At 60.9% G+C, this 48186-nt stretch carries 43 protein-coding genes; 22 read left to right on the plus strand and 21 right to left on the minus strand.

Annotated elements, in window-relative coordinates; all coding sequences use genetic code 11:
- Positions 1-2094: phosphoenolpyruvate--protein phosphotransferase (gene ptsP / locus ACIPIZ_RS18395; protein WP_401166549.1), on the plus strand; the 2094-nt coding region annotated here is incomplete at its 5' end.
- Positions 2095-2304: 210 nt separating this feature from the next.
- On the opposite strand, the gene ACIPIZ_RS18400 is transcribed toward ptsP, so the two are convergent.
- Entirely contained in the window at positions 2305-3051 is a 747-nt protein-coding gene (locus tag ACIPIZ_RS18400; protein ID WP_401166552.1) for an NRDE family protein, read from the minus strand.
- A gap of 132 nt (positions 3052-3183) precedes the next feature.
- Between ACIPIZ_RS18400 and ACIPIZ_RS18405 the strand changes: the two genes are divergently transcribed.
- The 3 genes from ACIPIZ_RS18405 (at position 3184) to ACIPIZ_RS18415 (ending at position 5881) form a co-directional block, all read left to right on the plus strand.
- Positions 3184-3966: a sulfite exporter TauE/SafE family protein gene (locus ACIPIZ_RS18405; RefSeq protein WP_034153705.1), complete on the plus strand. Its 783-nt coding sequence runs from the start codon at positions 3184-3186 to the stop codon at positions 3964-3966.
- 77 nt (positions 3967-4043) lie between these two features.
- A complete protein-coding gene (lgt, locus tag ACIPIZ_RS18410) occupies positions 4044-4859 on the plus strand; it encodes a prolipoprotein diacylglyceryl transferase (protein ID WP_007913003.1) in 816 nt (271 codons plus the stop codon).
- Between the two features lie 50 nt (positions 4860-4909).
- The gene (locus ACIPIZ_RS18415) at positions 4910-5881 is read left to right on the plus strand and encodes a thymidylate synthase (RefSeq protein ID WP_316917280.1); all 972 of its coding nucleotides are present in this window, start codon (positions 4910-4912) and stop codon (positions 5879-5881) included.
- A 125-nt stretch (positions 5882-6006) separates the two neighbouring features.
- Here the strand turns inward: ACIPIZ_RS18415 and cadR are convergent, their stop codons facing one another.
- Positions 6007-6456, minus strand: coding sequence for a Cd(II)/Pb(II)-responsive transcriptional regulator (gene cadR, locus ACIPIZ_RS18420; RefSeq protein WP_105704602.1), 450 nt, complete (start codon positions 6454-6456; stop codon positions 6007-6009).
- A gap of 84 nt (positions 6457-6540) precedes the next feature.
- On the opposite strand from cadR, the gene ACIPIZ_RS18425 reads away from it, so the two are divergent.
- The 7 genes from ACIPIZ_RS18425 (at position 6541) to ACIPIZ_RS18455 (ending at position 15627) form a co-directional block, all read left to right on the plus strand.
- Positions 6541-8850, plus strand: coding sequence for a heavy metal translocating P-type ATPase (locus ACIPIZ_RS18425; RefSeq protein WP_401166557.1), 2310 nt, complete (start codon positions 6541-6543; stop codon positions 8848-8850).
- Between the two features lie 13 nt (positions 8851-8863).
- Positions 8864-9727 (plus strand): LysR family transcriptional regulator, encoded by an 864-nt coding sequence (locus tag ACIPIZ_RS18430; RefSeq protein ID WP_064388038.1) that lies wholly within the window; start codon positions 8864-8866, stop codon positions 9725-9727.
- 221 nt (positions 9728-9948) lie between these two features.
- The gene (locus ACIPIZ_RS18435; RefSeq protein ID WP_064388039.1) at positions 9949-11025 is read left to right on the plus strand and encodes a putative 2-aminoethylphosphonate ABC transporter ATP-binding protein; all 1077 of its coding nucleotides are present in this window, start codon (positions 9949-9951) and stop codon (positions 11023-11025) included.
- Complete coding sequence (locus ACIPIZ_RS18440; protein ID WP_401166561.1) at positions 11025-12749, plus strand: putative 2-aminoethylphosphonate ABC transporter permease subunit; 1725 nt, start codon at positions 11025-11027, stop codon at positions 12747-12749. Before ACIPIZ_RS18435 ends, ACIPIZ_RS18440 begins: the two co-directional genes overlap by 1 nt.
- Before the next feature lie 35 nt (positions 12750-12784).
- Positions 12785-13810 (plus strand): putative 2-aminoethylphosphonate ABC transporter substrate-binding protein, encoded by a 1026-nt coding sequence (locus tag ACIPIZ_RS18445; RefSeq protein WP_105704598.1) that lies wholly within the window; start codon positions 12785-12787, stop codon positions 13808-13810.
- A gap of 126 nt (positions 13811-13936) precedes the next feature.
- A complete protein-coding gene (locus ACIPIZ_RS18450; protein ID WP_401166564.1) occupies positions 13937-15070 on the plus strand; it encodes a TIGR03364 family FAD-dependent oxidoreductase in 1134 nt (377 codons plus the stop codon).
- Positions 15070-15627 carry a phosphonate degradation HD-domain oxygenase gene (locus ACIPIZ_RS18455; RefSeq protein WP_401166567.1) on the plus strand — a complete coding sequence of 186 codons (558 nt, stop codon included), beginning with the start codon at positions 15070-15072 and terminating at the stop codon, positions 15625-15627. Before ACIPIZ_RS18450 ends, ACIPIZ_RS18455 begins: the two co-directional genes overlap by 1 nt.
- Positions 15628-15730: 103 nt before the next feature.
- Here the strand turns inward: ACIPIZ_RS18455 and ACIPIZ_RS18460 are convergent, their stop codons facing one another.
- Positions 15731-17107 carry a GTPase/DUF3482 domain-containing protein gene (locus ACIPIZ_RS18460; RefSeq protein ID WP_401166570.1) on the minus strand — a complete coding sequence of 459 codons (1377 nt, stop codon included), beginning with the start codon at positions 17105-17107 and terminating at the stop codon, positions 15731-15733.
- Entirely contained in the window at positions 17100-18473 is a 1374-nt protein-coding gene (locus ACIPIZ_RS18465) for a DUF2868 domain-containing protein (protein WP_401166573.1), read from the minus strand. The genes ACIPIZ_RS18460 and ACIPIZ_RS18465 overlap by 8 nt, the downstream gene beginning before the upstream one ends.
- Positions 18474-18558: 85 nt before the next feature.
- Between ACIPIZ_RS18465 and ACIPIZ_RS18470 the strand changes: the two genes are divergently transcribed.
- A complete protein-coding gene (locus tag ACIPIZ_RS18470; protein ID WP_105704594.1) occupies positions 18559-19071 on the plus strand; it encodes a dihydrofolate reductase in 513 nt (170 codons plus the stop codon).
- Positions 19072-19177: 106 nt separating this feature from the next.
- On the opposite strand, the gene ACIPIZ_RS18475 is transcribed toward ACIPIZ_RS18470, so the two are convergent.
- Positions 19178-20569, minus strand: coding sequence for an L-cystine transporter (locus ACIPIZ_RS18475; protein WP_401166576.1), 1392 nt, complete (start codon positions 20567-20569; stop codon positions 19178-19180).
- 242 nt (positions 20570-20811) lie between these two features.
- Here ACIPIZ_RS18475 and ACIPIZ_RS18480 point away from each other — a divergent pair, with 242 nt between their 5' ends.
- Positions 20812-21873, plus strand: coding sequence for a phosphorylcholine phosphatase (locus ACIPIZ_RS18480; RefSeq protein WP_105704592.1), 1062 nt, complete (start codon positions 20812-20814; stop codon positions 21871-21873).
- Positions 21874-22071: 198 nt separating this feature from the next.
- On the opposite strand, the gene ilvD is transcribed toward ACIPIZ_RS18480, so the two are convergent.
- The 6 genes from ilvD to ACIPIZ_RS18510 all read right to left on the minus strand — a co-directional run bounded on the left by ilvD (position 22072) and on the right by ACIPIZ_RS18510 (position 29801).
- A complete protein-coding gene (ilvD, locus tag ACIPIZ_RS18485; protein WP_064388049.1) occupies positions 22072-23913 on the minus strand; it encodes a dihydroxy-acid dehydratase in 1842 nt (613 codons plus the stop codon).
- 256 nt (positions 23914-24169) lie between these two features.
- Positions 24170-25402 carry an MFS transporter gene (locus ACIPIZ_RS18490; RefSeq protein WP_401166580.1) on the minus strand — a complete coding sequence of 411 codons (1233 nt, stop codon included), beginning with the start codon at positions 25400-25402 and terminating at the stop codon, positions 24170-24172.
- Complete coding sequence (locus ACIPIZ_RS18495) at positions 25395-26372, minus strand: diiron oxygenase (RefSeq protein ID WP_401166583.1); 978 nt, start codon at positions 26370-26372, stop codon at positions 25395-25397. Before ACIPIZ_RS18495 ends, ACIPIZ_RS18490 begins: the two co-directional genes overlap by 8 nt.
- Complete coding sequence (locus tag ACIPIZ_RS18500; RefSeq protein ID WP_401166585.1) at positions 26369-27439, minus strand: SagB family peptide dehydrogenase; 1071 nt, start codon at positions 27437-27439, stop codon at positions 26369-26371. Before ACIPIZ_RS18500 ends, ACIPIZ_RS18495 begins: the two co-directional genes overlap by 4 nt.
- Before the next feature lie 452 nt (positions 27440-27891).
- The gene (locus ACIPIZ_RS18505; protein ID WP_105704587.1) at positions 27892-29088 is read right to left on the minus strand and encodes a class I SAM-dependent rRNA methyltransferase; all 1197 of its coding nucleotides are present in this window, start codon (positions 29086-29088) and stop codon (positions 27892-27894) included.
- Positions 29089-29261: 173 nt separating this feature from the next.
- Positions 29262-29801: a type 1 glutamine amidotransferase domain-containing protein gene (locus ACIPIZ_RS18510; protein WP_064388054.1), complete on the minus strand. Its 540-nt coding sequence runs from the start codon at positions 29799-29801 to the stop codon at positions 29262-29264.
- A gap of 227 nt (positions 29802-30028) precedes the next feature.
- Between ACIPIZ_RS18510 and ACIPIZ_RS18515 the strand changes: the two genes are divergently transcribed.
- The 3 genes from ACIPIZ_RS18515 to ACIPIZ_RS18525 all read left to right on the plus strand — a co-directional run bounded on the left by ACIPIZ_RS18515 (position 30029) and on the right by ACIPIZ_RS18525 (position 32059).
- Positions 30029-30841: an HDOD domain-containing protein gene (locus ACIPIZ_RS18515; protein WP_177330936.1), complete on the plus strand. Its 813-nt coding sequence runs from the start codon at positions 30029-30031 to the stop codon at positions 30839-30841.
- 12 nt (positions 30842-30853) lie between these two features.
- Positions 30854-31666, plus strand: a complete 813-nt coding sequence (gene mutM, locus ACIPIZ_RS18520; protein WP_064388056.1) for a bifunctional DNA-formamidopyrimidine glycosylase/DNA-(apurinic or apyrimidinic site) lyase — start codon at positions 30854-30856, stop codon at positions 31664-31666.
- Positions 31667-31735: 69 nt separating this feature from the next.
- Positions 31736-32059, plus strand: coding sequence for a hypothetical protein (locus ACIPIZ_RS18525; RefSeq protein WP_064388057.1), 324 nt, complete (start codon positions 31736-31738; stop codon positions 32057-32059).
- A gap of 124 nt (positions 32060-32183) precedes the next feature.
- Here the strand turns inward: ACIPIZ_RS18525 and ACIPIZ_RS18530 are convergent, their stop codons facing one another.
- The 5 genes from ACIPIZ_RS18530 to ACIPIZ_RS18550 form a co-directional block, all read right to left on the minus strand.
- The gene (locus tag ACIPIZ_RS18530; protein ID WP_017734768.1) at positions 32184-32435 is read right to left on the minus strand and encodes a YfhL family 4Fe-4S dicluster ferredoxin; all 252 of its coding nucleotides are present in this window, start codon (positions 32433-32435) and stop codon (positions 32184-32186) included.
- Positions 32436-32595: 160 nt separating this feature from the next.
- Complete coding sequence (gene coaD / locus ACIPIZ_RS18535; RefSeq protein WP_003229157.1) at positions 32596-33075, minus strand: pantetheine-phosphate adenylyltransferase; 480 nt, start codon at positions 33073-33075, stop codon at positions 32596-32598.
- 115 nt (positions 33076-33190) lie between these two features.
- Entirely contained in the window at positions 33191-34786 is a 1596-nt protein-coding gene (locus ACIPIZ_RS18540) for a GMC family oxidoreductase N-terminal domain-containing protein (RefSeq protein WP_401166591.1), read from the minus strand.
- Between the two features lie 119 nt (positions 34787-34905).
- Complete coding sequence (locus tag ACIPIZ_RS18545) at positions 34906-35451, minus strand: twin-arginine translocation pathway signal protein (RefSeq protein ID WP_105704585.1); 546 nt, start codon at positions 35449-35451, stop codon at positions 34906-34908.
- 29 nt (positions 35452-35480) lie between these two features.
- On the minus strand, positions 35481-36911 hold the full coding sequence (locus ACIPIZ_RS18550) for a coniferyl aldehyde dehydrogenase (RefSeq protein WP_401166595.1): 1431 nt from the start codon (positions 36909-36911) through the stop codon (positions 35481-35483).
- A gap of 146 nt (positions 36912-37057) precedes the next feature.
- Here ACIPIZ_RS18550 and ACIPIZ_RS18555 point away from each other — a divergent pair, with 146 nt between their 5' ends.
- Together ACIPIZ_RS18555 and ACIPIZ_RS18560 are read left to right on the plus strand one after the other, a co-directional pair.
- Positions 37058-37729, plus strand: a complete 672-nt coding sequence (locus ACIPIZ_RS18555; RefSeq protein WP_064388061.1) for a TetR/AcrR family transcriptional regulator — start codon at positions 37058-37060, stop codon at positions 37727-37729.
- 32 nt (positions 37730-37761) lie between these two features.
- Positions 37762-38616, plus strand: a complete 855-nt coding sequence (locus ACIPIZ_RS18560; protein WP_401166598.1) for a sulfurtransferase — start codon at positions 37762-37764, stop codon at positions 38614-38616.
- Between the two features lie 78 nt (positions 38617-38694).
- Here ACIPIZ_RS18560 and ACIPIZ_RS18565 read toward each other — a convergent pair whose 3' ends face one another.
- From ACIPIZ_RS18565 to ACIPIZ_RS18585, 5 genes are all read right to left on the minus strand, one after another.
- Positions 38695-39525, minus strand: a complete 831-nt coding sequence (locus ACIPIZ_RS18565) for an AraC family ligand binding domain-containing protein (RefSeq protein ID WP_401166600.1) — start codon at positions 39523-39525, stop codon at positions 38695-38697.
- Positions 39522-40517 carry a hydrolase gene (locus tag ACIPIZ_RS18570; protein WP_253481475.1) on the minus strand — a complete coding sequence of 332 codons (996 nt, stop codon included), beginning with the start codon at positions 40515-40517 and terminating at the stop codon, positions 39522-39524. The genes ACIPIZ_RS18565 and ACIPIZ_RS18570 overlap by 4 nt, the downstream gene beginning before the upstream one ends.
- 64 nt (positions 40518-40581) lie before the next feature.
- Positions 40582-41196 carry a 16S rRNA (guanine(966)-N(2))-methyltransferase RsmD gene (gene rsmD, locus ACIPIZ_RS18575; RefSeq protein ID WP_105704581.1) on the minus strand — a complete coding sequence of 205 codons (615 nt, stop codon included), beginning with the start codon at positions 41194-41196 and terminating at the stop codon, positions 40582-40584.
- Entirely contained in the window at positions 41196-42686 is a 1491-nt protein-coding gene (locus ACIPIZ_RS18580; protein ID WP_064388065.1) for a pitrilysin family protein, read from the minus strand. The genes rsmD and ACIPIZ_RS18580 overlap by 1 nt, the downstream gene beginning before the upstream one ends.
- Positions 42679-44034, minus strand: a complete 1356-nt coding sequence (locus ACIPIZ_RS18585) for a pitrilysin family protein (RefSeq protein ID WP_008077830.1) — start codon at positions 44032-44034, stop codon at positions 42679-42681. The genes ACIPIZ_RS18580 and ACIPIZ_RS18585 overlap by 8 nt, the downstream gene beginning before the upstream one ends.
- Positions 44035-44379: 345 nt before the next feature.
- Here ACIPIZ_RS18585 and ftsY point away from each other — a divergent pair, with 345 nt between their 5' ends.
- From ftsY to ACIPIZ_RS18605, 4 genes are all read left to right on the plus strand, one after another.
- Positions 44380-45921 carry a signal recognition particle-docking protein FtsY gene (gene ftsY, locus ACIPIZ_RS18590; protein ID WP_401166605.1) on the plus strand — a complete coding sequence of 514 codons (1542 nt, stop codon included), beginning with the start codon at positions 44380-44382 and terminating at the stop codon, positions 45919-45921.
- The gene (ftsE, locus tag ACIPIZ_RS18595; RefSeq protein WP_003229148.1) at positions 45918-46589 is read left to right on the plus strand and encodes a cell division ATP-binding protein FtsE; all 672 of its coding nucleotides are present in this window, start codon (positions 45918-45920) and stop codon (positions 46587-46589) included. The genes ftsY and ftsE overlap by 4 nt, the downstream gene beginning before the upstream one ends.
- Positions 46586-47611 carry a permease-like cell division protein FtsX gene (ftsX, locus tag ACIPIZ_RS18600; RefSeq protein ID WP_064388067.1) on the plus strand — a complete coding sequence of 342 codons (1026 nt, stop codon included), beginning with the start codon at positions 46586-46588 and terminating at the stop codon, positions 47609-47611. The genes ftsE and ftsX overlap by 4 nt, the downstream gene beginning before the upstream one ends.
- A gap of 114 nt (positions 47612-47725) precedes the next feature.
- Positions 47726-48186: RNA polymerase factor sigma-32 (locus ACIPIZ_RS18605; RefSeq protein WP_401166608.1), on the plus strand; the 461-nt coding region annotated here is incomplete at its 3' end.

A 48186-nucleotide genomic window follows, 5' to 3' on the forward strand; every position in this document is an offset into this window, starting at 1 on the left:
ATCGGCAAGGTCAGCATGGCACCCAACGAAGGTCTGGTGGGTCTGGTCGGCACGCGTGAAGAACCCCTGAACCTCGAAAACGCTGCGGATCACCCGCGCTACCGTTACTTCGCCGAAACCGGTGAAGAGCGTTATGCCTCGTTCCTCGGTGCACCGATCATCCACCACCGCCGCGTCGTCGGCGTGTTGGTCATCCAGCAAAAGGAACGCCGTCAGTTCGACGAAGGTGAAGAAGCCTTCCTCGTGACGATGAGCGCGCAGCTCGCCGGCGTTATCGCCCACGCCGAGGCCACAGGTTCCATCCGGGGTCTGGGCCGTCAGGGCAAAGGCATTCAGGAAGCCAAGTTCGTCGGCGTGCCGGGTTCGCCGGGTGCGGCGGTCGGTACTGCAGTGGTCATGCTGCCGCCGGCTGATCTGGACGTGGTGCCGGACAAGACCATCACCGACATCAACGCCGAGCTGGCGCTGTTCAAGACCGCCATCGAAGGCGTGCGCGCCGACATGCGCGCGCTGTCCGCCAAGCTCGCGACCCAACTGCGCCCGGAAGAGCGCGCGCTGTTCGACGTCTACCTGATGATGCTCGACGATGCGTCGCTGGGCAGCGAAATCACCACCGTGATCAAGACCGGCCAGTGGGCCCAGGGCGCGCTGCGCCAGGTGGTCACGGAACACGTCAACCGTTTCGAACTGATGGACGACGCCTACCTGCGTGAGCGCGCCTCGGACGTCAAAGACCTCGGTCGGCGCCTGCTCGCCTACTTGCAGGAAGAGCGTCAGCAGAATCTGGTCTACCCGGAAAAGACCATTCTGGTCAGTGAAGAGCTGACGCCGGCGATGCTCGGCGAAGTGCCGGAAGGCACGCTGGTCGGTCTGGTCTCGGTACTCGGTTCGGGTAACTCCCACGTGGCGATCCTGGCCCGGGCGATGGGTATTCCGACGGTGATGGGTCTGGTCGACCTGCCGTACGCCAAGGTCGACGGCATCGAAATGATCGTCGACGGCACACGCGGCGAGGTTTACACCAACCCGAGCGAAGTGCTGCGCAAGCAGTTCGCCGAAGTCGTCGAAGAAGAGAAACAACTGGCGCTGGGCCTCGATACCCTGCGCGACCTGCCGTGCGTGACCCTCGATGGTCACCGCATGCCGCTGTGGGTCAACACCGGTCTGCTCGCCGATGTGGCGCGGGCGCAGAAGCGTGGCGCCGAAGGTGTCGGCCTGTACCGCACCGAAGTGCCGTTCATGATCAACCAGCGCTTCCCGAGCGAGAAGGAACAACTGGCGATCTACCGCGAGCAGCTCGCCGCGTTCCACCCGCAACCGGTGACCATGCGCAGCCTCGACATCGGCGGTGACAAGTCGCTGTCGTACTTCCCGATCAAGGAAGACAACCCGTTCCTCGGCTGGCGCGGCATTCGTGTGACCCTCGACCACCCGGAAATCTTCCTGGTGCAGACCCGCGCAATGCTCAAGGCCAGCGAAGGCCTGAACAACCTGCGGATTCTGCTGCCGATGATCTCCGGCACCCACGAACTCGAAGAAGCCCTGCACCTGATCCATCGGGCCTGGGGCGAAGTGCGCGACGAAGGCACCGACGTGCCGATGCCGCCGATTGGCGTGATGATCGAAATTCCGGCGGCGGTGTATCAGACCAAGGAACTGGCGCGGATGGTCGACTTCCTGTCCGTCGGTTCCAACGACTTGACCCAGTATCTGCTGGCGGTTGACCGCAACAACCCACGTGTGGCCGATCTCTACGATTATCTGCATCCGGCGGTGCTGCAAGCCCTGCAAACCGTGGTGCGCGATGCCCATGCCGAAGGTAAACCGGTGAGTATCTGCGGCGAGATGGCCGGTGATCCGGCGGCGGCGGTGCTGTTGATGGCGATGGGCTTCGACAGTTTGTCGATGAACGCCACCAACTTGCCGAAAGTGAAGTGGATGCTGCGCCAGGTCAATCTGAGCAAGGCCAAGGATTTGCTGGCGGAGCTGATGACCATTGATAACCCGCAAGTTATCCACAGCTCGCTGCAATTGGCGCTGAAGAACCTTGGGTTGTCGAAGATGCATCCGCCGGCAGTGGTCAAAGCGCTCTGAAGATCAAAAGCCCCTCATCGGAACGCCGCCCGCCTAACCCTCTCCCGGAGGGAGAGGGGACTGATTGGGGGGGATGCTGCAGAACTCCGCCGACCTGAAAGTTCTGTGTTGAATCCATAATCAACTCAGTCTTTCAGGTCGATGTATGGCCCAAGACACCCCGGTCGGCCCCCTCTCCCTCCGGGAGAGGGCTGGGGTGAGGGTTTGCTCTTAGACACAAACCTCAACTTCCCCAAGATGCCCGCCATACGGCCCGAAACTGCGCTCGACCATCCGCCGCGCCCCATCCGCCTGCACAATCAACGCCGTACTCGCCCGCGTCCCGTAACTCTGGCTGGCAATAAACACACTCGACAACAATGACTCCGTCGCCATCCCCACCCCGGTATCCGGCAATTCCGCTTCCGGCGCGGTCTGCGCATCACTCAACAACCCCAGCAACCGCGCAGGCGTCGGATCATCCAGCACTGCGCCCAACGCCGCCCTGGCCTTGAGCAACTTCGGCCACGGCGTATCCAGCCCGGCATTGGAGAGCCCGTAAACACCGGGCTCCAGCATGATCGGCTCTGACAACCGCGCATTGAAATGCCACAGCTCATGACTATTGCCGAGCAGCAGGTTGAACCCGGCATATTCCGCCGAACGCCCGACCACATCGCTCAAATAATCATCAATCGACAGCTCTCCGGTGAGAAACCGCGCCACCAACTCCCCCCGCGACTTGCGCGCCGTCGGCTGCTGCGGATCGCGAATATTGGTCAGCGCGGCAAAGCGCCCGTTGGCGCCGATCCCCAGCCAGGTGCCGCCGGCTTCAAGATCACGCCCGGCATGCACATGCGGCGCTTCCGGCCATTGCGCCAGCGGCAGGCTCGGCCGGGCGTAGAATTCGTCACGGTTGGCCGCGACGATCAGCGGCTGGGCATGGCCCGGGCGCCAGGCGAAAACAATCAGGCACATAAGGTGGTCCTTGTGTGTTTTTTGCTCACTCTACGCAACCGGCGTCCGTGCATCCATCGCCAGTGGAGCCAAAGGGTGTGCATCCGTTACCATGCCGCTCCGGTTTTGGGGATGCGGTCTGGGGAGACGGTCATGGAATTTCTGCTCTATCTGGCGCTGGGCGCCTGTGCGGGCGTGCTGGCCGGACTGTTTGGCGTCGGCGGCGGGATCATCATCGTCCCGGTGCTGGTGTTCAGTTTCACCTTGCAGGGCTTTGATCAGTCGATTCTCACCCATCTGGCGGTCGGCACGTCGCTGGCGACGATCATCTTCACCTCGGTCAACGCCGTGCGTGAGCATCATCGACGAGGCGCGGTGCGCTGGCCGATCTTCATGTGGATGGCCGTCGGCATTCTGCTCGGTGCAGGTTTCGGTGCGCTGACCGCTGAGGCGATTTCTGGCCCGCACCTGCAAAAGATCATCGGCGTGTTTGCCTTGATCATCTCGGTGCAACTGGCGCTGGACATCAAACCCAAGGCCAGCCGAACGGTGCCGGGTAAACTCGGTCTTACCGTGGCCGGCAGCATCATCGGCTGGGCCTCGGCGATTTTTGGCGTCGGCGGTGGTTCGCTGACCGTGCCGTTCCTGACCTGGCGCAGCGTGCCGATGCAGCAAGCGGTGGCGACCTCGTCGGCCTGCGGTCTGCCAATCGCCTTGGTCAGTGCATTAAGTTTCATGATTCTGGGCTGGCACGATCCGTTGTTGCCGCCGCATAGTCTCGGTTTTGTGTATTTGCCGGCGTTGTTGGGCATCGCCCTGACCAGCATGGTCTTCGCCCGTATCGGCGCGCGTTTGGCACATCGGTTGTCGCCGCGCTTGCTGAAACGGCTGTTCGCCGCTTTGCTGTTCAGCGTGGGTGTGAGCTTCCTGCTGTAACCGTCGCAATCCTGGCTTAATCCTGAGGTGGCAGCGTCGCCCGGGAATTTTGGTTTCAACTCTAACGAGGAGTCGCAATGCTGCCTTACCCGCAGATCGACCCGGTGGCACTGGCCATCGGTCCGCTGAAAATCCACTGGTACGGTCTGATGTACCTGATCGGCATCGGCGGTGCGTGGCTGCTGGCGTCGCGCCGGCTCAACCGTTTCGACCCGACCTGGACCAAGGAGAAACTCTCCGACATGGTCTTCTGGATGTCGATGGGCGTGATCGTCGGCGGACGTCTGGGTTACGTGCTGTTCTACGATCTGAGCGCCTATCTGGCCAACCCGACGCTGATTTTCGAAGTGTGGAAGGGCGGCATGTCGTTCCACGGCGGCTTCATCGGGGTGATGCTGGCCGCGTTGTGGTTCGGCAAGCGCAATGGCAAGTCGTTCTTCCAGTTGATGGACTTCGTCGCGCCAATGGTGCCGATCGGTCTGGGCGCCGGGCGCATCGGTAACTTCATCAACGCCGAGTTGTGGGGCAAAGCCACCGACGTGCCGTGGGCCATGGTCTTCCCGCCATTCAGCGATCCGGCGCAGCTGCCGCGTCACCCGTCGCAGCTGTATCAGTTCGCGCTCGAAGGCGTGGCGCTGTTCCTGATCCTGTGGATTTTCTCGCGCAAACCGCGTCCGACCATGGCCGTTTCTGGCATGTTCGCGCTGTTCTACGGCATCTTCCGTTTCATCGTCGAGTTCGTCCGCGTGCCGGATGCGCAACTGGGCTACTTGGCGTGGAACTGGCTGACCATGGGCCAGGTGCTCTGCGTGCCGATGATCGTCGGCGGGCTGTTCCTGATCTGGCTGGCCTATCGTCGCGCACCGGCAGCACCGCTCGCGCCGACGGCTTAAACTACGAACCCCGGCGCGCGACGCCGGGGCTCAAAGGACACAGGTAACTCATGAAGCAATATCTCGAACTGGTCTCGCACGTCATTAAGAACGGCACCAAGCAAGCCAACCGCACCGGCATCAACACCATCAGTTTCCCGGGTGCGATGCTGCGTTTCGATCTGCAGGAAGGTTTTCCGGCGATCACCACGCGCAAAATGGCCTTCAAATCGGCCATCGGCGAGATGTGCGGTTTTCTCCGTGGCGTGAACAATGCCGCTGAATTTCGCGCGCTGGGCTGCAAGGTCTGGGACCAGAACGCCAACGAAAACGCGCAGTGGCTGGCCAACCCGTTCCGTCAGGGCGATGACGACCTCGGCGAAATCTACGGCGTGCAATGGCGCAAATGGCCGGCGTACAAGCAGATCCCGCTGAGCAACACCGCCGCCATCGAACAAACCTTGAGCAACGGCTACAAGCAGATTGCCCAAGGCGAAGAAGACGGCCAGGCCTACGTGGTGCTGTACAAAGCCATCGACCAGGTGCGTCAGTGCGTCGACACGATCATCAACGATCCGGGCAGCCGCCGTATTCTGTTCCACGGCTGGAACGTCGCCCAGCTGGATGAAATGGCCCTGCCGCCGTGCCACCTGCTGTACCAGTTCCACCCGAATGTCGAGACCAAGGAAATTTCCCTGACCCTCTACATCCGTTCGAACGACCTGGGTCTGGGCACACCGTTCAACCTCACCGAAGGCGCTGCGCTGCTGAGCCTGATCGGTCGCCTGACCGGCTACACGCCGCGCTGGTTCACCTATTTCATCGGTGATGCGCACGTCTACGAGAACCATCTGGACATGCTCAACGAACAGCTCAAGCGCGAGCCGTTCGCCATGCCTAAGCTGAAAATCTCCGATCGCGTGCCGGAGTTTGCCAAGACTGGCGTGTATCAGCCGGAATGGCTGGAACTGGTCGAGCCGAGCGACTTCTCGCTGGAAGGCTATGAGCACCACGCGCCAATGACCGCGCCAATGGCGGTCTAAGCCGTTGCATAAAACCCCTGTGGGAGCGAGCCTGCTCGCGAAGAGGGCGTGTCAGTCATAGAGATGTCGACTGATACACCGCTTTCGCGAGCAGGCTCGCTCCCACATTTGGTTTTGCGTGAGTCTTAATGGCCGTGGCTGCGGCCTACGTGGGAGTGTTCCACTTCCGTCGCAACAACCCCGCCACTCACTTCCAGCCGCTGCAATATCCCGCATTGATCAGCCATCGGCCCTTCGCCACAACGTTGGCGCAGGTCGAGCAGCTGTGTCTGCAACGCCAACAAGCCATCAATCCGCGCCTTCACATGCTGAATATGCTCGTCGATCAATGCATTGACGCTCTCGCATTGGTCCTGCGGGCTATCACGCAAGGCGAGCAGGCTGCGGATTTCTTCGAGGGTCATGTCGAGGGTGCGGCAGTTGCGGATGAAGGTCAGGCGTTCGGCGTGGGCCTGGGTGTAGACGCGGTAGTTGCCGTCGCTGCGGGCCGGTTCCGGCAGCAGGTTTTCGCGCTCGTAATAGCGGATGGTTTCCACGGCGCAGTCGGTGAGTCTGGCCAGTTCTCCGATCTTCATGACGGCAATCTCCAAAAGGGTGCTTGACCCTATAGTGGCTACAGGGTCTTTACTTGGCAACAGGCACCTTCACGGACGCGACCAATGAGCGATTCCCAGCACACCCATAAGCCCGGCGACGGCCACGATCACAGTCATAAATTGCAGCCTGTGCATAAACATTCACACGGCGGCGATGCTTGCTGTGGGTCAAAAGTCGCAGCGCCGGCACCGGTTCATGCGCACGCAGATTCCTGCTGCTCGTCGAAAGTCGCTGCGCCTGCGTTGGTGCAATTGAGCGAAAAAACCAGTGCCGATGCGCGCCTGAGCAGCTTCCGCATCGAGGCGATGGACTGCCCGACCGAGCAGACCCTGATTCAGAACAAGCTCGGCAAACTCGCCGGTGTGCAGCAGCTGGAATTCAATCTGATCAATCGCGTACTCGGTGTGACCCACAATCTGCCAGGCACCGAACCGATCATCGAGGCGATCAAATCCCTCGGCATGCACGCCGAGCCGCTGGAGGCGGGCGTCGAAGCGCCGGCCCCGGCACCGGTTAAAAAACACTGGTGGCCGCTGGCGTTGTCCGGTGTCGGCGCGCTCGCCGCTGAAGTCATCCACTTCACCAACGCGGCACCGACCTGGGTGGTGGCGATCATCGCGCTGGTGTCGATCCTCAGCGGTGGCCTGACCACTTATAAAAAGGGCTGGATCGCCCTGAAGAACCGCAACCTCAACATCAACGCGCTGATGAGCATCGCCGTCACCGGTGCCATCCTCATCGGCCAATGGCCGGAAGCGGCGATGGTGATGTTCCTGTTCACCGTCGCCGAGTTGATCGAAGCGCGCTCGCTGGACCGTGCGCGCAACGCGATCAGTGGCCTGATGCAGATGACGCCGGAGCAAGCCACGGTGTTGCAGGCTGACGGTTCGTGGATTGAGCTGGACGTGAAAAGCGTCGAACTCGGCGCCCGCGTACGAGTGAAACCCGGCGAGCGCATTGCGCTAGACGGCGAAGTGCTCAGCGGCAGTTCGACCATCGACCAGGCGCCGATCACCGGCGAAAGTTTGCCGGTTGAGAAAACCGTTGGCGACAAAGTTTTCGCCGGCACCATCAATCAGGCCGGTTCGCTGGAATACACGGTGACCGCAGCGGCGAACAATTCGACTCTGGCGCGCATCATCCACGCCGTCGAACAGGCCCAAGGTGCGCGCGCACCGACTCAGCGCTTCGTCGATCAGTTTTCGAAAATCTACACGCCGGTGGTGTTCGTGTTTGCTTTGTCCGTGGCGATCATTCCGCCGCTGTTCATGGGCGCCGTGTGGTTCGACTGGATCTACCGCGCGCTGGTGTTGCTGGTGGTGGCGTGCCCATGTGCACTGGTGATTTCGACGCCGGTGACCATCGTCAGCGGCCTCGCCGCAGCGGCGCGCAAAGGCATTCTGGTCAAGGGCGGCGTGTACCTGGAGGGCGGTTTCAAACTGGATTATCTGGCGCTGGATAAAACCGGCACGATCACCCATGGCAAACCGGTGCAGACCGATTACCTGTCCCTCGATCCAACCGCCGATGCCACGGCGCCGGCCATCGCTGCGGCATTGGCCGGTCGCTCCGATCACCCGGTGTCGCTGGCCATCGCCAACGCTGCTGTGGATAAAAACTTCGCCGCGCTGATTGTGGATAACTTCGAAGCGCTGGGCGGTCGTGGCGTCAAAGGCGAAATCAATGGCCAGACTTACCATTTGGGCAACCATCGTCTGGTCGAAGAACTCGGCCTGTGCTCGCCAGCACTGGAAGAAAAACTCTTCGCCCTGGAGAAACAGGGCAAATCCGTGGTGCTGCTGCTCGCTAGCTCCGGCCCGCTGGCGCTGTTCGCCGTGGCCGATACCGTCAAGGAAACCAGCCGCGAAGCGATCCGCCAGTTGCATGCACTGGGGGTGAAAACCCTGATGCTCACCGGCGACAACGTCCACACCGCCCAGGCGATTGCCGCGCAGGTCGGCATCGACGAGGCACGTGGCGATTTGCTGCCGACCGACAAACTGCAAGCCATCGAAGACCTTTATGCACAGGGTCGGCGGGTCGGCATGGTCGGCGACGGCATCAACGACGCGCCGGCACTGGCCCGCGCCGAGATCGGTTTTGCCATGGCTGCTGCCGGTACTGATACCGCGATTGAAACCGCCGATGTCGCCCTGATGGACGATGATCTGCGCAAGATCCCGGCGTTCATCAGCCTGTCGCGCAATACCGCGAGCATCCTGAAACAGAACATCGCGCTGGCGCTGGTGATCAAGGCTATCTTTCTTGCGGTAACCTTCGCCGGACTCGCCACCATGTGGATGGCGGTGTTTGCCGACATGGGCGTGAGCCTGTTGGTGGTGTTCAACGGTTTGCGCCTGCTGCGCAAATAGATGAGGAAAAGTTGTGCTGAGTGCCGAGCTGAAAGCGTTTTACATGGTCGCCCGCCTGGGCAGTATCACGCTGGCGGCGAAAAAACTCGGCCTCAGCCAACCGACCGTGACCACGCAGATCCGCAATCTGGAAAGTCAGTATTCGGTGGAGCTGTTCTACCGTGGCGGTCGACGCCTGAGCGTCAGCGACGAAGGCGCGCGGTTGCTGCCGATGGTCAAGACGCTGTTGCAGCAGGAAGCCGACATCGAATTTTTCCTGCGCAACAGCGGTCAGGTGCAGGGCACGTTGCGCATCGCCGCTACGGCGCCTTATTACATCCTCGATCTGGTGAAGACCTTTCGCGAGCGCCTGCCGCAGGTGGAAGTGTCGGTGGAAATCGGTAATTCGCAGCAGGTGCTCGAAGCGTTGGAGGACTATCGGGTGGATATCGCAGCGTCGTCGCAATTGCTCGATGACGCGCGGTTGATCCGCCGGGTGCTGGGCACGGATCCGCTGGTGCTGGCGGTGCATCGCAATCATCCGCTGGCGGCACAGGAACATGTGGCGTTGAGTGCACTGGCCGGGCACACGTTGTTGATGCGTGAGTCGGGTTCGACCACGCGGCGGTTGACCGAAGAGTTGCTGGCGACTGCCGGGGTGAGTTTCGGTCCATTGCTGGAGATTGGCAGTCGTGAGTCGATCCGTGAGGCGGTGTTGCGCAATATCGGCATCAGCATCATTGCCCGCCAGGAAGTGCCGCATGATCCGCAGTTGCGCGTACTGACGATCGAGAATGCGCCGCAGATTCCTGAGTACCTTTACTGCCTGAAAGAAAGGAAGGGAGCGCGGTTGCCGGCGGCGTTCCTCGGTTTGGCTCAGGAAATGTCCCCCGCGTAATGATCGTTCCCACGCTCCGCGTGGGAACGCAGCCCGGGACGCTCTGCGTCCCAACAGCCGAACGCGGAGCGTCCGATGAGGCATTCCCACGCAGAGCGTGGGAACGATCTCTGGTGAACCAAAATCCCCGAATACCACTATCGGCCGTTTTTGCCTCACTGCCACATGACGGACGCATTACAACTCTAGGATTGGCCCCATCTGCTTGATGAGGTCTGTCCATGAATCCTGCCATCGCAACTGCCCTGACCAACCCCGGTGCGCCGATGAAAGTGCGCGGCGTGCAGAAACGCTTCGGCGCGTTTACTGCGCTGGATAATGTCTCCCTCGACGTCGCCGCCGGTGAACTGGTGTGCCTGCTCGGCCCGTCGGGCTGCGGCAAGACCACCTTGCTGCGCTGCATCGCCGGTCTGGAGAAGCAGGACAGCGGCGAGCTGTACCTCGGCGACCGCGACGTCTCGCACCTCGCCCCGCAAGCCCGCGACTACGGGATTCTGTTCCAGTCCTACGCGCTGTTCCCCAATCTGACCGTCGAGGCGAACATTGCCTACGGCCTTGCTGGCAGCGGTCGCGATGAAGTGCGCCAGCGCGTCGGACAGATGCTGGAACTGGTCGGCCTCACCGGCAGCGAGAAAAAGTACCCCGGCCAGTTGTCCGGCGGCCAGCAACAGCGCGTTGCTCTGGCTCGGGCCTTGGCGCCGGCACCGTCGCTGCTGTTGCTCGATGAACCGATGTCCGCCCTCGACGCCCGTGTCCGTGAGCATCTGTGTACCGAACTGCGCCAACTGCAACGCAGCCTCGGCATCACCACCCTGATGGTCACGCACAATCAGGACGAAGCGATGCTCATGGCTGATCGCATCGCCGTGATGAACAACGGCCGCGTCGAGCAGTACGCCACCCCGCAGGAAATCTACAACCGTCCGGCCACACCGTTCGTGGCCGAGTTCGTCGGGCAGGGCAACTGGCTGCCATTCCAGCGCAGCAGTGACAGCCACGCGCAAGTCGGCGGGATGAACCTGCGCCTCAGCGACGGCAGCGTTCAGCGTGCTTCGGGTCGTCTGTTCTGCCGTCCGGAGGCGATCAACGTCAATCCGCCGGTGCATGAAGAAAACCTGTTCCCGGCCAAAGTCCGCGAAATCACCTTCCTCGGCAACCGCTGCCGCATGAGCTTCGAACTCGATCAACTGCCGGGCCACGCCTTGCTCGCCGAACTCGCGCCGGAAGCCATGCCGCGCCTCGGCGCTCAGCAAATCATGGTCGCCTTGCCGCCGCGCAGCTTGCAGGTGTTTGCCTGATGAACAGCAATCTCGCGCTGCCGCTACCGCACAAGCAGGTGCGACAGACCTCCAAAGCCGAGATCGGCGATCGCATTTTTGTCGTCGGCGGCAAAGTTCTTTTGCTGGTGTTGCTCGGCGTCGCGGTGTTGCTGCCGCTGCTGGCGATCTTCTGGCGCGGCTTCAGCAGTGAAGCCGGGCAGGGCGGTGGCTGGGTCGCGGCGAAGGAACTGGTGACCAGCGAGAATTTCCACTGGCTGCTCGGCAACAGCCTGAAGGTTTCCCTCAGCGTCGCGGCCATCGTCGTACCGCTGGCTTACCTGTTTGCCTACGCGTTGCAACGCACAATGATTCCAGCCAAGGGCATCTGGCGCGGGATTTCCCTGCTGCCGCTGATGGCGCCGTCGATGCTGCCGGGGATTGCGCTGGTTTATCTGTTCGGCAACCAAGGCATGTTGCGCGGGCTGCTCTCGGACAACATCTATGGATTCTGGGGGATTGTGCTGGGTGAGGTGATTTACACCTTCCCGCATGCATTGATGATTTTGCTCTCGGCGCTGTCGCTGGCCGATGCGCGTCTGTTTGATGCCGCGTCGAGCATGGGCGCCAGTCCGGCCAAGGCGTTTCGCAGCATCACCTGGCCGGCGACGCGTCAGGCTGTGTTTGCCGCGTTCTGTCTGGTGTTCACCCTGACCATCACCGATTTCGGCGTGCCGGTGGTGGTCGGTGGCGACTATCAAGTGCTCGCGCTGGAGGCCTACAAAGCTGTGGTCGGCCAACAACAGTTCGGTCGCGGCGCATTGATCGGCATGGTGTTGTTGCTGCCGGCGCTGTTCAGCTTCGGCGTCGACGCCTGGCTACGTCGGCGTCACGGTGACTCCATGAGCGGTCGCGCGCAGGTGTTCAAACCGGTGCCGTCGAAGTTGCGTGATGGCTGTTATCTGGCGATTGTCTTGCTGATCAGCGCCGCGTTGATTCTGGTGTTCGGTATGGCGGTGTTCTCCTCGCTGGTGAAGTTCTGGCCGTACAACCTGTCGCTGTCACTCAACCACTACCAGTTCAACGAAACCGCTGGCGGTGGCTGGCTGGCCTACAGCAACAGTTTGAAGATGGCCTTGGGCACGGCGTTGATCGGCAGTGTGCTGATCTTCACCGGCGCCTATCTGATGGAGAAAACCCGTAGCCAACGCGGCCTTAACCTGGCGTTGCGCATGCTCAGTTTCGTACCGATGGCGGTGCCGGGACTGGTGCTGGGTTTGGGTTACGTCTTCTTCTTCAACCTCACCGGTAACCCGCTGCATGTGCTGTACGGGACGATGACGCTGCTGATCGTCTGCACCATTGCGCACTATCTGACCACCGCGCAGATGACCGCGACCACCGCACTGCGCCAACTCGACGCCGAGTTCGAAGCCGCCGCGTTGTCGCTGAAAGCGCCGCTGTATCGGCACTACCTGCGCGTCACCGTGCCGATCTGCCTGCCGGCGCTGCTCGACATCGTGCGCTACCTGTTCGTCTCGGCGATGACCACGGTTTCTGCCGCGATCTTCCTCTACAGCCCCGACACCATCCTCGCGGCGGTCGCGGTGCTGAACATGGATGACGCCGGCAACGTCGGCGGCGCGGCGGCGATGTCGACCCTGATTCTGTTCACCTCGGCGGGCGTGTCCTTGCTGCTGGCGTGGGCTTCGCGCGGCTTGCTGCGCCGTTCTCAAGCCTGGCGACAAACCGCGCCTGGTCACTGATTCACACCCTCAACTCAAAAGACAGGATACCGATCATGTTCAAGCCTTTGGCCCTGGCCGCTGCTGTGTTCGCTACTTTCAGCCTGAATGCCTTCGCGGCAAAAACCGAGTTGACGGTGTACACCGCCCTCGAAGCCGAGCAACTGAAGTCCTACAAGGATGCCTTCGAAAAGGCCAACCCGGACGTCGAGATCAAATGGGTACGCGATTCCACCGGGATCATCACCGCCAAACTGCTCGCCGAAAAGGCCCGTCCGCAGGCTGACGCGGTGTGGGGCCTGGCTGCTTCGAGCCTGGCGATCCTCGATCAGCAAGGCATGCTGCAAAGCTACGCGCCGAAGGACCTCGGCAAGATCGGCGCGAACTACCGCGACGCCGCCAACCCGCCAGCCTGGGTCGGCATGGACGTCTGGGCCGCAACGATTTGCTTCAACACCGTCGAGGCCGAGAAGCAAGGTCTGAGCAAGCCAGTGAGCTGGCAGGATCTGACCAAGCCTGAGTACAAGGGCAAGATCGTCATGCCCAACCCGGCGTCGTCCGGCACCGGTTTCCTCGACGTCAGCGCCTGGCTGCAAACCTTCGGCGAGAAGCAGGGCTGGGCCTACATGGACGGTCTGCACCAGAACATCGGCCAGTACGTTCACTCCGGTTCCAAGCCTTGCAAACTGGCGGCGGCGGGCGAGTTTCCGATCGGGATTTCCTTTGAATACCCAGCGGTACAGCTCAAGCGTCAAGGCGCGCCGCTGGACATCATTCTGCCGAAGGAAGGTCTGGGCTGGGAGATCGAAGCGACCGCCGTGATCAAAGGCACGCCGCATGAAGAGGCGGCGAAGAAACTGGCTGACTTCTCCGCCAGCGCTGAGGCGATGGATCTGTACAAGGAGAACTTCGCTGTTCTTGCGCAACCGGGCATCGCCAAGCCGCAGACCGAACTGCCGGCCGACTACGAGCAGCGCCTGATCAAGAACGACTTTGCCTGGGCCTCGAAGAATCGCGACGAGATCCTCACCGAGTGGCGCAAGCGCTATGACGGCAAGTCCGAGAAAGTGGCTGCCAAGTAACCGTTGCCGATCGTTCCCACGCTCCGCGTGGGAATGAATCCCGTGACGCTCCGCGTCACTATGGACGCAGAGCGTCCTTGGCTGCATTCCCACGCGGAGCGTGGGAACGATCATTGAGGTAGCCTCATGACACAACTCAAAGACCTGCTGATCGTAGGCGCCGGCATCCTTGGCCTGTCCCATGCCTACGCCGCCGCCAAACGCGGTCTCAAGGTCGCTGTTTTCGAACGCACCGCCACGCCGCTGGGCGCTTCGGTGCGCAACTTCGGCCAAGCGCTGGTCACCGGCCAACCACCGGGCCCGATGCTCGAACTGGCCAAGAAAAGCCGCGAAATATGGGGCGACTGGGCGCAACTCGCTGGTCTGCAAATCAAGCGCAACGGGTCTTACCTCTTCGCAAGAACCGATGCCGAAGAACACCTGCTCGACACCTTCTGTGCCGGCCGCGCCGTGGAACACGGCTACAACGTCGACCTGCTGCGCGGCGCCGCCCTGCGCGATCTCTACAACGGCCAGTTCAGCCACCACCGCGCCACCCTCCACGGCATCGACGATCAACAGCTGTACTCTCGCGAAGCAATCCCGGCGCTGATCGATTACCTGCGCCGCGACCTCGGCGTCGAGTTCCACTTCTCCACGCTCGTACGCGACGTCGAGCCGGGGCACCTGCATAGCACCGCTGGCAGCTTCACCGCGAAGCAGATCATCGTCTGCTCCGGCCACGATTATCAGACCTTGCTCGCGGAGCCGATCGCCGCGCTCGACCCGCAAACCTGTCGTCTGCAAATGCTCCGCGCCAAACCGCAGATCGACCTGAATCTGCAGCACGCCTTGCTCACCGGCCTGAGCTGCGTGCACTACGGCGCCTTCGCCGATCTGCCGGAAGCGGCGGCGGTGCAGGCGCAGATCCTGCGTGAGCAACCGCACCTGCACGACAACGGCATCCACCTGCTGATCAGCCCGACGCCGTACGGCGAACTGATCATCGGCGACTCACACCATTACGGCAGCGACCCTTCACCGTTCAACGCCGAGCAAGTCGATAACTGGATGCTTGAGCTGGCCGAGCAGACGCTAGGCTGCAAAGTGCAAGTGGTCGAGCGTTGGCAGGGCGTCTATGGTGCTCGGGGGCCGGGGCCGTTTTCGTTCCTGCGTCCGGCACCAGGTTTAAGCGTCGCGCTGATGCACACCGGGGTCGGCATGAGCGTCGGCCCGGCGCTGGCTGAACGCAATGTTGCGCAGTTGCTGGAGGAAGTTTGATGACATTTCACGAGCAAGTCGTCGCGCGTGTATTCGGGTTGTATGAACGCTTCGGCACCAGCGATTACATCGGCGAACCGGTGTCGCAGATCGAGCACATGTCTCAGGCCGCCGAACTGGCAATCGCCGAAGGCTTTGATGATGAAGTGGTGTTGGCGGCGTTCTTCCACGACATCGGCCATTTGTGTGCCGAAGGCGCGGAGAATATGGGCGGTTATGGCGTGGTCAGTCATGAGCGGCTCGGCGCGGATTATTTGCGTGAGGCCGGTTTCGGTGAGCGTATGGCGCGGTTGGTGGAATATCACGTGCAGGCCAAGCGGTATCTGACGTTGCGTGAGCCGGGGTATTTTGATCGGTTGAGTGAGGCGAGCCGTAGGACCTTGGAGTATCAGGGCGGGGTGATGACGGAGGCGGAGGCGGATGTGTTTGAGCGGGATCCGTTGTGTGCGGTCAGCTTGCGGATGAGGCAGTGGGATGAGCTGGCCAAGGAGATGGCGGTGCCGGTGATTGATCTGGCCGTATTGAAGGAGAAAGCGGCGCGATTGTTGGCTGCGTAAGTCGCTGGAGCGAGGTGCTGCCATCGCGAGCAGGCTCACTCCTACAAGGTGAACGCGATCCACTGTAGGAGTGAGCCTGCTCGCGATAGCGCCAGATCAGCCGCTACAAATCTTTGGCCAAAGACTCAATCTGCTCCTGCCGCTCCGCCTGATTCAACTTCGCCTGCGGATTCAACGACGACCACTGCGGATGCGCCCGCGCCTTGTTCAGCGCTTCCGGCAACTTGCCCTCACGCCAGGTCTTGTCCAGCGGCGTCGCCACCTGAACCGCGTCCATCGCCGCATGCCCACGCTGATCCAGCGCCAACACCAACTGCCGCTGACGCAACGCCAACAACCGCAACACCCCGTCATCCACCGTCAGCTCACGCTGCCCTTTGATCTTGCCCAGCAAGCGACTGCCATAACTGCGCGCCGTCTGCAGCGCGCCACCGGCAATCGCCCCCGCCAACGCCGCTGCACCGAGAGTAATCCCGCCAACCAGCAAATCCACGCCAGCCCCGGCCGCCGCGCCGGCAGCAATCCCGCCGCCCACGCGCACACCGAGTTGCTTCAAGGTTTCCGGGTTGAACAGGTCATCGCCCCAACGCCCATCCAGCAACGGCAAATCACTCGCCGCCGCATCCTGCGGGCGAAACGCATAGAGTTTGAGCAACGCCTCAACACACTTCTGTTCGCGCTGGCGCACAGCCTTGCGCAGTTCGCTGATGGCCTGCTGTTCCCGCTCGGCCTCGCTGACCACACTGCGCCGGCAAGCCGCACAGTCGATCAATAATTCAGCAATCAAACGCGCCGCACTTTGCTGCCGTGCGAGGCGCTGCGCCTGCTGATCGGCTATCAACCGCTCCAGTTGTGGCCGGGCGTTTTCCAGCAGCAGCGCGAGGCTTTCATACAGCCGGCGCTCGCCATCTTCAGGCGGCGCCACGCTGTCGAAACGCACCAGCGCATGCAGCCCTAGCCGCGCCAGTGCCTCGCGCCAATCCGGCTCGCGATGGTTGGCGCTGCTGACAAAATTCAGCACCGGCAGCAGCGGTTTGCCACAACTGGCGAGCACTTCCAGCTCATCACGATATTTAGCCAGCACCGGTTCGCGCGCGTCGATCACATACAACCCGGCGTCCGAGGCGAGCAGCTGTCGCAGGACTTTGGCTTCCTGCTCGAAACGCTGGCGCGCCTCGCTGCCGTCGAGAAACCGCGCCAGTCGCGCCGGGCCATCAAGACGTTCGCCAGGGCGTTCCAGGCGCTCAAGAAAATCCAGCAGGGCGATGGCGTCTTCCAGTCCCGGTGTGTCGTACAGGTCGAGCAACGGTTCGCCGTCTACCGACAACCGCGCGCCTTCGACATGCCGCGTGGTGCTCGGGCGATGCGAGACTTCGCCGAAGCCGACATCGCGGGTCAGCGTGCGCAGCAGGGAGGTCTTGCCGACGTTGGTGTGGCCGACCACCGCGAGTTTCAGCGGCGCTTTCCAGGCTTCAGTCATGGCCAGTCTCCAACCAGTTCAGCGGCGCGCAATCGGCAAACTTCAGATCAAGCTGTTGCAGCGCGATGTGCCAGTCGCCGAGGCGTTCGGCATCCAGTGCTTCGCCGGGCGGCGCTTGCAGCAGCCACACGCGGGTTTCGCCAGCGCTACGCGCCAGTTCAGCAATCAGCGCGAGGCTGCCGCGATCCGGCGAGCGCCGTGGATCGCAGGCAATCGCCAGACGTGCTGGCGGAAAGCGACTGAGTTGTTCGAGGAGTTTATGGCGTGATTCGCGGCTGTCGAGAATGCCGGCGTCGCTGACGTTTTTCGGCAATGCCGGTGGCCATGGGCGTTGTTCGTCGAGTTCGATGGCGACCAGCAACGCGCCTTCGCTGACCAGCTCACCAACGCTGCTTTCAACCCGATGCAATTGCGCAGGCTCCGGATCATTGACGCCGAGGCGTTCGCTGGTCGGCATCAGACGTTCGCGCAGCTGCGCGTAGCCGGGCAGGTTCAAGTCCAGACGCAGCGCGGCTTTGCCGCTGTTCCAGCGCCAGAAACACAACAGCGTCAGCAGCAGACGCGGTAGCACGCCGTAGACCACCAACACGCCGACCAGCCATGTCGCCCAGGCCTGACGGGCGCTTTCGATGTCGAGCGCGCCTTCGCCGCTGGCGCGGATCATCTCCACCGTCGGCACATTGAAACCGAGCAGCGACGGCAGATAGCCCAGGGCATGAGTGACGTTGATAAAGGTGTCGGCGCTGAGAATCGTGGTTTCCCAGACAAAGCCGTAGCGCCGGGTCGCCATCAATGTCAGCAGCAGAATCAATGCGCTGAACATCGCCAGCAGCCACAAACCGTTGACCAGCGAACCGAGCGCCCAGCGATTGAGTTTCTTGCGTTGCAGCATCAGCAGCAGGGCGGGCGCCAGTTGCGCGGCTTTGGCGTCGCGAGCCATTTTCTCGCTGAGCCATAACCACAACCGTCCGAGCGTGGCACCGTGTTCGCCGGCAAAGATCAAACCCAGCAGCCAGCTCAGCAACAGTATCAGGTTCAGCCCGAGCAGACTGCCCAAGGCCCAGAACACATTGACCGGCGTTTGGCCGAGTGCGGCGAAGGCCAGACCGGCGCCGCTCAATACCGCGAAGATCATCAGCAACACCAGCGCCAGACGCGCGCCTTGCAGCCAGTGTCTGAGGGCATTGGTCAGCCCGTCACGCTCGGCCAGCCAAAGCGCGCGGCGTTGAATGCGGCCCGGCAGATCGCCGCCGGCCGTACGCGCCAGACGATTGGCTTCCAGGTCATCCAAGGGGCCTGCGTGTTCTTCGCGCAGGCGCACGGTCTCGGTGAGCCAGAGGTTTTGCAGTGGAGTCAGTTCAGTCACGCGGCATCCCGTCGCTCAATTGAGCGCTGAGCATAACCGCTGTGGCGCTTATCCGGGTACGCGCGGCTCTGGTATCCTCGCCGGCATGACTAAATCACTCCCCCTCAGCCTGATCGCAGCCCTTGGTGAAAACCGCGTGATCGGCGTCGACAACAGCATGCCCTGGCACCTGCCGGGGGACTTCAAATACTTCAAGGCCACGACGCTCGGCAAGCCGATCATCATGGGGCGCAAGACCTGGGATTCGCTCGGTCGTCCGCTGCCGGGGCGTTTGAACATCGTGGTCAGCCGTCAGGCCGATCTGCTGCTCGAAGGTGCCGAGGTGTATCCGTCGCTGGAAGCTGCCGTGGTTCGCGCCGAGGAGTGGGCGAAGGCGCAGGGCGTTGATGAGCTGATGCTGATTGGTGGTGCGCAGTTGTACGCGCAAGGGCTGGCGCAGGCGGATCGTCTGTATCTGACCCGCGTGGCGTTGAGCCCGGAGGGGGATGCGTGGTTTCCTGAGTTTGATTTGAACCAGTGGAAACTGGTGTCGAATGTGCCGAATCCGGCTGAAGGCGATAAACCCGCGTACAGCTTTGAGGTTTGGGAAAAGGCTTAAAAAGCATCGTCGGAACGCCGCCCGGAGCAAGCTCACTCCTACAAGGGGGAACGCATTCCAATTGTAGGAGTGAGCCTGCTCGCGATAGCGGTCTGTCAGGCGTTACTTAAGCCTGAGCCAACTCCGCATGCTCATCAGCATCCAGCAACTCTTTATCGGTCTGCTGCATCACCTGACTGGTAATCGCCCCAGCCGTGATCGAACCGCTCACGTTCAACGCCGTGCGGCCCATATCAATCAGCGGCTCAACCGAAATCAGCAACGCCACCAGTGACACTGGCAAGCCCATCGCCGGCAGCACGATCAGCGCCGCGAACGTCGCGCCGCCACCAACACCGGCTACGCCCGCCGAACTCAACGTCACAATCGCCACCAACGTCGCGATCCACAGTGGATCCAGCGGGTTGATGCCCACGGTCGGCGCAACCATCACCGCCAACATCGCCGGGTACAGACCGGCGCAACCGTTCTGGCCGATGGTCGCACCGAACGAGGCGGCAAAACTCGCCACCGATTGCGGAATCCCCAGACGACAGGTCTGCGCCTCAATGCTCAGCGGAATGCTCGCCGCGCTGGAGCGGCTGGTGAACGCGAACGTCAGCACCGGCCAGATCTTGCGGAAGAATCGCAGCGGATTGATCCCGGCGGCCGACACCAGCAAACCGTGTACGACAAACATCAGGCCCAGACCGAGGTACGAGACCACGACGAAACTGCCGAGTTTGATGATGTCCTGCAGGTTGGAACCGGCGACCACTTTGGTCATCAGCGCCAAGACGCCGTACGGGGTCAGCTTCATCACCAGACGTACCAGACGCATTACCCAGGCTTGCAGGGTGTCGATAGCGTTGATCACTTTCTGACCTTTCTCGACGTCATCCTTGAGCAGTTGCAGCGCGGCAACCCCGAGGAATGCAGCGAAAATCACCACGCTGATGATCGAGGTCGGCTTGGCCCGCGCCAGATCGGCGAACGGGTTCTGCGGGATGAACGACAGCAGCAGTTGCGGCACATTCAGGTCGGCGACTTTGCCGGCGTAGTCAGTCTGAATGGTTTGCAGACGGGCCATTTCCTGGGTGCCGGCGACCAGACCTTCGGCGGTGAGGCCGAACAGGTTGGTCAGGCCGATACCGATCAGGGCGGCAATCGCGGTGGTGAACAGCAGGGTGCCGATGGTCAGGAAGCTGATTTTGCCCAGCGACGACGCGTTGTGCAGGCGTGCCACGGCGCTGAGGATCGAGGCGAACACCAGCGGGATGACGATCATTTGCAGCAACTGCACGTAGCCGTTGCCGACCAGATCGAACCAGCCGATCGAGGCTTTCAGCACCGGGTTGCCGGCACCGTAAACGGTGTGCAGCGCGACGCCGAAGGCCACGCCCAGCGCGAGGGCGAGCAGGACTTTTTTCGCCAGGCTCCACGTGGTGTGGCGGGTTTGCGCCAGACCGAAGAGCAGGGCGAGGAACACCAGCAGATTGAGGATCAGCGGCAGATTCATGAAAACTCCGATAAGACTTGTGCCAGTCGCATTCTTGGGCAACTGCGAACCGGCAAGCCTAACAGTTTGATTTGCAATGATTTAATACCGAAATCGCAGGGCGTCCGTCGTTTTTGGAATAAGCGCGTGTCGCTCTCGGCAATGCATCTGGCGCAAACAGGGACGTGAGCGGTCGCTGACAGACGAGGACTGTCACACATATTTGTTAGCGTCGATCTCTTTGAATCAGGGAGAAGAGGCTTATGAAGTTTGCACCGAAATTTCTGGCTGTCGCACTGGCTGTGGGCATGGGTCTGGCCACTCAAGCCTTCGCCACCGACCTGAAACACTGGCCGGCGGATCAGGCCAAGGCGCTGGACGCGATGATCGCCGCCAATGCCAACAAGGGTAACTACGCGGTGTTCGACATGGACAACACCAGTTACCGCTACGACCTCGAAGAGTCCTTGCTGCCGTTCATGGAAAACAAGGGCCTGATTACCCGCGACAAGCTCGATCCCTCCCTGAAACTGATGCCGTTCAAGGACACCGCCGACCACAAGGAGAGCCTGTTCAGCTACTACTATCGTCTCTGCGAAGTCGACGACATGGTCTGCTACCCGTGGGTGGCACAGGTGTTTTCCGGTTTCACCCTCAAAGAACTCAAAGGCTACGTCGACGAGCTGATGGCTTCGGGCAAACCGGTGCCGGCGACTTATTACGAAGGCGATGTGGTCAAGAAGCTCGACGTCAATCCGCCGAAGATCTTCACCGGCCAGCAAGAGCTGTACAACAAGCTGATGGAGAACGGCATCGAGGTCTACGTGATGACTGCCGCTTCTGAAGAGTTGGTGCGCATGGTCGCGGCAGATCCGAAGTATGGCTACAACGTCAAACCGCAGAACGTCATTGGCGTTTCGATGTTGCTCAAGGATCCGAAGACCGGCGAACTGACCACCGCGCGCAAACAGATCACCGCCGGTAAATATGACGAGAAGGCCAACCTCGGTCTGGAGCTGACCCCATACCTGTGGACCCCGGCGACCTGGATGGCCGGCAAGCACGCAGCCATCCTGACCTACATCGATGAGTGGAAAAAACCGGTATTGGTTGGCGGCGATACGCCCACCAGCGACGGCTACATGCTGTTCCACGATGTCGACGTGGCCAAGGGCGGGATTCACTTGTGGATCAACCGCAAGGACAAGTACATGACGCAAATCAACGGCATGATGGCCAAGCACGCGGCGGCGCAGGCGAAGGAAGGGTTGCCGGTGACTGCGGACAAGAACTGGGTGATCGTCAAGCCTGAAGAAATTCAGTAAGACCGGGTCGCTCCCATCGCGAGCAGGCTCACTCCTACAATTGGAATGCGTTTGATCGTTCCCACGCTCTGCGTGGGAGCAGCCCGTGACGCTCCGCGTCACTGGACGCGGAGCGTCCCTTGAGACATTCCCACGCAGAGCGTGGGAACGATCAGCCCCGCACTTTGGCGGGGCTTTTTTGTTGCCGCGATTTGACGCTTACAGCCCTTCAAGCATCGCTTTGTTACGCACAGCACCTTTGTCGGCGCTGGTCGCCAGCAAGGCGTAAGCCTTGAGGGCGGTGGTCACTTTGCGTGGACGAATCTCGACCGGTTTCCAGCCTTTCTTGTCCTGCTCGGCGCGGCGTGCCGCCATTTCTTCATCGCTGACCAACAGGTTGATCGAGCGGTTCGGAATGTCGATCAGCACTTTGTCGCCATCTTGCACCAGACCGATCGCACCGCCGGCAGCGGCTTCTGGCGAAGCGTGACCGATCGACAGGCCGGAAGTACCACCGGAGAAACGCCCGTCGGTGAGCAAGGCGCAGGCTTTGCCCAGGCCTTTGGATTTCAGGTACGAGGTCGGGTAGAGCATTTCCTGCATGCCCGGGCCGCCTTTCGGGCCTTCGTAGCGAATGATCACAATGTCACCGGCCTTCACTTCGTCAGCGAGGATGCCGCGTACGGCGCTGTCCTGGCTTTCGAAGATCTTCGCGTTGCCTTCGAAGACGTGAATCGACTCGTCGACACCGGCGGTTTTCACCACGCAGCCATCGACAGCGATGTTGCCGTAGAGCACGGCCAGACCACCTTCCTGCGAATAGGCATGTTCGAAGCTGCGGATGCAGCCGTTTTCACGGTCGTCATCCAGGGTTTCCCAACGGGTCGACTGGCTGAACGCCGTCTGCGTCGGGATACCGGCAGGACCGGCCTTGAAGAAGTGATGCACCGCTTCATCGGTGGTCTGGGTGATGTCCCACTTGGCAATGGCTTCTTCCATGCTGCGGCTGTGCACGGTCGGCAGGTCGGTGTGCAGCAGACCGCCACGGGCCAGTGAGCCGAGGATGCTGAAGATGCCACCGGCACGGTGCACGTCTTCCATGTGGTACTTCTGGATGTTCGGCGCGACTTTGCACAGCTGTGGAACGCTGCGCGAAAGACGGTCGATGTCGCGCAGGTCGAAATCGATTTCGGCTTCCTGGGCGGCAGCGAGCAAGTGCAGGATGGTGTTGGTCGAACCGCCCATGGCGATGTCGAGCATCATCGCGTTCTCGAACGCCTTGAAGTTGGCAATGTTGCGCGGCAGCACCGATTCGTCGTTCTCGCCGTAGTAACGCTTGCACAACTCGACGATGGTACGACCGGCCTGCAGGAACAGTTGTTCGCGATCGCTGTGGGTGGCGAGGGTCGAACCGTTGCCCGGCAGTGCCAGACCCAGTGCTTCGGTCAGGCAGTTCATCGAGTTGGCGGTGAACATGCCTGAGCACGAACCGCAAGTCGGGCAGGCGCTGCGCTCGTACTCGGCGACTTTCTCGTCAGAAGCGCTTTCGTCGGCGGCGATCACCATGGCATCGACGAGGTCGAGGCCGTGGGACGCGAGTTTGGTCTTGCCGGCTTCCATCGGGCCGCCGGAAACGAAGATCACCGGAATGTTCAGGCGCAAGGCAGCCATCAACATACCCGGGGTGATCTTGTCGCAGTTGGAAATGCAGACGATGGCGTCGGCGCAGTGGGCGTTGACCATGTACTCGACGGAGTCGGCGATGATCTCGCGGCTCGGCAGCGAATACAGCATGCCATCGTGGCCCATGGCGATGCCGTCATCCACGGCGATGGTGTTGAATTCTTTCGCTACACCGCCGGCGCGTTCGATTTCACGGGCGACCAGTTGGCCCAGATCTTTCAGATGCACGTGGCCCGGTACGAACTGGGTGAACGAGTTGGCAATGGCGATGATCGGCTTTTTGAAGTCGTCATCTTTCATCCCGGTGGCGCGCCACAGTGCGCGGGCGCCGGCCATGTTGCGGCCGTGGGTGGATGTTTTCGAGCGGTAATCTGGCATGGAGCACTCCGGGCGGCTAATCAGGTACTAAATGGGAGTGAGCTTCTATTGACCTCTGGAACACTCAGAAATGGCCGTGTGTCCGGAAGTTGCCGATGACGTTGCGGGATCGCCGCTGGTCTCAGCCTGAGCTCATAAACCCGCCGGGGGATGAATGGCGATGAATCAGCCGATTCTACACCGCTGGCGTCTGGAGGGAATGGCGCAAAGTGTTGTTGCAGTGCCGACGGTGTCTGTGGGATGACGACCGGCAGGTTCAATCCGCCCCCGGCCGCAGAATGATGGCGGCCTCAAGGTTTCGGGCACGCGCGCTGATGCGGCTGTTCAGTACCAGCGCCACGCCGCTGAGCAGCACAAAGCAGTAGCCGAGCATCGACTGGAGATTGGCAGGGCTCAGGCTGATCAGTGCGCTGATCAAGCCGCCACAGATGAAGATGATCGTGCTGCCCGCCGAGGCCGATGTGCCTGCCATGTCCGCAAACAGGCCCATGGCCCGGGATGTGGCTGCCGGGCGTGCGATGGTGGTGCCAGCGGTGCAGATCAACATCGGGATCAGCACGGTGATGGCGGACAGTTCGACGTTGGTCGACAGCGTCAGCATGGCCAGCCCCGACAGCAGGATCAGGCTCAGTCCGGTAACGATCTGCTGGCCGGGCGTGATCCGCCGGCTGAGCACGGTGGCGACAATGCCGCCGACCACGTAAGCCGCACCGTATATCAGCAGGATCATTGAGAAGTCGTAGGGCGACAGCTGCAATTGATTCATGAAGATCAGCGGTGAAATCACGATGAAGGAAAAGTGGCAGGCGAACGCGAAGGCCGAAATCAGCCACAGGCCAACGAAATCGCGGTCCCCCAGCACCCGTCGGTAAGCGTTGAAGAACTGGACGGGGCTGACGCTGGCGACCGGCCGCCCGTTGTCCAGAAAGCGCCACGCCTTGATAAGCACAGCTGCCGCCAGTGCGGCAAACACCCAGAAACTGCCACGCCAGCCGAGGCTGGCCTGCAGGAAGGTGCCGGCCAATGGCGATACTGAAATAAAAATTCCCGTCGCCGTGACCATCAGGATGCGCAGGCGATCACGTTCCTCGCCTTCGAACAGGTCCTGCACGAGCGCTTGGGACAGCACGAAGCAGCCGCAGCCCAGGGCCTGCACCAGACGAAAGAACAGGAACAGCGAGTAATCGCTGGACAGCGTGCAACCAAGCGCGCCGAGCATCGACACCGCCATGCCGGCGAGAAGCAGCCCTTTGCGTCCGATCACGTCCGACAGGGGCCCGATCAGCAATTGCGCAAAGGCAATGCCGACGGCGAACAGGCTGATCGACAGTGCTATATCCGCCGGGCTGCTGCGAAAGTGCTCGGCCATGGCCGGGAACGACGGCAGCAGGACATCCAGCGGAAACACGCCGAGCAGAACCATCGCCAATAACAGGCTGACAGCGCCGCGTCGTTGCTGGGCAGTGACCGCAGGTTTTCCTTCACTCATCGAGCAGTCCCGCCTTGGAAAAGAGTTCTCGGTTGTTGGGCAATGCGAAAAAACCGGCCTTTTTCAGTGCGTCGAGGGTGGCGATGGCTCCCGTCCTGGTGCGCAGACGTTTGGCTTGCGCGTGGGTCAGGCTGACGAGGATTTCATCGATGGCTGGCTCGGCGATGCCGTTGCTGCGCAGGCTCTGTCGCAACCAACGCTCGTCGACCTCAAAGAAAATATCGATAACGTTCAGCAGGGTTCTGGCCGCAAAGCTGCGCTGACGAGTGTTCAGCGTCAGCCACAGGTAATGGAACACCTCAGTGAAGTAGCGGCTATGGCGGGCTTCGTCTGCAAGGTGATCACGCAACATGTCATTGACGCTGGACACCAGGCTATCGCGGCAGACGTCCAGCAACTCGCGGGCAATGATGGTTTCCGAAACGAAGCCAAGCAGAAACCAGGCCAGCGTGCGGTTGTTTTCGGGAGTGCGGGCGATCAGGGCATTCAGCCGGCTGATGCGCAGTGGCATCTGCGGGCGTTGGGTGAAGCCGTACAGACTGGCGATATGTTCTGCGAGACGGTTGGAGAACAGGGCATGGTAGCCCTCGTCGGTATAGAGCTGGAGCGCGGCGGTTTTCATGCGTTCTGGCACGAAGGCAGGCAGCTCGCCGTGGACAATAACCTCGACAGCGCGGTTGACGATGCGGTGCTCGAGCAGTGTTGTGTAGTCGAGAAAATGCACCAGATGATTGGCTGTCAGGCGATGGGTGACGTCACGACCTGCGGCGACGATGGCCGGGTGGGCCAGATACGGCAGAAAGGCCGGAGGAAACCAGTGACGGCTCAGCAACTGCTGCTGCACGTCATCGGGTAATTGATGGTCGTGCTGACGGGTGCGCACTGAAGCGCGAGTGTCCCAGTCGCCGAGGGTAAAGCGCAGCGCCCAGGAAGCCGGAGCCTCTTCCTGTTCGACAAGGGACGCGTTCATGCCTGTTCCTCGTGCAACAGATCGAGCATTTCCTGACACATCGCCTGACCATCGCTTTCACCGCAGCCGACAAAGAACAACGGTTGTTCGGCGCTGCCTTGGATCTTGAGCAAGGACTCGACCTGATCATCGGCGAACGCGCCGGTCAGCCAGGTATTGAGGCCCAGCGCCGTGGCGACCAGCTGGAAGGTTTGCGAGAGATGACCGGCCTCGATGAAGGCCATGCGATAGGCGCGCGAGTGTTGGTATTTCCACCATAACCTGTCGAAGCGAGCGGTGATGAACAGGCCCAGCGGCAGGTTGTTGATGAAGTGCTGCCCGCCGAGTAGTTGGCCGAGCGCGCATTGCGGCGATGGGCTCACGGGGGTAAGGACATGTTCGGCTGGGTGGTAGGCATACACACCGGCGTCCAGGCCCTCAATGTTCTGTGCCAGCAAAAAGCACTCACAGGCATTCAAGCCGCCCCCGGATGGGCTGCTGCGTCGCGCGTCGAGGCCTTCCGCAATGCCGTCTGCAGAACTGTCGCGTTCGCGCAGGTAGCCGAAGGACAGGTACAGCAATGAGCTGACGTCGCTGAGGGAAATGGCGGCTCCCGTGAAGGAGCGACAGGTTTTTCGCTGGGTCAGGACGTGGGTCAGGTTGTCGTGACCGGGTGTGGTCGGGGTGGGCAGCGCAATGCGTGCGCTGGAGTTTTTGAGCACACGTCCTGCTTGAGGCGGAGGGTCAGCCAATACTTCGTTGCAGTGGTCCAGATATTCTCTGCTCCACTCATGAATATTTTGCGGAATATGTTTGCATGGAATGTTCTGTGTGCCGATGTGATAGATTTTCGACAACTCATCCCAACCCCATTCCGTATTGTCGGTTTCTGAAATGGTTAATATCCCTGCATTCAATAGTTGTATGTCTATGGTGTTTCGACTATTGAATAGTTCGGGGTTGCTGATTAGTTGTGTCAGGCGTGACGAATAGTCGAAATCCAGTTCGTGCTGAACATGGTCTTTATAATTCCAGACTACTTGAGTTGGTGTGCGCGGCAGGATGAACAAGTATGGATTGATATGCATGTTGGGGCTTCTCTGGTTGAAAGTCTGAAAGTCTGAAAGACGCCGGAGTGCCGGCACTCTCCGGCGTCTAGACTTGCTTAGCGGGCTTTAGGCGCTACGAGAAAAGCCAGGTTTGCGATTTTGTTGCCTTCCATAGAGATAACTTTCATAACGTGAACTCCTTGTTCAATTTTTGGTAAGTGCCACCTCGTGGTGACAACTCAATAATAGTTTGTAATGGATTAATGGCAAGCGGATATTAAGTAGGAAAATTCCAGTAATTTTGTCGGATGCATCTTTAGGCTGGAAAGAACTTGTGGGATAAAGTTAGATGGTTAAAAGATGCAAGGAAATTTCCTGCACGCCAAACGGAAGTCCGGTGTGGGAAGTAAAAGGCTGGACGTTAAAAAAGGCAGGGGGGCGTGCGTGTAAACGCAAACGGGGAGCCGTAAGGCTCCCCGTCGATTTGCCAATCAGCTGTTAGGCAGCAGCCGGCAAGTGATGCTTTTGATATAGCGGGTTTCGGCGATGGCCGGGTGCACCGGATGATCCGGGCCCTGACCGCCACGCTCGAGCATCTGGATGTTGCGATCCAGGTGACGGGCGCTGGTCAGCAGAATGTTCTGCAGATCGTCTTCCGGCAGGTGCATCGAGCACGAAGCGCTGACCAGAATGCCGTCCTTGTTGAGCAGGCGCATGGCTTGCTCGTTCAGGCGACGGTAGGCGCCTTCGCCGTTTTTCATGTCCTTCTTGCGTTTGATGAACGCTGGTGGGTCGGCAACGATTACGTCGAAGCGCTCTTCGCTGGCTTTCAGCTCTTTCAAGGCTTCGAAGACGTCGCCTTCGATGCAGGTCATCTTGTCGGCGAAACCGTTCAACGCAGCGTTGCGCTCAACGCCGTCGAGGGCGAAGGCCGAAGCGTCGACGCAGAACACTTCGCTGGCACCGAACGCCGCAGCCTGCACGCCCCAGCCACCGATATAGCTATAGAGGTCGAGGACGCGCTTACCCTTGGCATAAGGCGCCAGGCGTGCACGGTTCATGCGGTGGTCGTAGAACCAGCCGGTTTTCTGACCCTGGATGACCGGGGCCTCGAACTTCACGCCGTTCTCTTCCAGCGCAACCCACTCCGGTACCAGGCCGAACACGGTTTCGACGTAGCGGTTGAGGCCTTCGGCATCACGCGCGGCGGAGTCGTTCTTGAACAGGATGCCGCTTGGCTTGAGCACTTGGGTCAGTGCTGCGATCACGTCATCTTTATGCGCTTCCATGGTCGCCGAGGCGATCTGGACTACGAGGATGTCGCCGAAACGGTCTACCACCAGACCCGGCAGCAGATCGGAGTCACCGTAGACCAGGCGGTAGAACGGCTTGTCGAACAAGCGATCGCGCAGCGACAGGGCAACGTTCAGACGGTGCACCAGCAGCGACTTGTCCAGTTGCACCTTGATGTCGCGGGACACCAGACGGGCGCAGATCAGGTTGTTCGGGCTCATCGCAACGATGCCCAAGGTCTTGCCGCCGGCGGCTTCGAGGATCGCCTGATCGCCGGCCTTGAAGCCGTGCAATGGTGTGGCGGCCACATCGATTTCGTTGCTGTAGACCCACAGGTGGCCGTTGCGCAGGCGACGGTCGGCATTGGCTTTGAGGCGCAGGCTTGGCAGGGACATGACGTCGCTCCGGAAAAAAGAGCGGGAGTATAGCGTGTTGCGACTTGTGCCGGGTTTGATGAGCGATGAAACGCTGATCGCCTCTTCGCGAGCAGGCTCGCTCTCACATTAGTCTTGTGTCGGTCACAAGACCTCTGTGGGAGCGAGCCTGCTCGCGAAAGCGGTCCCCAATGCTACGCCGACAGTGCGTCGATCAGTTCGCGACTGAACGCCGGAATATCATCCGGCTGCCGGCTGCTGATCAGGTTGCCATCCTTGACCACCTCTTTATCGACCCAGTGCGCGCCAGCGTTCACCAAGTCATCCTTTACCGTCTTGTAACTGGTCATGGTCTTGCCGTTGACCAGTCCTGCCGAGATCAGCAACCAGCCGCCATGGCAGATCACTGCGATCGGTTTGCCGGCAGAGGCGCCGGTCTTGACCAGGTGCTGGGCGTCCTGATCGATGCGGATAGTGTCGGAGTTCTGCACGCCGCCCGGCAGGACGATCGCGTCGTACTGCTCGCTGCTGGCGCCCTGAAACGTCTGGTCGACCTGGAAATCGTCCGCCGGTTTGTCGTGATTCCAGCCTTTGACCTTGCCGGTTTCTGCGGAAAGGATGTCGACCTGCGCGCCAGCCTGCTCCAGCGCTTGCTTGGGACCTGTCAATTCAACCTGTTCGAAACCATCGGTTACCAAAAAAGCGACGCGCTTGCCGTTGAGTGAGGTGGTCATCGATAAGCTCCTGAGTCTGCGGGAATTTGCTGGCACAGCGGACAGAAATTGCCCGTTGCGCCCTACAAAATCCGAAGCCTGAGCTTGAATGAAAGTTCCGCCGATATGCCCATCGGTGTGTCGCCCTGCGATTTCAGGGGTTAGAATCGCCGCCTGTCCCAGAGTGTGTACTTATGTCCCAAGAGCTGACCACCGAACAGATTCAACAATCGCTGCAAGGCATCAGTGTGCCGGCGCAACCGCAGATCATGGTGGATCTGCAAATGGAGCAGTACATGCCCGACCCGGACCTGGAGGTGATCGCCAAGCTGATCGCCCAGGATCCCGGCCTGTCCGGCTCGCTGCTGAAAATCGTCAACTCGCCGTATTACGGCTTGAGCAACAAGATCACCTCGATTCAGCGTGCGGTGAACCTCCTGGGCAGCCGTTCGATCATCAATCTGATCAACGCGCAGTCGATCAAGGGCGAGATGAACGACGACACCATCGTCACGCTCAACCGTTTCTGGGACACCGCCCAGGACGTGGCGATGACTTGCCTCACGCTGGCCAAGCGCATCGGTACCCAGGCCGGGGACGAAGCCTATGCCTTGGGCCTGTTCCACGATTGCGGCGTGCCGTTGATGCTGCAGCGGTTCCCCAATTACATGACGGTTCTGGAAAAGGCTTACGCCAATGCCAGCGCCGAATGTCGGGTGGTCGACACCGAGAACAGCGAGTTCAACACCAACCACGCGGTGGTTGGCTACTACACCGCCAAGTCCTGGCGCCTGCCGGAACATGTCAGCGCTGCCATCGCCAATCACCACAATGCCTTGGCGATCTTCAACGATGAGTCGTCGCGCAACAGCCAGATGAAAAACCTGTTGGCGATCCTGAAAATGGCCGAACACATTTGCGCTTCGTATCGGGTATTGGGCAACCAGACCGAAGATTTCGAATGGAACGCCGTCGGGCCGCTGGTACTCGACTATGTAGGACTGTCGGATTACGACTTCGAAACCCTCAAACAAACGATCCGCGACCTCGGCGCGCATTGATTCGAGAACACCATGCCTGAATTGCCGGAAGTCGAAACCACCCGCCGGGGTATTGCCCCGCACCTGGAAGGCCAGCGTGTCAGCCGGGTGATCGTGCGTGACCGGCGCCTGCGCTGGCCGATCCCGGACGACCTCGATGTGCGCCTGTCGGGGCAGCGCATCGTGCTGGTTGAGCGCCGCGCCAAGTATTTGTTGATCAACGCCGAAGTCGGCACGTTGATCAGCCATTTGGGCATGTCGGGCAATTTGCGTCTGGTCGAAGTCGGGTTGCCGGCGTTGAAGCATGAGCACGTCGACATCGAGCTGGAATCGGGACTGGCGCTGCGCTACACCGACCCGCGACGTTTCGGCGCGATGTTGTGGAGCAATGATCCACTCAATCATGAATTGCTGATCCGTCTCGGCCCGGAGCCACTGACCGATCTGTTCGATGGCGAGCGCTTGTTTCAGCTGTCGCGCGGGCGTTCGATGGCGGTCAAACCGTTCATCATGGACAACGCAGTGGTGGTCGGGGTCGGCAATATTTATGCGACCGAAGCATTGTTTGCCGCCGGGATTGATCCGCGTCGTGAAGCCGGGGGCATTTCCCGGGGGCGCTATCTGAAGCTGGCGATCGAGATCAAACGCATTCTTGCCGCTGCCATCGAGCGTGGCGGCACCACGCTGCGTGATTTCATTGGTGGTGACGGTCAGCCGGGCTATTTCCAGCAGGAGCTGTTTGTTTATGGCCGTGGCGGCGAACACTGCAAGGTCTGTGGCACCGGGCTGCGTGAAGTGAAGCTGGGTCAGCGGGCCAGTGTGTTCTGCCCGCGCTGCCAGAGCTGAGGCAAACGGCTGAAAAAGTCCTACGGTCTATAGTGAGTTGTCTCACTGTTCAGCCCGAAGGATCGTGCCATGAAGTCCTTGCAAGTCCTCGTTGTTACGCTGCTGCTGTGTTCCAGTCTGGCTGTTCAGGCCACGGAAAACGGCAGCGGTGATCCGCGTTACACCATCCAGAATCCACCGGCCTACGCGATGATCGGCGACTTGCTGATTGCCCGACCTTTATTGGTGGTGGCGACGGTGATCGGTGCGGGGGCGTTTGTCGTGTCGTTGCCGTTTACCGCGCTGGGTGGCGGGGTGGGCGATGCGGGGCAGGCGCTGGTGGTGGATCCGGCGAAAGCCGCTTTTGTGCGGTGCCTGGGGTGTATCGGGGAGGGGTTTGAGCAGCGCGAGTGAGCTGATCAGGGTTTTGCTGTGTGGCTGATGGCCTCATCGCGAGCAGGCTCACTCCTACAGTTGAAATGCGTTCCAATGTAGGAGTGAGCGTGCTCGCGATGGCGTCGGTACAGGCGCTGAAAAATCAGGCCTTGCCGGTAATCTTGCGGTACTTGTCCATCAACTGTTCTTCAGTCTCCGGATGCGCCTCGTCCAGCGGAATGCAATCCACCGGGCAAACCTGTTGGCATTGCGGTTCGTCGTAGTGGCCGACGCACTGGGTGCACAGGTTCGGGTCGATCACGTAGATCTCTTCGCCTTGGGAGATGGCGGCGTTCGGGCACTCGGGTTCGCAGACGTCGCAGTTGATGCAATCGTCGGTGATGATCAGGGACATGCTAACTCCAGCCGGGGCGACAGGCCCGGGCGCTATAAATCAATGCGCGCAATTGTGCCGCATTGGCGAGCGCAGTGCACGCGGGCGCGATCAAGGGCACCGAAGGCTGCGATCAAAAAGCCAAAGATCGTCTGATCGCAGCCCGAGCCTGCGGCAGCTCCTACTTCTTGAAGCGTAGGGTCAGGGCATCGGCCACGGCGGGGTGGACGAATTTGCTGATATCGCCGCCCAATGCGGCAATTTCCCGCACCAGTGTCGAAGAAATGAACGAATAACGTTCGGACGGGGTGAGAAACAGGCTCTCCACATCCGGAGCCAACTGGCGATTCATGTTGGCCAGCTGAAACTCGTATTCGAAGTCCGACACCGCGCGCAGACCACGCAGGAACACATTGGCGTTCTGCTCTTTGGCGAAATGCGCGAGCAGCGTCGAGAAACCGACCACTTCCACGTTCGGCAGGTGTTTGGTGACCTCGCGAGCCAGTTCAACCCGTTGTTCCAGCGGGAACAGCGGGTTCTTTTTCGGGCTGGCAGCGACCGCAATGATCACGTGATCGAACAGGCGCGAGGCGCGTTCGACCAGATCGCCATGGCCCTTGGTAATAGGGTCGAAGGTACCTGGGTACAACACTCGGTTCATCGCGTCGTCCTGGCGGGAGTCCGTTGGGGAGTCGGATGGTATCGCAGCCGTCCCGGTCGGCCAAGTCGCCTGTTGGGTAAGAAAGCACTATAGACGATGGCAATAATCCGGATATTCACGGGTTTTTCAGCCGATCGGCCAGTGCACTCGCCAGTTGCGCGGTCAGGCCGTACACCGACAACTGCGGGTTGGCGCCGATGCTGGTGGGGAACAACGAGCCGTCGTGAATCGACAGATTGGCCAGTTGATGATGACGACCGAGACTGTCGGTGACCGCGCTTTTCGGGTCTTCGCCCATCGCGCAGCCGCCCATGACGTGGGCGCTGCCCAGGCGTGTGCGGTACAACTCAAGGCTCAGGCCATCGATCAGCGTGCGGGCTTCGGCCAAGGTGTTCACGTAACGCGCGTCGGCGTGCATCGGCATCACTGATTTCGCGCCACCGGCGAACTGGATTTCTGCCATGACGTGGAAGGCCTTGCGCAAACCCTCCCAAGCGTACGGCGAAACCTGGTAGTCGAGCACCGGTGAGCCATCGCCGCGCAACTCGACCGCGCCGCCACTGCTGTCCGGGTGAAAGCCGTCACGCAACAGCGCGAGCATGGCGTGGGTGTGCGGCAGATCAGCCATGTGTTGCGCGCTCTCCTGGCCAAAACCGCCGAGCAGCGTCGCCGCCAGCGCGGGATGCAATGGCGGTACTTCGAGTTTGAATGCCATCGGTCCGGTGGTGCCGTCCTTCCATTGGAAGTGGTCGGAATAGATTGATTGCGGCGCGCCGTAAAACGGATTGACCACTTCGTCGAAGCGCGCGGCGGACATGTTCACCGGGTGCAGAAAGGTGCGCTTGCCAAGGTTTTTATGCGGATCCGGTGCGTCGGAGCGCAGCAGCAGTGCCGGACTGTTGATGCCGCCGCCCGCGAGCACGTAATGCCGTGCCTTGACGGTGATGGTGCGCCCGGTCGGTTCGACGCAGCGTTCATCCATCGCCACGCATTGCAGACCTGTGACCTTGTCGTCGCTGATCAGCAGTTTTTCTGCGCGGGCCAGATAGAGCAGCTCGCCACCTTTTTCCAGGGTCGCGGGAATGGTGGTGACCATCATCGATTGTTTGGCGTTGGTCGGGCAGCCCATACCGCAATAGCCGAGGTTCCAGCAGCCGCGCACGTTACGCGGGATCACGTGCCAGCTGTAGCCGAGCTGCTCGCAGCCTTTGCGGATCACATCGTTGTTGGCATTGGGCGGCACCATCCACGGTGCGACGCCGAGGCGTTGCTCCATTTTCTCGAACCACGGTGCCATTTCCTCCGGGCTGTGGCCTTTGACGTTGTGTTCTTTGGCCCAGTGATCGAGAGTCGGCTCCGGGGTGCGAAAGCTTGATGTCCAGTTGATCAGCGTCGTGCCGCCGACCGCGCGGCCCTGCAGGATGGTGATCGCGCCGTCCTTGCTCATGCGCCCGATGCCTTCCTGATAGAGGCTGCTGTAGGCCTGATCTTCGAGCATCTTGAAGTCGGAGCTGGTCTTCAGCGGGCCTTCTTCGATCAGCAGAACCTTGTAGCCGGCGGCGCTGAGGATTTCCGCGGTGGTGCCGCCACCGGCACCGCTGCCGATGATTGCTACGTCGACTTCCAGGCTCAGGTCGTCGCTCAGTTGTGCGCCGTTGTAGGTTTTCCAGCCTCGGGCGAGGCCTTCGCGGAATGGGTCGGGTACGGGCATCGATCAGGTTCTCTTGTTTTTGTTGTTCTGGCGGGCCTCATCGCGAGCAGGCTCACTCCTACAGGGGAATGCATTTCAATGTGGGAGCGAGCCTGCTCGCGAAGGCCGTTGCGCTGATTTCAGACGGTAGGCGGCCCGGGATAACCGCAATGCCCCCAGGATTCGGCGCGGGTGTACCAGGCCATCATCACCATCTGCTGCAACGAGCTATGTCCCATGCGCAACAGGCTCAGTGAGCTGTTCTCCCAACGATCAAGAAAATGCCGCATCGCCTCAGGGCTGGCGTTTTCCCAACTGCCCCAGATCCCGGTGAGCGGCCCGCGCGTCACGGCCATGCCGAGCACGTCGAACAGTTGGCGAGTGAGTTTGAGCATTTCCGGCGACAGATGATTGAGGCTGTAATCCAGCGACTTCAACGTGCCTTCAATCGCGTTCGGCATCTTTTCAGTGGCCACGGCGCCTTCGAGCATCACTGGTATCAGTGCGCGCAAAAACAGCAGATCGCCGTCGCGCAAGGTGATGAAGCCGTTGGCTGCGACGTTGGAAGAACAACCGCTGAGGCTGGCGCCGAGGCCAGCAGTGGCGAGGAACGCCGTGGCGCCGAGGCTGAATTTCAGCAGGCCACGGCGCGACAGCGCAGGTGTTTCGGTCAGGCTTGGGTGCATTATTGTTATTACCCGGCAATGACAAATGTTTAGCGAATGAACAGCTTCTGGATCAGTTTCTGGATCGACGTCCCGTACGGCGGATAAATCAGCCTGGCCGCGTTGAAGCGCTGTTTCACCAACACGCCTTTGGCCTTGCTGAAGGTCAGAAAACCTTCGTGACCGTGGTAATGGCCCATGCCGGAGGGGCCGATGCCGCCGAACGGCATGTCGTCCTGCGCCACGTGCAGCAGCGTGTCGTTCAGGCACACCCCACCGGAATGGGTTTCGTGCAGCACGCGGGTCTGCTCACCTTTGTCGTAGCCGAAATAGTAAAGAGCCAGAGGACGTGGTCGCTGTTTGATGTAGGCAAATGCCTGCTCCAGATCGCGATACGGCACGATCGGCAGCAGCGGGCCGAAGATCTCGTCCTGCATCACGGTCATGTCGTCGCTGACATTCAGCAGCAGACTGTGCGGCATGCGTCGGCCCTGAGCCTGCTCGAACAGCGGAATCAGCAGCGCGCCCTTGCTGGTGGCATCGCTGACATAACCATTGAGGCGGGTCAGTTGGCGGTCATTGATGATCGCGGTGTAGTCCGGGTTGTCGCTGAGGCTCGGATAAAAACCTTGCACCGCCTGACGATAGGCTTCGACGAAGCCGCCGACACGGTCTTCCGGCACCAGCACGTAATCGGGGGCGACGCAGGTTTGCCCGGCGTTCAGGGTTTTACCGAAGGCGATGCGTTCGGCAGCGTCCTTCAGCGGCACGTCTCTGGAGACAATGGCGGGGGATTTGCCGCCCAGTTCGAGCGTCACGGGCGTGAGGTTTTCGGCCGCGGCGCGCATGACGTGCTTGCCGACACTGGTGGAACCCGTGAACAGCAGGTGATCAAACGGCAGGCGGGAGAACGCTACGCCCACGTCGGCCTCGCCGAGGACCACGCCCACCAGATCTTCGGGGAAGATGCGCGCCAGCAATTCCTTGAGCAACAGCCCGGTGGCCGGGGTCGATTCGCTGAGTTTGAGCATCACTCGATTGCCCGCCGCAAGTGCGCCGACCAACGGCCCGATGGCCAGATACAGCGGGTAATTCCACGGCACAATGACGCCGACGACGCCCAGCGGCTGGTAAACCACTTTCGCCGCAGCGGGCTGGAACGCCATGCCGACCTTGCGCCGCGAGGGTTTCATCCAGCCCTTGAGGTGGCGACTGGCGTAATGAATGCCGTGCAGGCTGGGCATCAATTCGGCGAGCAAGGTTTCATCGGCGCTGCGGTTGCTGAAATCCGCGCTGATGGCTTCGATCAACGCCTGACGTTCACTGCTCAACAAATCGCGCAGTGCCTTCAACCATTGCTGGCGTTGGGCGGCAGGCGGCATTGGGTTGGCGGCATACGCTGCCCGTTGCGCATTGAACAGCCGATTGAGCTCCTCCAGTGGCTGTTGCAGCGTTTGCAGGTAGGCAATGTCGGCAGTCATCGTAGGCTCCGGATTTATTGTAGTGGTGAACTTTTTAGAGTCTATGCTCTATAAAGTCAAATGACTTCCGTGCGCAGCTTTGTTTTATCCATTTACGGATAGGTCGTAAGATGCCCCTCATCGCACTCTGAATTAAAGCTCAAGCCATGGCCCCACGAATAAAAACCAGCGAGCGCATCGTGCAGAACAGCCTCGAGCTGTTCAATCAGCAGGGCGAGCGCAGCATCAGCACCAACCACATTGCCGCCCATATGGAGATTTCTCCGGGCAACCTGTACTACCACTTCCCCAACAAGCAGGCGATCATCGCCGTGCTGTTCAGTGAGTACGAAGCCTTGGTGGATAGCTTTCTGCGCCCGCCGCAGGGGCGTGCCGCGACGGTTGAAGACAAGCGTTTCTATCTCAAGGAGCTGCTGTCGGCGATGTGGGGTTACCGCTTTCTGCACCGTGACCTTGAACATTTGCTCGACAGCGATCCGGAACTGGCTGCGCGTTACCGGCGCTTTTCCCAGCGCTGCGTGATTCAAGGCGCCGCCATCTACGAAGGCTTTGTCGCCGCTGGAATCCTCAAGATGGATCGCGTGCAGATCGAATCCCTGACCCTCAACGCGTGGATCATCCTGACGTCATGGGTGCGCTTTCTGTGCACCACCCGTGAAAACTCCAACCACCTCAGCGAGCAAGCTGTTAAACGTGGCGTGTATCAGGTGTTGGTCCTCGAAGCCGGGTTCGTCACTGACGAGGCGCGTGAACAGGTCAACGCATTGTTTGATGAGTTTTACGTACCGCTGGCCCAGGCCCTCGAAGACGTGAAATAAACCGTTCTGTTGAAACTCCACAGGAGCCCGCTATGCCGATTGCGCAACTGATCAGCCCGCAAACGCTGGATGCCCGCAAGGAACAGCCGGGGCTGGTGATTCTCGATTGTCGTTTCGCCCTCGAAGACCCGGATTACGGGCAGCGCAGCTATGCCGAAGGGCACATTGCCGGTGCGAGCTTCGCCGATCTTGAGCGCGATCTCAGCGGCGCAGTGGTCAAGGGCGTGACCGGGCGGCATCCGCTGCCGCCGTCGGCGGCGTTGATCGAGCGTTTACAGGCTTGGGGAATCGACAACGACAGCGACGTGGTTCTGTATGACGACGGACCCGGTGCCTACGCGGCGCGGGCGTGGTGGTTGCTGGCGTGGCTGGGCAAACGTGACGGCGTGTTCATTCTCGATGGTGGACTCAAGGCTTGGCACGCGGCGGGTTTGCCGCTGAGCCTGGATGCGCCGACGGTGAGCCGTGGCAACTTCAGTGGTCAGCCGGACATGAGCTTGTTGATCAGCGCCGAGAAATTGCAAAAGCGCCTCGGGCAGCCGGCGCTGACGTTGATCGATGCTCGGGCCTTGCCGCGCTTCAAGGGTGAAGTTGAACCGATCGATCCGGTGGCCGGGCATATTCCGGGAGCACAATGCGCAGCGTTCACCGACAACCTCGCCAGTGATGGACGATTCCTGCCAGCCGATCAGCTCAAGCAGCGTTTCGCCGCGAAGATCGGCGAACGTTCGCCAGCGGATCTGGTTGCGTATTGCGGCTCTGGGGTGACGGCCTGTCACAACCTGTTTGCGTTGTGCCTGGCGGGTTATCCGTTGGCTTCGTTGTATGCCGGATCGTGGAGCGAATGGATCAACGAGCCGGCTCGCGGCATCGCCACCGGCGAATAAGATCAAAAGATCGCAGCCTTCGGCAGCTCCTACATTGGAATGCATTTCCCTGTAGGAGCTGCCGAAGGCTGCGATCTTTTAGCTTTCCATCCGGGCGCTGCGATACGCCGCGGGCCCGACGCCGTAAGCCTGCTTGAACTGTCGGCTCAAGTGGCTTTGATCGGCAAACCCCAACTGCGTCGCGACTTCCAGCGGCAAGCAACCACTCTGCAACAGTGCCCGCGCCTTAGCGATGCGTTGCTGCACCAACCAAGTGTGTGGCGGCATACCAGTCGCGCGGCGGAACACCCGGGCGAAATGGAACGGTGACAGGTTGACCGCTGCGGCCAGCTCCTCCAGCGACGGCGGCGCTGCCAAGTGCGTGTGCAGCAGATCCTTGGCGATCAGCACCGCGCGGTGCTCCTTGCCGGGGTTACCGATTTCTCGCACTGCCGCGTGGCGCTGCAACAGCAACAACATCATCTCGCGCCACACCGTTTGCTGTTGCAGCGCGGTGGCAGGGCTTTCGAGCAACCGGTGCAATTGTGCAAATCCGCTGACCAGATCGGGGTCGCGATACAGCGTGGCGCCGAATGCCGGCAAACTTGTCGTGGACAGTTCAAGTTCACCCAGCAGCGAAACAATCTTGCCGGTATCCGGGTAGAAGGCTCGATACAGCCAACCGTCGTCGGTGCCCTTGTGCCCGGTGTGCAACTCGTCCGGGTTGATCAGCACCAGCGTCCCGCTGCCCGCCAGATGCTCGGCGCCGCGGTAGCGATAACGCTGAGCGCCGGCCATGATCATGCCGATCACAAAACCGTCATGCACATGCGGGGCGAAGCGCTGTTCGATATAGCGCGCCGACAACAGTTCGACGCCGGGCAGCGGCGCCGATTGCCAGAATCGGATCGATTCGCCCTGGTCGCTCATGCGGGCACGCTGGCCAGCCATCGCGGGATACGGCGTTCGAGGTAGTAGCCTGGCTGGCGCACTGAGCCGTCGACGAATCCAACGTGTCCGCCGCGTGCCTGCAATTCAAAGGCGGTCGACGCCGACAGTTCGTTTTCCGCAGGCAAGCTGTGCGGGAACACGAACGGATCGTCCGCCGCCTGAATGATCAGGGTCGGCGTGCGGATCTCGCCGAGGAAATAGCGGCTCGACGCACGCCGGTAGTAATCCTCGGCATCGTTAAAACCGTGCAGCGGCGCGGTCACGCGGCCATCGAAATCCCAGAACGTGCGCATGTTCTCCAGTGAGCCGAGCGCTGCCAACGCCGCCAGGCCATCCTCGCGACCATCATGCTGAAACTGCCGTTGCTTGTTTTTGATGTACGCGACCATCTCGCGCATGAAGTGCGCCTGATAAACCCTGGAAAACCCCTGGCCGATGCGGTCGGCGCATTGATCCAGACGAAACGGCACTGACACCGCCACCGCGCCGAGCACACCACTGGCGCTGCCGGTTTCGCCCAGATGCTTGAGCAACACATTGCCGCCCAAGGAGTAACCGACGGCATACAACGGCGCCAAGGGGCGTTTCGCACGCAGGTGTTTGATGGCCTCGGCGAGGTCTTCGCTGGCGCCGGAGTGATAGCTGCGTGGCAGCAGATTCGGCTCGCCCGAGCAGCCGCGCCAGTTCAGCGCGACACTGGCCCAGCCTTGCGCGGCCAAGGCCCTTTGGATACCCGCTACATAAGGCGAGTTGGAAGAGCCGGTCAGCCCATGCAGCACCAGCACCAGCGGCGCGTCAGCCGTGTGCGGGCCATGCCAGTCGAGGTCGAGGAAGTCGCCGTCCTCAAGCCACAAGCGTTCGCGCTCGCGTTCGATATGCACGGTTTTGCGCCACAGCGGTCCCCACAAGGTTTGCAGGTGTGGATTGCCGAGGCCGAGGGCGGGAGTGAAGCGTTCTGAAGGAGGGGGCACGATGATTCTCGATGCAGCGCGGCGGCGCCTCTGGTGAAGCGCGCCGCTTGTTCAGGCCGGTCGGTTAACCGGCGATCTCTGCCATACGTTGCCACAAGGCGTAGTGCACTCGCCCGGATTTCTGCTCGCGGTGCAGGCGCCAGTTGCCCGGCAGGCCGAGAATCGAGGGTGCCGTCTCGCTTTCAGTGTAGATCCAAGAATCCGGCGCCAGCCACTGACGCTCTTCAAGCAAGGTGCACACGGCCGGCAGCAGGTTCTGGTTGAACGGCGGGTCGAGGAACACCAGGTCGAACGGTGTTGCGGTCTGGGTTTCCAGATAACGCAGCGCATCGGCGGTCTGTACCTGACCGTTGGTGCAGCGCAGGGTGCCGAGGTGTTCTTTCAGGCTGGAGACGGCAATGTTGCTGGCATCCAGCGCCTGGCCCATGGCCGCGCCACGGGACAACGCTTCGAGAAACAGCGCGCCGCTGCCGGCGAACGGGTCGAGCACCTTGGCCCCTTCAACGTACGGCGCGAGCCAGTTGAACAGGGTTTCACGCACGCGATCCGGCGTCGGGCGCAGGCCAGGTGCGTCGGGGAAGCTCAGCTTGCGGCTGCGCCATTGGCCGCCAATGATGCGCAACTGGTTCACACCGTTGTGAACGTTGTGCGCAGGTTTTTTAGGAGAACGAGTTGCCATTAATGCTCCGGAACCCCGAGCGGTTGCTCGGCAGGTTTATCAGATGGGGCCGGTAACGGCTTTTGCGGCACGGTCGGGCCAGCGGTGACGATGACCATTTTGTCCGTGCTCAGGTGTTTGTTCAGGGCGTCGCGAACTTGTTCCACGGTCAGGCTTTGCGACTGACGCATGAAGTCGTCCAGGTAGCTCAGCGGCAGATTATAGAAGCCCATCGCCCCGAGTTGGCCGACGATATCGGCATTGCTTGCGGTCGACAGCGGGAAGCTGCCGGCCAGTTCGCGCTTGGCGTCGTCGAGTTCTTTCTGCGTCGGCCCGGTTTTCAGGTAGTCGGCGAGTACGTCCTGCACCAGTTTCAGGGTGCCTTCGCTCATTTCCGCACGGGTCTGCAGATTGATCATGAACGGGCCACGGGCCTGCATCGGGCTGAACGCCGAGTACACGCCATAGGTCAGGCCGCGCTTCTCGCGCACTTCGCTCATCAGGCGCGTGCCGAAACCGCCGCCACCGAGGATCTGGTTGCCCATCGACAGCGCCGCGTAATCCGGATCGTCACGGTCGATACCGAGTTGCGCGAGCATCAGGTTGGTCTGCTTCGACGGAAACTCGATGTGATTAACGCTGGCCTTCGGTTCCTGCGGCTGAGCGATCTTCGCCAACGCCGGCCCTTTCGGCAGGGCCGAGGAGACCTGATTGGCAATTGCCTCGGCTTCCGCGCGCGACAGATCGCCGACCAGCGCGATCACCGCGTTGCCGGCCGCGTAGGCCTTGGCGTGGAACTCACGCAATTGCGCGAGGGTGATTTTCGGCACGCTCTGCGGATTACCGTCGCTGGAATGCGCGTACGGGTGATCGCCGTACAGACGCTTCATCAGCTCAAGGCTGGCGAGTTTGCCGGGGTTCTGTTTCTGGTATTCGAATCCGGCGAGCATCTGGTTCTTGATGCGTGCGAAGGAGTCGGCGGGGAAGGTCGGTTTGCCGATGACTTCCGAGAACAGCTTCAAAGCAGGCTCACGCTTGTCGGCAGCACTCAGGCTGCGCAGCGAGGCCAGCGCCATGTCCTTGAAAGCACCGTTGCCGAAATCCGCACCGAGACCTTCAAAGCCCTGCGCGATGGCGCCGACGTCTTTGCCAGCAACACCTTCGTTGAGCATCGCATTGGTCAGCACCGCCAGGCCCGAGGCGCTGCCGTCCTGGCTGCTGCCGGCGGCGAAGATCAGGCGCATGTCGAACATCGGCAGTTCGTGGGCTTCGACGAACAGCACTTTGGCGCCTTCGGCGGTGCTCCAGGTCTGCACGTCGAGCTTGCGGCTGGCCGGGGCTTTGCCGTCGAGTTCGGTGAGCGATTGCAGCTTCTGGCTGGACTTGGCGTTGTCGAGGGCTTCACTGGCTTTGCTGTCAGCACTTGGCGACAGATAGAAAGCCGTCGAGCCGATCACCGCAATGGCGATCAGGCCGAGCAGCATCAGGCGTGGGGATTTGCGCTCACTCATGAGTCGTCTCCAGTGGCAGGACGTGGGCGACGCTGAGACGTTCGCGGGTGAAATACAGCTTGGCGGCGTTCTGGATGTCTTGCGGGGTCACGCTTTCCAGATCGGCGAGTTCGGTGTCCATCAGTTTCCACGACAGGCCGACGGTTTCCAGTTGACCAATCGCCGTGGCCTGGCTGGTGATCGAATCGCGTTCGAAGACCAGACCGGCGATCACTTGGGCACGCACGCGCTCCAGTTCTTCGGCGGACGGTGCAGTGGTTTTCAGCTGTTCGAGCAGTTTCCACAGACCGGCCTCGGCTTGCGCCATGGTCTTTTTCTTCTGCGTGTTCGGCGTTGCCGAGAGGGTGAACAGGCTGTCGCCACGGGTGTAGGCGTCGTAGTTCGACGAACCGCCGGAGACCAGCTCTTCGCCGCGCTCCAGTTGCGTCGGAATGCGCCCGCTGTAACCGCCGTCGAGCAGTGCCGAGATCAGGCGCAGGGCGTTGACCGAGCGTTTGTCTTCAGCCGTGGCAATGCTTGGTACGTTGAAACCGAGCATCAGGCTAGGCAATTGCGTCTGCACATGCAGGGTGATCTGGCGTTCGCCCGGTTCAGCCAATTCCAGTGGTTTTTTTGCCGGCGGCACGTCGCGCTTGGCGATCGGGCCGAAATAGCGTTGCGCGAGGGTTTTCACTTCATCTGGAGTGACGTCGCCGACCACCACCAGTGTGGCGTTGTTCGGCACATACCAGGATTGATACCAGTGGCGCAGCTCTTCGACCTTCATGCGGTCGAGGTCAGCCATCCAGCCGATGGTCGGCGTGTGGTAGCCGCTGGCCGGATAGGCCATGGCCTTGTAGCGCTCGTAAGCCTTGGACATCGGCTTGTCATCAGTGCGCAAGCGGCGCTCTTCCTTGATGACTTCGATTTCCTTGGCGAACTCGTCGGCCGGCAGACGCAGATTGGCCATGCGGTCGGCTTCCAGTTCAAACGCCACGCCCAGACGGTCACGGGCCAGCACCTGGTAATAAGCAGTGAAGTCGTCGCTGGTGAAGGCGTTCTCTTCTGCGCCCAGATCACGCAGGATCAACGAGGCTTCGCCGGGACCGACTTTCTCGCTGCCCTTGAACATCATGTGCTCGAGCGCGTGGGACAGACCGGTCTGGCCCGGAGTTTCGTAGCTGGAGCCGACCTTGTACCAGACCTGCGAGACCACCACTGGCGCGCGATGGTCTTCGCGCACGACGACCTTGAGGCCGTTGTCGAGGGTAAATTCGTGGGTCGGTTGCGGGTCGGCCGCCAGGGCCGAAAGGGGCAGGCAGACTGTGCTGAGCAGCAGGCCTGCAGCGCGGCGGGCTAGAGCATTCATTCGTTTTTTAACCTGTTGGGCTGCCCGCTTGGTCTTAGCGTCGGCGGGCGAGAGGGTGCTAGGATACTGATCCGTTTTACTGGCGGCCACGCCTATCAAGCCACTGATCGGTCGATAGGTTGTATGGGTTCCCGGCATAAGCTTTGAGTTTGTCAGCTAAACTCTGCGTTTTCGCCGAAGATGCCGTTCCAGTCCTTCGTATTAATCGACCTTTGAGGTGCCTCTGGCGCCTCGACAAAATGTTGCGCGTGAACAAGCTGGATGAAACACAGTCTGTTCTGCATCGAATATTTATTTGCCGGGGCGCCCTTATGGCGCGTCGCTACCGTGAGATAGCCGTCCTCCATGTTTGGTTCCAACGACGACAAGAAGACCCCAGCTGCGGCTGGCGAGAAGAAAAGCCTGTTCGGATGGCTGCGTAAGAAACCGCAGGAACCCGTCGTCGAACAGCCGCCCGCGATTCCTGTGCCTGCGCCGGAACCTGCTCCGGTTATAGAAGAAGAGCCGGCACCGATTGTCCTGCCGATTGCCGAGCCGGTGTTGCAACCGGTTGAGCCAGAGCCGGAGCCTGAAATGCCTGTAGCGGCTGAACTGCCGCTGACCCCGGCGGCCGAGCCGTGGCTGACCTTGCCGGTGGCGGAAGAGCCGGTGGCGTTGGTTGAAGAGGCTGCGCCGCACGTTACGCCAGTGATCCCTGCGCCTGCTGCGTTTGTGCCTGAAGTGGCGCCGGCGCCAGTGGTTGAGCCGATCATCGAGCCTGCGCCCGTTGTGGCTGAAGCTGCTCCTGAAATTATTGCGCCTGAGCCTGTTGCTCCGATCGTTGTTGCTCCTGTTGCTCCAGTCGTGCAACAGCCCGAGCCGGCACCGGCACCTGCTCCCGTAGTTGCCGCTCCAGTCGTGCCGGTCGAAGTGGTTGCCGAAGCCTCCATCGAAGCCCCGCGCACCGAAGAAACCAAAGCCGGCTTCTTCGCCCGTCTCAAGCAAGGCCTGTCGAAAACCAGCGCCAGCATCGGCGAGGGCATGGCCAGCCTGTTTCTCGGCCGCAAAACCATCGACGACGATCTGCTCGATGACCTCGAAACCCGTCTGCTCACCGCCGATGTGGGTGTCGAAGCCACCACGCAGATCATCCAGCGCCTGACCCAGAAGGTCGCCCGCAAAGAGCTGGCCGACGCCGACGCGCTGTACAAATCCCTGCAGGCCGAACTGGCCGCGATGCTCAAACCGGTCGAACAGCCGCTGAAAATCGCTTCGCAGAACAAACCGTTCGTGATTCTGGTGGTTGGCGTCAACGGCGCCGGCAAGACCACCACCATCGGCAAACTGGCGAAGAAGCTGCAACTGGAAGGCAAGAAAGTCATGCTCGCCGCCGGTGACACTTTCCGCGCCGCAGCTGTTGAGCAGTTGCAGGTCTGGGGTGAGCGCAACAAGATTCCGGTGATCGCCCAGCACACTGGCGCCGACTCGGCTTCGGTGATCTTCGACGCCGTGCAGGCGGCCAAGGCGCGTGGCATCGACGTGTTGATTGCTGACACCGCCGGTCGTCTGCACACCAAAGACAACCTGATGGAAGAGCTGAAAAAGGTTCGCCGGGTGATCGGCAAGCTCGACGCCGACGCGCCGCACGAAGTGCTGCTGGTGCTCGACGCGGGTACTGGCCAGAACGCCATCAACCAGGCCAAGCAATTCAACCAGACCGTCGAACTGACCGGTCTGGCGCTGACCAAGCTCGACGGTACCGCCAAGGGCGGGGTGATTTTCGCCCTGGCCAAGCAATTTGGTCTGCCGATCCGCTACATCGGCGTCGGTGAGGGCATCGACGACTTGCGTACCTTTGAAGCCGAACCCTTTGTCCAGGCACTGTTTGCCGAGCGGGAGCGTTCATGATTCGTTTCGAACAGGTCGGTAAACGCTACCCGAACGGTCACGTCGGCTTGCATGAGCTGAGCTTTCGAGTCCGTCGTGGCGAGTTCTTGTTTGTCACCGGCCACTCCGGTGCCGGTAAATCCACCTTGTTGCGCCTGTTGCTGGCAATGGAGCGTCCGACCAGCGGCAAACTGCTGCTGGCCGGGCAAGACCTGAGCACCATCAGCAACGCGCAGATTCCGTTCCTGCGCCGGCAGATCGGCGTGGTGTTCCAGAATCACCAGTTACTGTTCGATCGCACGGTGTTCAACAACGTCGCCTTGCCGCTGCAGATTCTTGGCTTGTCCAAGGCCGAAATCGCCAAGCGTGTCGATTCGGCGCTGGAGCGCGTGGCGCTGTCGGATAAAACCGATCTGTATCCGGGCGATCTGTCCACCGGTCAGCAACAGCGTGTCGGCATTGCCCGCGCCATCGTTCACCGCCCGGCCTTGCTGTTGGCGGACGAACCGACCGGTAACCTCGACCCGCGTCTGGCGGCGGAAATCATGGGCGTGTTCGAAGACATCAATCGGCTGGGCACCAGCGTGCTGATCGCCAGTCACGACCTGGCGCTGATCGCGCGCATGCGCCACCGTATGCTCACCCTGCAACGTGGCCGATTGATCGGCGACGGGGAGGCCGGGGTATGAGTGCGACACGCAGTCCGAAGGTTTCCGAGCGCGTGGCCCCGAAAGCCGCCGATCCGCAGCCGCCGAAGAAGAAAAAGCACGACGATGACGATGGCCCGGATTTCGCCACACTGTTTCGTGCGTGGATCGAAAGCCATCGCGCCAGTCTGCTCGACAGCCTGCGTCGTCTCGGCAAGCAGCCGATCGGCAGCTTCTTCACGTGCATGGTGATGGCGGTGGCGTTGAGCCTGCCGATGGGGCTTTCGCTGTTGCTCAACAACGTCGAGCGTCTCGGCGGTTCGTGGCAGCGAGCGGCGCAGATCTCGCTGTACCTGCAACTCGACGCCAGCCCGCAGCAGGGCGAATCGTTGCGTGAGCAGATCAAGGGCATGCCCGGTGTAGCTGATGCTGAATATGTCGGCCGCGATCAGGCGCTGGAAGAGTTCCAGCAGCAGTCAGGGCTGGGTGAAGCCCTGCGCGAGCTGCCGGAGAACCCGTTGCCAGGCGTGGTGCTGGTCACCCCGAACGAAGTCGACAAGCCGACCCTGGAAGCATTAAGACAAAAACTTTCCGAGCTGCCCAAGGTACAACAGGCGCAACTTGATCTAGTCTGGGTCGAGCGTCTGGCCGCCATCCTCAAGCTCGGCGATCGTTTTGTCTTCGGTTTGACGGTGCTTTTGGTTTCTGCATTACTTTTGGTGATAGGCAATACCATTCGTCTTCATATTGAAAACCGCCGCACCGAGATAGAAGTGATTAAACTCGTCGGCGGCACTGACAGCTATGTGCGACGTCCCTTCCTTTATATGGGGGCGTTGTATGGCTTCGGTGCGGGACTGTTGTCCTGGGGTGTATTGGCGTTCGGCCTGAACTGGCTGAACGACGCGGTGGTTGGGCTGGCCGGCTTGTACGGCAGTGATTTCGCGCTGGCCGGAGTGCCAGTTGCCGACGGTCTGTCGCTCTTGCTTGGCGCGGTGCTGTTGGGTTATATCGGTGCATGGATTGCAGTCGCACGCCATCTCAGGGAGCTGGCGCCGAAGTAGAATCTTTTTTGCGCGTGATTGACCTCGCGGTTTTTTGGGAACTTGTACTTGAGTTTCCGGTCAATTTTTCGCAGTGCCGAGAGGCACGAGTATGTAAGTGGGAGGTTTTTTCGTATGACCAATTCTTTGCAACCTGCGTATGCGTTGGTTCCGGGTGCGAACCTGGAAGCTTACGTGCACACCGTCAACAGCATTCCATTGCTGACGCCGGAGCAGGAGCGTGAACTGGCCGAGAGTCTCTACTATGAGCAGGATTTGGGGGCGGCTCGGCAGATGGTGCTCGCCCACCTGCGTTTTGTCGTACACATTGCCCGTAGCTATTCCGGCTACGGTCTGGCTCAGGCTGACCTGATCCAGGAAGGTAACGTCGGCCTGATGAAGGCCGTTAAGCGCTTCAACCCGGAAATGGGTGTGCGTTTGGTGTCGTTCGCCGTGCACTGGATCAAGGCGGAAATTCACGAGTTCATCCTGCGCAACTGGCGCATTGTGAAAGTCGCGACCACCAAGGCCCAGCGCAAGCTGTTCTTCAACCTGCGCAGCCAGAAGAAACGTCTGGCGTGGCTGAACAACGAGGA

Source organism: Pseudomonas sp. NPDC087690, from assembly GCF_044743175.1.
Taxonomy (GTDB): Bacteria; Pseudomonadota; Gammaproteobacteria; order Pseudomonadales; family Pseudomonadaceae; genus Aquipseudomonas.

Coding starts and splice junctions, on each gene's coding strand:
- ACIPIZ_RS18400 (WP_401166552.1), bottom strand. CDS start 3,051: ATGTGCCTGATTGTTTTCGCCTGGCGCCCGGGCCATGCCCAGCCGCTG.
- ACIPIZ_RS18405 (WP_034153705.1), top strand. CDS start 3,184: ATGGAATTTCTGCTCTATCTGGCGCTGGGCGCCTGTGCGGGCGTGCTG.
- lgt (WP_007913003.1), top strand. CDS start 4,044: ATGCTGCCTTACCCGCAGATCGACCCGGTGGCACTGGCCATCGGTCCG.
- ACIPIZ_RS18415 (WP_316917280.1), top strand. CDS start 4,910: ATGAAGCAATATCTCGAACTGGTCTCGCACGTCATTAAGAACGGCACC.
- cadR (WP_105704602.1), bottom strand. CDS start 6,456: ATGAAGATCGGAGAACTGGCCAGACTCACCGACTGCGCCGTGGAAACC.
- ACIPIZ_RS18425 (WP_401166557.1), top strand. CDS start 6,541: ATGAGCGATTCCCAGCACACCCATAAGCCCGGCGACGGCCACGATCAC.
- ACIPIZ_RS18435 (WP_064388039.1), top strand. CDS start 9,949: ATGAATCCTGCCATCGCAACTGCCCTGACCAACCCCGGTGCGCCGATG.
- ACIPIZ_RS18440 (WP_401166561.1), top strand. CDS start 11,025: ATGAACAGCAATCTCGCGCTGCCGCTACCGCACAAGCAGGTGCGACAG.
- ACIPIZ_RS18445 (WP_105704598.1), top strand. CDS start 12,785: ATGTTCAAGCCTTTGGCCCTGGCCGCTGCTGTGTTCGCTACTTTCAGC.
- ACIPIZ_RS18450 (WP_401166564.1), top strand. CDS start 13,937: ATGACACAACTCAAAGACCTGCTGATCGTAGGCGCCGGCATCCTTGGC.
- ACIPIZ_RS18455 (WP_401166567.1), top strand. CDS start 15,070: ATGACATTTCACGAGCAAGTCGTCGCGCGTGTATTCGGGTTGTATGAA.
- ACIPIZ_RS18460 (WP_401166570.1), bottom strand. CDS start 17,107: ATGACTGAAGCCTGGAAAGCGCCGCTGAAACTCGCGGTGGTCGGCCAC.
- ACIPIZ_RS18470 (WP_105704594.1), top strand. CDS start 18,559: ATGACTAAATCACTCCCCCTCAGCCTGATCGCAGCCCTTGGTGAAAAC.
- ACIPIZ_RS18475 (WP_401166576.1), bottom strand. CDS start 20,569: ATGAATCTGCCGCTGATCCTCAATCTGCTGGTGTTCCTCGCCCTGCTC.
- ACIPIZ_RS18480 (WP_105704592.1), top strand. CDS start 20,812: ATGAAGTTTGCACCGAAATTTCTGGCTGTCGCACTGGCTGTGGGCATG.
- ilvD (WP_064388049.1), bottom strand. CDS start 23,913: ATGCCAGATTACCGCTCGAAAACATCCACCCACGGCCGCAACATGGCC.
- ACIPIZ_RS18490 (WP_401166580.1), bottom strand. CDS start 25,402: ATGAGTGAAGGAAAACCTGCGGTCACTGCCCAGCAACGACGCGGCGCT.
- ACIPIZ_RS18495 (WP_401166583.1), bottom strand. CDS start 26,372: ATGAACGCGTCCCTTGTCGAACAGGAAGAGGCTCCGGCTTCCTGGGCG.
- ACIPIZ_RS18500 (WP_401166585.1), bottom strand. CDS start 27,439: ATGCATATCAATCCATACTTGTTCATCCTGCCGCGCACACCAACTCAA.
- ACIPIZ_RS18505 (WP_105704587.1), bottom strand. CDS start 29,088: ATGTCCCTGCCAAGCCTGCGCCTCAAAGCCAATGCCGACCGTCGCCTG.
- ACIPIZ_RS18510 (WP_064388054.1), bottom strand. CDS start 29,801: ATGACCACCTCACTCAACGGCAAGCGCGTCGCTTTTTTGGTAACCGAT.
- mutM (WP_064388056.1), top strand. CDS start 30,854: ATGCCTGAATTGCCGGAAGTCGAAACCACCCGCCGGGGTATTGCCCCG.
- ACIPIZ_RS18525 (WP_064388057.1), top strand. CDS start 31,736: ATGAAGTCCTTGCAAGTCCTCGTTGTTACGCTGCTGCTGTGTTCCAGT.
- ACIPIZ_RS18530 (WP_017734768.1), bottom strand. CDS start 32,435: ATGTCCCTGATCATCACCGACGATTGCATCAACTGCGACGTCTGCGAA.
- coaD (WP_003229157.1), bottom strand. CDS start 33,075: ATGAACCGAGTGTTGTACCCAGGTACCTTCGACCCTATTACCAAGGGC.
- ACIPIZ_RS18540 (WP_401166591.1), bottom strand. CDS start 34,786: ATGCCCGTACCCGACCCATTCCGCGAAGGCCTCGCCCGAGGCTGGAAA.
- ACIPIZ_RS18545 (WP_105704585.1), bottom strand. CDS start 35,451: ATGCACCCAAGCCTGACCGAAACACCTGCGCTGTCGCGCCGTGGCCTG.
- ACIPIZ_RS18550 (WP_401166595.1), bottom strand. CDS start 36,911: ATGACTGCCGACATTGCCTACCTGCAAACGCTGCAACAGCCACTGGAG.
- ACIPIZ_RS18555 (WP_064388061.1), top strand. CDS start 37,058: ATGGCCCCACGAATAAAAACCAGCGAGCGCATCGTGCAGAACAGCCTC.
- ACIPIZ_RS18560 (WP_401166598.1), top strand. CDS start 37,762: ATGCCGATTGCGCAACTGATCAGCCCGCAAACGCTGGATGCCCGCAAG.
- ACIPIZ_RS18565 (WP_401166600.1), bottom strand. CDS start 39,525: ATGAGCGACCAGGGCGAATCGATCCGATTCTGGCAATCGGCGCCGCTG.
- rsmD (WP_105704581.1), bottom strand. CDS start 41,196: ATGGCAACTCGTTCTCCTAAAAAACCTGCGCACAACGTTCACAACGGT.
- ACIPIZ_RS18580 (WP_064388065.1), bottom strand. CDS start 42,686: ATGAGTGAGCGCAAATCCCCACGCCTGATGCTGCTCGGCCTGATCGCC.
- ACIPIZ_RS18585 (WP_008077830.1), bottom strand. CDS start 44,034: ATGAATGCTCTAGCCCGCCGCGCTGCAGGCCTGCTGCTCAGCACAGTC.
- ftsY (WP_401166605.1), top strand. CDS start 44,380: ATGTTTGGTTCCAACGACGACAAGAAGACCCCAGCTGCGGCTGGCGAG.
- ftsE (WP_003229148.1), top strand. CDS start 45,918: ATGATTCGTTTCGAACAGGTCGGTAAACGCTACCCGAACGGTCACGTC.
- ftsX (WP_064388067.1), top strand. CDS start 46,586: ATGAGTGCGACACGCAGTCCGAAGGTTTCCGAGCGCGTGGCCCCGAAA.